Source organism: Acinetobacter sp. CY79 (assembly GCF_059515845.1).
The window spans coordinates 57,672-115,342 of sequence record NZ_JCAKMY010000007.1 but is presented as its reverse complement, the minus strand read 5'-3'; the positions used below and the strand labels follow the sequence as shown (position 1 = coordinate 115,342).

46 protein-coding genes and 1 pseudogene (2 of these 47 cut by a window edge) are annotated in these 57,671 nt (G+C 40.3%); 30 read left to right on the top strand and 17 right to left on the bottom strand.

Features of this window, described 5'->3' with window-relative positions:
* From AC5YCE_RS04245 to AC5YCE_RS04225, 5 genes are all read left to right on the top strand, one after another.
* Positions 1–1,176, top strand: partial view of an esterase-like activity of phytase family protein gene (locus AC5YCE_RS04245; protein WP_496171173.1) — the 3' portion only. Its footprint begins 72 nt before the window's first position; 1,176 of the gene's 1,248 nt are visible here — the last part of the coding sequence; its start codon lies off the left edge, out of view; its stop codon occupies positions 1,174–1,176.
* A 489-nt stretch (positions 1,177–1,665) separates the two neighbouring features.
* Positions 1,666–3,114: an aldehyde dehydrogenase family protein gene (locus AC5YCE_RS04240; RefSeq protein WP_496171172.1), complete on the top strand. Its 1,449-nt coding sequence runs from the start codon at positions 1,666–1,668 to the stop codon at positions 3,112–3,114.
* Positions 3,115–3,232: 118 nt separating this feature from the next.
* Entirely contained in the window at positions 3,233–3,784 is a 552-nt protein-coding gene (locus AC5YCE_RS04235) for a DUF1287 domain-containing protein (protein ID WP_496171177.1), read from the top strand.
* A gap of 391 nt (positions 3,785–4,175) precedes the next feature.
* Positions 4,176–5,660, top strand: coding sequence for a sodium-dependent transporter (locus tag AC5YCE_RS04230; RefSeq protein ID WP_496171171.1), 1,485 nt, complete (start codon positions 4,176–4,178; stop codon positions 5,658–5,660).
* 1 nt (position 5,661) lies between these two features.
* Positions 5,662–5,772, top strand: coding sequence for a methionine/alanine import family NSS transporter small subunit (locus tag AC5YCE_RS04225; RefSeq protein ID WP_496127162.1), 111 nt, complete (start codon positions 5,662–5,664; stop codon positions 5,770–5,772).
* Between the two features lie 59 nt (positions 5,773–5,831).
* On the opposite strand, the gene rsmB is transcribed toward AC5YCE_RS04225, so the two are convergent.
* Positions 5,832–7,136: a 16S rRNA (cytosine(967)-C(5))-methyltransferase RsmB gene (rsmB, locus tag AC5YCE_RS04220; RefSeq protein ID WP_496171170.1), complete on the bottom strand. Its 1,305-nt coding sequence runs from the start codon at positions 7,134–7,136 to the stop codon at positions 5,832–5,834.
* Positions 7,133–8,095: a methionyl-tRNA formyltransferase gene (gene fmt, locus AC5YCE_RS04215; protein ID WP_496127160.1), complete on the bottom strand. Its 963-nt coding sequence runs from the start codon at positions 8,093–8,095 to the stop codon at positions 7,133–7,135. The genes rsmB and fmt overlap by 4 nt, the downstream gene beginning before the upstream one ends.
* 449 nt (positions 8,096–8,544) lie before the next feature.
* Here fmt and AC5YCE_RS04210 point away from each other — a divergent pair, with 449 nt between their 5' ends.
* From AC5YCE_RS04210 to AC5YCE_RS04170, 9 genes are all read left to right on the top strand, one after another.
* Positions 8,545–16,566 (top strand): ESPR-type extended signal peptide-containing protein, encoded by an 8,022-nt coding sequence (locus AC5YCE_RS04210; protein WP_496171169.1) that lies wholly within the window; start codon positions 8,545–8,547, stop codon positions 16,564–16,566.
* Positions 16,567–16,630: 64 nt separating this feature from the next.
* Positions 16,631–17,422 (top strand): trimeric autotransporter adhesin/peptidogylcan-associated protein TpgA, encoded by a 792-nt coding sequence (tpgA, locus tag AC5YCE_RS04205; RefSeq protein ID WP_496171168.1) that lies wholly within the window; start codon positions 16,631–16,633, stop codon positions 17,420–17,422.
* A 6-nt stretch (positions 17,423–17,428) separates the two neighbouring features.
* On the top strand, positions 17,429–17,887 hold the full coding sequence (locus AC5YCE_RS04200; protein ID WP_496171167.1) for a hypothetical protein: 459 nt from the start codon (positions 17,429–17,431) through the stop codon (positions 17,885–17,887).
* Positions 17,888–17,911: 24 nt separating this feature from the next.
* A complete protein-coding gene (locus AC5YCE_RS04195; protein ID WP_496171166.1) occupies positions 17,912–18,340 on the top strand; it encodes a hypothetical protein in 429 nt (142 codons plus the stop codon).
* 42 nt (positions 18,341–18,382) lie between these two features.
* Positions 18,383–18,811, top strand: a complete 429-nt coding sequence (locus tag AC5YCE_RS04190) for a hypothetical protein (protein ID WP_496126437.1) — start codon at positions 18,383–18,385, stop codon at positions 18,809–18,811.
* Between the two features lie 393 nt (positions 18,812–19,204).
* Positions 19,205–21,034, top strand: coding sequence for a dihydroxy-acid dehydratase (gene ilvD / locus AC5YCE_RS04185; RefSeq protein ID WP_496171165.1), 1,830 nt, complete (start codon positions 19,205–19,207; stop codon positions 21,032–21,034).
* A gap of 247 nt (positions 21,035–21,281) precedes the next feature.
* Positions 21,282–22,616 (top strand): hypothetical protein, encoded by a 1,335-nt coding sequence (locus AC5YCE_RS04180; protein WP_496171164.1) that lies wholly within the window; start codon positions 21,282–21,284, stop codon positions 22,614–22,616.
* Complete coding sequence (locus tag AC5YCE_RS04175; RefSeq protein WP_496171163.1) at positions 22,579–22,884, top strand: chorismate mutase; 306 nt, start codon at positions 22,579–22,581, stop codon at positions 22,882–22,884. Before AC5YCE_RS04180 ends, AC5YCE_RS04175 begins: the two co-directional genes overlap by 38 nt.
* Before the next feature lie 242 nt (positions 22,885–23,126).
* Positions 23,127–23,864, top strand: coding sequence for a sulfite exporter TauE/SafE family protein (locus tag AC5YCE_RS04170; RefSeq protein WP_496171162.1), 738 nt, complete (start codon positions 23,127–23,129; stop codon positions 23,862–23,864).
* A gap of 24 nt (positions 23,865–23,888) precedes the next feature.
* On the opposite strand, the gene AC5YCE_RS04165 is transcribed toward AC5YCE_RS04170, so the two are convergent.
* The 6 genes from AC5YCE_RS04165 to AC5YCE_RS04140 form a co-directional block, all read right to left on the bottom strand.
* Positions 23,889–24,482 carry an HAD family hydrolase gene (locus tag AC5YCE_RS04165; protein ID WP_496171161.1) on the bottom strand — a complete coding sequence of 198 codons (594 nt, stop codon included), beginning with the start codon at positions 24,480–24,482 and terminating at the stop codon, positions 23,889–23,891.
* A 122-nt stretch (positions 24,483–24,604) separates the two neighbouring features.
* Positions 24,605–25,510, bottom strand: a complete 906-nt coding sequence (locus AC5YCE_RS04160; RefSeq protein WP_496171160.1) for a LysR family transcriptional regulator — start codon at positions 25,508–25,510, stop codon at positions 24,605–24,607.
* 220 nt (positions 25,511–25,730) lie between these two features.
* Complete coding sequence (locus AC5YCE_RS04155) at positions 25,731–27,032, bottom strand: solute carrier family 23 protein (protein WP_496171159.1); 1,302 nt, start codon at positions 27,030–27,032, stop codon at positions 25,731–25,733.
* 266 nt (positions 27,033–27,298) lie between these two features.
* Positions 27,299–28,465 carry a GGDEF domain-containing protein gene (locus tag AC5YCE_RS04150; protein WP_496171158.1) on the bottom strand — a complete coding sequence of 389 codons (1,167 nt, stop codon included), beginning with the start codon at positions 28,463–28,465 and terminating at the stop codon, positions 27,299–27,301.
* 138 nt (positions 28,466–28,603) lie between these two features.
* Positions 28,604–31,294: a phosphoenolpyruvate carboxylase gene (gene ppc, locus AC5YCE_RS04145; RefSeq protein ID WP_496171157.1), complete on the bottom strand. Its 2,691-nt coding sequence runs from the start codon at positions 31,292–31,294 to the stop codon at positions 28,604–28,606.
* A 152-nt stretch (positions 31,295–31,446) separates the two neighbouring features.
* Positions 31,447–32,070: a TetR/AcrR family transcriptional regulator gene (locus tag AC5YCE_RS04140; RefSeq protein ID WP_496171156.1), complete on the bottom strand. Its 624-nt coding sequence runs from the start codon at positions 32,068–32,070 to the stop codon at positions 31,447–31,449.
* Positions 32,071–32,222: 152 nt separating this feature from the next.
* On the opposite strand from AC5YCE_RS04140, the gene AC5YCE_RS04135 reads away from it, so the two are divergent.
* The 4 genes from AC5YCE_RS04135 to dnaJ all read left to right on the top strand — a co-directional run bounded on the left by AC5YCE_RS04135 (position 32,223) and on the right by dnaJ (position 38,197).
* Positions 32,223–33,326, top strand: a complete 1,104-nt coding sequence (locus tag AC5YCE_RS04135) for an efflux RND transporter periplasmic adaptor subunit (RefSeq protein WP_496171155.1) — start codon at positions 32,223–32,225, stop codon at positions 33,324–33,326.
* An 11-nt stretch (positions 33,327–33,337) separates the two neighbouring features.
* Complete coding sequence (locus tag AC5YCE_RS04130; RefSeq protein WP_496171176.1) at positions 33,338–36,481, top strand: efflux RND transporter permease subunit; 3,144 nt, start codon at positions 33,338–33,340, stop codon at positions 36,479–36,481.
* Between the two features lie 126 nt (positions 36,482–36,607).
* Positions 36,608–36,985 carry a hypothetical protein gene (locus AC5YCE_RS04125; protein ID WP_496171154.1) on the top strand — a complete coding sequence of 126 codons (378 nt, stop codon included), beginning with the start codon at positions 36,608–36,610 and terminating at the stop codon, positions 36,983–36,985.
* A 93-nt stretch (positions 36,986–37,078) separates the two neighbouring features.
* Positions 37,079–38,197: a molecular chaperone DnaJ gene (dnaJ, locus tag AC5YCE_RS04120; RefSeq protein WP_496171153.1), complete on the top strand. Its 1,119-nt coding sequence runs from the start codon at positions 37,079–37,081 to the stop codon at positions 38,195–38,197.
* A 259-nt stretch (positions 38,198–38,456) separates the two neighbouring features.
* On the opposite strand, the gene AC5YCE_RS04115 is transcribed toward dnaJ, so the two are convergent.
* Positions 38,457–39,011, bottom strand: coding sequence for a MarR family winged helix-turn-helix transcriptional regulator (locus AC5YCE_RS04115; protein ID WP_496171152.1), 555 nt, complete (start codon positions 39,009–39,011; stop codon positions 38,457–38,459).
* A 69-nt stretch (positions 39,012–39,080) separates the two neighbouring features.
* On the opposite strand from AC5YCE_RS04115, the pseudogene AC5YCE_RS04110 reads away from it, so the two are divergent.
* The 3 genes and pseudogenes from AC5YCE_RS04110 to AC5YCE_RS04100 form a co-directional block, all read left to right on the top strand.
* A pseudogene (locus AC5YCE_RS04110) lies at positions 39,081–39,434 on the top strand (EamA family transporter); the annotation flags it as partial.
* A 45-nt stretch (positions 39,435–39,479) separates the two neighbouring features.
* On the top strand, positions 39,480–39,950 hold the full coding sequence (locus tag AC5YCE_RS04105; protein WP_496171175.1) for an EamA family transporter: 471 nt from the start codon (positions 39,480–39,482) through the stop codon (positions 39,948–39,950).
* Positions 39,951–39,991: 41 nt separating this feature from the next.
* Positions 39,992–40,606, top strand: a complete 615-nt coding sequence (locus AC5YCE_RS04100; protein ID WP_496171151.1) for a nitroreductase family protein — start codon at positions 39,992–39,994, stop codon at positions 40,604–40,606.
* Between the two features lie 161 nt (positions 40,607–40,767).
* On the opposite strand, the gene AC5YCE_RS04095 is transcribed toward AC5YCE_RS04100, so the two are convergent.
* From AC5YCE_RS04095 to ubiG, 3 genes are all read right to left on the bottom strand, one after another.
* On the bottom strand, positions 40,768–41,514 hold the full coding sequence (locus AC5YCE_RS04095; protein ID WP_496171150.1) for a YciK family oxidoreductase: 747 nt from the start codon (positions 41,512–41,514) through the stop codon (positions 40,768–40,770).
* A 91-nt stretch (positions 41,515–41,605) separates the two neighbouring features.
* Positions 41,606–42,292, bottom strand: coding sequence for an HAD family hydrolase (locus AC5YCE_RS04090; protein WP_496171149.1), 687 nt, complete (start codon positions 42,290–42,292; stop codon positions 41,606–41,608).
* The gene (gene ubiG / locus AC5YCE_RS04085) at positions 42,289–43,017 is read right to left on the bottom strand and encodes a bifunctional 2-polyprenyl-6-hydroxyphenol methylase/3-demethylubiquinol 3-O-methyltransferase UbiG (protein WP_496171148.1); all 729 of its coding nucleotides are present in this window, start codon (positions 43,015–43,017) and stop codon (positions 42,289–42,291) included. The genes AC5YCE_RS04090 and ubiG overlap by 4 nt, the downstream gene beginning before the upstream one ends.
* Positions 43,018–43,203: 186 nt before the next feature.
* Here ubiG and AC5YCE_RS04080 point away from each other — a divergent pair, with 186 nt between their 5' ends.
* Complete coding sequence (locus AC5YCE_RS04080; protein WP_496171147.1) at positions 43,204–43,821, top strand: thiol:disulfide interchange protein DsbA/DsbL; 618 nt, start codon at positions 43,204–43,206, stop codon at positions 43,819–43,821.
* 112 nt (positions 43,822–43,933) lie between these two features.
* Here the strand turns inward: AC5YCE_RS04080 and AC5YCE_RS04075 are convergent, their stop codons facing one another.
* The gene (locus AC5YCE_RS04075; RefSeq protein ID WP_496126452.1) at positions 43,934–44,584 is read right to left on the bottom strand and encodes a TetR family transcriptional regulator; all 651 of its coding nucleotides are present in this window, start codon (positions 44,582–44,584) and stop codon (positions 43,934–43,936) included.
* Between the two features lie 172 nt (positions 44,585–44,756).
* Here AC5YCE_RS04075 and AC5YCE_RS04070 point away from each other — a divergent pair, with 172 nt between their 5' ends.
* The 6 genes from AC5YCE_RS04070 to AC5YCE_RS04045 all read left to right on the top strand — a co-directional run bounded on the left by AC5YCE_RS04070 (position 44,757) and on the right by AC5YCE_RS04045 (position 51,345).
* Positions 44,757–45,779 carry a flavin reductase family protein gene (locus AC5YCE_RS04070; protein ID WP_496171146.1) on the top strand — a complete coding sequence of 341 codons (1,023 nt, stop codon included), beginning with the start codon at positions 44,757–44,759 and terminating at the stop codon, positions 45,777–45,779.
* A gap of 40 nt (positions 45,780–45,819) precedes the next feature.
* Positions 45,820–46,962 (top strand): fatty acid desaturase family protein, encoded by a 1,143-nt coding sequence (locus AC5YCE_RS04065; protein WP_496171145.1) that lies wholly within the window; start codon positions 45,820–45,822, stop codon positions 46,960–46,962.
* A 151-nt stretch (positions 46,963–47,113) separates the two neighbouring features.
* Positions 47,114–47,491 (top strand): rod shape-determining protein, encoded by a 378-nt coding sequence (locus AC5YCE_RS04060; protein WP_496171144.1) that lies wholly within the window; start codon positions 47,114–47,116, stop codon positions 47,489–47,491.
* Between the two features lie 214 nt (positions 47,492–47,705).
* A complete protein-coding gene (rph, locus tag AC5YCE_RS04055) occupies positions 47,706–48,422 on the top strand; it encodes a ribonuclease PH (RefSeq protein ID WP_496126456.1) in 717 nt (238 codons plus the stop codon).
* A 313-nt stretch (positions 48,423–48,735) separates the two neighbouring features.
* A complete protein-coding gene (locus AC5YCE_RS04050; protein WP_496171143.1) occupies positions 48,736–50,952 on the top strand; it encodes a phosphocholine-specific phospholipase C in 2,217 nt (738 codons plus the stop codon).
* Positions 50,953–51,066: 114 nt separating this feature from the next.
* Positions 51,067–51,345, top strand: coding sequence for a hypothetical protein (locus AC5YCE_RS04045; protein ID WP_496126458.1), 279 nt, complete (start codon positions 51,067–51,069; stop codon positions 51,343–51,345).
* Between the two features lie 48 nt (positions 51,346–51,393).
* Here AC5YCE_RS04045 and AC5YCE_RS04040 read toward each other — a convergent pair whose 3' ends face one another.
* Both AC5YCE_RS04040 and nadC read right to left on the bottom strand, forming a co-directional pair.
* A complete protein-coding gene (locus AC5YCE_RS04040) occupies positions 51,394–53,052 on the bottom strand; it encodes an LTA synthase family protein (protein ID WP_496171142.1) in 1,659 nt (552 codons plus the stop codon).
* Between the two features lie 389 nt (positions 53,053–53,441).
* Positions 53,442–54,290: a carboxylating nicotinate-nucleotide diphosphorylase gene (gene nadC / locus AC5YCE_RS04035; RefSeq protein ID WP_496171141.1), complete on the bottom strand. Its 849-nt coding sequence runs from the start codon at positions 54,288–54,290 to the stop codon at positions 53,442–53,444.
* Between the two features lie 138 nt (positions 54,291–54,428).
* On the opposite strand from nadC, the gene ampD reads away from it, so the two are divergent.
* Both ampD and murJ read left to right on the top strand, forming a co-directional pair.
* A complete protein-coding gene (gene ampD, locus AC5YCE_RS04030) occupies positions 54,429–55,001 on the top strand; it encodes a 1,6-anhydro-N-acetylmuramyl-L-alanine amidase AmpD (RefSeq protein ID WP_496171140.1) in 573 nt (190 codons plus the stop codon).
* Between the two features lie 64 nt (positions 55,002–55,065).
* A complete protein-coding gene (gene murJ, locus AC5YCE_RS04025; protein ID WP_496126482.1) occupies positions 55,066–56,616 on the top strand; it encodes a murein biosynthesis integral membrane protein MurJ in 1,551 nt (516 codons plus the stop codon).
* 74 nt (positions 56,617–56,690) lie between these two features.
* Here the strand turns inward: murJ and bamJ (AC5YCE_RS04020) are convergent, their stop codons facing one another.
* Both bamJ (AC5YCE_RS04020) and bamJ (AC5YCE_RS04015) read right to left on the bottom strand, forming a co-directional pair.
* Positions 56,691–57,380, bottom strand: a complete 690-nt coding sequence (gene bamJ, locus AC5YCE_RS04020) for a BamJ family beta-barrel-assembly machinery protein (protein ID WP_496171139.1) — start codon at positions 57,378–57,380, stop codon at positions 56,691–56,693.
* Between the two features lie 43 nt (positions 57,381–57,423).
* Positions 57,424–57,671, bottom strand: the final stretch of a protein-coding gene (gene bamJ / locus AC5YCE_RS04015) for a BamJ family beta-barrel-assembly machinery protein (RefSeq protein WP_496126463.1). It continues 526 nt past the right edge of the window; only the last 248 of its 774 coding nucleotides appear in the window; its start codon lies beyond the right edge, outside the window; it ends in the stop codon at positions 57,424–57,426.

The window sequence follows — 57,671 nt, the reverse complement described above, 5'->3', positions numbered from 1 at the left end:
AAACATGTTAAAGCATCAACTCAAATCAATGAGCCAACTTTAGTTTCATTTGCCAAACTTGATGTCAATACCTATGCAGATGGTCCACAATCAGGCAAGGATGTCAAAGGTGCAAATGGCATTTTTCCGATGTTTCCTGGACAGCCTGTGCAAGGTTTTTCAGCAGCATTAAAAAATAAAGATGGTACTTATCTAGTCATGTCAGATAATGGCTTTGGTTCTCAAGATAATTCATCAGACTATTTATTGCGATTGCATCATCTTTCAGCTGATTTCAAAAAAGCGAACACAGGAACAGGACAAGTTAAGCATCTTTCCTATATTCAACTTCGAGATCCGAATAAGCTTATTCCTTTTGAAATTACTCATCAGTTCACAGCAGATAGATTACTGACAGGTGCTGACTTTGATCCTGAGTCTATGCAACGTGCACCAAATGGAGATATTTGGATTGGAGATGAGTTCGGACCATATTTATTACATTTTAGTGCAGAGGGTATTTTATTAAGCCCTCCAATAGCTCTACCAGATCCTAAGTTGCAGGGTTCAGAACTGAGATCTCCACAGAATCAGCTCAATAAAAATCCTAATAGTTTTATACAACCACTCGTTCAACGTAGTGGTGGTTTTGAAGGGATGGCAATATCACCTGATGGAAAGTATTTATATCCTTTACTAGAGAAGCCTTTAACAACAGAATCTCAGTCACGCTTAATCATTTCTGAATTTGATATCGCTAGAAAAGCTTATACAGGCAACATTTATTACTTTGATTTGAATAGTAAAGCGACGGCTATTGGAGATTTCCAATTATTTAATGAGAAAGAAGGGATTATTATTGAGCGGGACGATACTGAAAATAATTTGGGCGGTTATAAGAAACTGATTAAAGTTAAGTTGAATCAGTATGGTGAGTCTGTACAACGTCAAGATTTAGTCAATCTTATGGATATAGCCAATCCAAACCTATTGTTTGGAACCCCTCGAGAAGGCGATATCGCAGTGGGTCAGCGCTTTGGTTTTCCATTTCAAACCATTGAAGATATTATGATCGAAGGCCCTGATTTAATAACCGTATTGAATGACAATAACTTCCCAGGTTCTAGTGGTCGCAACAGTAAATTAGCAGATGATAATGAAGTGATTCAAATCAAACTTCCTCAGCCTCTTTATTAAATATTTGATTGATTAAATTCTTGAATGTTTCATCGATTTGAAGCATTCAAGCAATTAGATTTATTGATTTTTCAATGGTTTTAGTTTAGATAATAAAAGACCCCATCCGAAGATGGGGTCTTTTGTATTCTTTGCTTCTGCATGACTCTTGTCGTACGAAATTCCTTATGCCCTGATCTTTTATTGTTCTAATTTTAATCTTGTTATTGCTTTTATTATTTTAGTTTTCTTAGGAAACATCCTGTTTCGCTATACATAAATCATATTTAATTTCAAAAGTGAGATCTATAGGTCAATTTATTCAATTGCTGTAAGCAATGTCTTACACAAAATGAATAAACTAAAAAGCCACATATAAGCCGATGAAAAAAACAATATTTTGTAAAGTTAACGTTCTTGTAAAGAAAAGCACAATGAGACTTTATTTAATAAATAGAGCTTCGCATGCTAAAGTGAATGATATATCAATCTAGACAGATCGAGATCATTGTGGCTGATTTAAACAATAATAACCTTTTAGAATTTCCTTTATATCTTGCCAATAAACCAACAAAGACAGGGCAATGGCTTGAGGTTCATGATAAGTATTCTGGTCAGGTGTATGCCAAGGTTGCTTTGGCTGATGCTACAACACTGGATAAAGCCATTGATACTGCGCTTAAAGCAGAGCGTGAAATGGCAGCATTAAAACCATTTCAAAAGCAAAAAATATTGCTGCACTGTGTGGCTCGATTTAATGAACAACGCGAAGAATTAACCCATATTTTAATTGTAGAAGGGGGGAAACCCCGTACGGCTGCCGCGGCTGAAGTTGAGCGTTTAATTAATACGTTTCAGATTGCAGCAGATGCAGTATCTCAATTGGATGAGGGGCGTTTGATTCCTTTGGCTGTGACTCAAGCAGCATCGAACTATACTGGTATGGTTAAGCATGTACCCATTGGTGCAGTCTCGCTGATTAGCCCCTTTAATTTTCCATTGAATTTAACCGCTCATAAGATTGCACCAGCAATTGCAGCAGGTTGTCCTTTTGTTCTTAAACCTGCAAGTCTAACGCCGATTTCAGCGCTTAAAATTGCTGAAATTTTGGCTGAAACGGACTTACCAAAAGGTGCTTTTTCAGTTCTGCCTTGTCAGCGAGAACATGCCGATGTTTTAGTCACGGATGATCGTTTCAAATTACTGAGCTTTACAGGTTCCGACCAAGTCGGATGGGATATGAAAGCACGTGCAGGGCGTAAAAAAGTCACATTAGAACTCGGTGGAAATGCTGCGGTATTGATCGAGCCAGATACTGAAATTTCAGATGCTCTGATTGATCGTATTATCGGAGGAGCTTATGGTCATGCAGGGCAAGTCTGTATTAGTGTTCAAAGAATACTGGCACATGCTGATATTTATGCAGAATTAAAGAAAAAATTAGTGGCAAAGCTGAAGAAAATTCAAGCAGCAGATCCAGCACTGAGTAGTACTTTAGTTGGCCCGATGATTAAAGATAAAGAAGCAATACGCTTAAAGAAATGGGTGGATAAAGCAGTAAAGAAAGGAGCCAAAGTACTCTCTGGGAATGTCCTCAATGGTGTGCTATTTGAACCCACTCTACTAGAGGGAGTGGATGAGAATCTTGAGGTTTATAAGGATGAGGTGTTTGGCCCTGTCGCGATTCTTGAAAAATATAAAGATTTTGAGACGGGCATTGCAAAGATTAATTCTAGCCGTTTTGGGCTTCAAGCAGGTGTTTACACTCAGAACCTCAATAAAATGATGTATGCATGGGATCAGTTACATGTTGGTGGTGTGATCATTAATGATGTACCGTCATTCCGTGTTGATAATATGCCTTATGGTGGTGTGAAAGATTCAGGCTTAGGGCGAGAAGGGATTCATTCTGCGATTCGTGATATGCAAGAAGAACGTTTATTGGTGATTAAGCAATAACTGAAATATGACAGAATAGGGAGCAATCGCTCCTTTTTTAAATGGTATTATTTTTTAAAATAAATGATAAAAATGGAAAATAATGAAACTTAAATTGAGCTCTTTCGCTGTCTTGATCATGACTTTGTTGATCAGCATCCACGTATTTGCAATAAACCACCAGCAAGTTGTACTGGATGCACGTAAGCAAATTGGTCAAACGCTTTACTATGATCCCGCTTATACCTCATTAAAATACCCAATGGGTGATGTTCCTTTGGTTAAAGGTGTGTGTACCGACGTTATTATTCGAGCATTACGTTTGCAAGGCATGGATTTACAGAAGTTGATCCATGAGGATATGAAAAAGAATTTCGGTGTCTATCCCAAAAAATGGGGTCTTAAAAGTACAGATCGAAATATTGATCATCGACGAGTACCGAACATCATGACTTATTTCAAAAGACAAGGTTATGAAGTTAAAGATAAAAACTACAAAGCTGGAGATATTGTAACGTGGGATTTGGGAAAGGGATTGGTTCATATTGGAATCATTTCGGATAAAAAATCTGTGATGAAATCGACTCCTTTAGTCATTCATAATATTGGTTCTGGGACACAAGAAAATGATATTTTGTTCAATTATAAGATGACAGGGCATTATCGACTTAAATCATTTACTGCGTCATGATTAGATCAATTGCGCAGTGAAAATACGCTTTCAAATAAAAAAAGGCTTATATCGGATGAAAAGTACTGAATAGAGTTTAAAAAGCATAAATAAGGATGAAAAGGAGTTAAAAAATATACAAAAAGAAGAGATGAAAATGAATTAAAGGATGATTCATTTGTAAAGATAAACAATAAAGACATAAAAACAGGTATTGTTACATCATTAAACAATTTGTATTTAGCCAAACTTTAACCAAGTTTATTGGATACACATTGGTTTGTAATTAGAACTGAATGCTCAAAAGGCAAATGTCTTATTCAAACAACAAAATTAATTTTAAGCAGTTTTTGCACGCGACTCTATAACCACAACAAGCGGCAGAAATATGTGAAGGCATATTGGGTGTTTTATGACAGATAAACGCGAAAACTGGTCCGCGCGATCAGGATTTATTATTGCAGCAATTGGCTCTGCTGTTGGTTTGGGTAACATTTGGCGTTTCCCCTATGTAGCTTATGAAAATGGTGGAGGGGCATTTTTAATCCCTTACCTCGTTGCGATTTTTGCTGCGGGCTTGCCATTACTCTTTTTAGACTATGCTGTTGGTCATAAATACCGTAAAGCGCCACCTACTGCGTATAAGAAGTTGATGAATGCTGAATCACTGGGCTGGTGGCAAGTGATGGTGACACTCATCATCGGAATCTACTATGCCAGTGTGTTGTCGTGGGCGGGTAGCTATATGTTCTACTCGTTTGGTCAGCAGTGGGGTTCAGATACGCAAGGATTCTTCTTTAATACCTACCTACAAAATGGGGAAGGTTTACAGTTTGGATTTGTACCAACGCTATTCTTTGGTTTAGTGATTGTTTGGGCATCGGTGATGTTCATTCTCTATGGCGGTGTACGTCGTGGTGTAGAACTTGCCAATAAGATCTTTATGCCATTATTGGTTGTGCTCTTCACGATTTTAGTGATTCAAGCCGTTCGTTTACCTGGTGCAGTGGATGGCTTAAATGCATTCTTTACACCCAACTGGGACGCGATGAAAAACTATAAAGTCTGGTTGGCTGCATTTGGACATATTTTCTTCTCACTTTCTGTGGGTTTCGGGATCATGTTGACTTATGCCTCTTATTTGAATACCAAAACCAATATGACGGGCTCGGGTGTGGTGGTGGCACTAGCAAACTCGTCATTTGAAATTTTAGCGGGTATTGGTGTCTTTGCTGCATTGGGTTTTATGGCATACAGTGCAGGCTCATCTGTAGAAGATGTGGCTGTAGATGGTATTGGTTTAGCCTTTATCGCTTTCCCTAAAATTATCTCGAGCATGGGGGCAGGCGGTGACTTATTTGGATTCTTGTTCTTTGCTTCGTTGACCGTTGCAGGGATCACCTCAATGGTCAGTATTCTGCAAGTACCCATTGCTGCATTTCAGGATAAATTAGGCTGGTCTTTGAAAAAATCAGTGACCATTATTGCGGGTGGTTCTGCTGTTGTATCGACTTTACTATTCTCGACACACAGTGCGATTACGTTTGTAGATATCATTGACTACTTTGCCAATAATATTGGTATCGTCGGTGGTGGTTTAGTTTCGATTATCTTGGTGTCGTGGTTCCGTCGTCCATTATTGCAACAATTAAAAGATCATATCAATCAATATGCGAGTATCAAATTGGGTGCGGTTTGGAACTTCCTATTGACGGTGGTGACACCTATTTCACTCCTTGTTGCTTTAGGATTGACGCTGAATTCAGTCATTTCTGATGGTTATGGTGATTATTCTCGTGGCATTTTATGGTTAGTTGGTGGCGGTACCATCGCCTTCTTTATCCTTGGTGCGATCTTGTTTAGTTGCATCAAAGACTCAGACACTAAGGAGAACTAAGATGAATACTTCGGCATTGGTGATGCTTATTTTGTCAGTGAGTGTGCTTTGGGGTGGTTTAATCCTTGCCATGATTCATTTGGTCAAAAACCCAGATGAACCTGAAGACTAATATTGATTGATCCATAAAAAAGGAACCGTATCGGTTCCTTTTTTATCTAATTTTTAAAATTAAACTTTTTGAATACGGCAATAATAGAAGCCATCACCACGATCATTTTCTGGGAATAACTGACGACCATAGATCTGCTCAATGCCCCAATCTGCTTCAATTTTAATTTCTTTCGCATCAGCATGGTCAGCAAAGAATTGAACCATTTGTTGTTCATTTTCAGCTTTTAAAATTGAACAAGTAATGTAAAGCAGAGTGCCACCTACTTTAAGTTGTTGCCACATATTGTTTAAAATTTGCTTTTGCAATTCAACCGTTTTCGCAATATCAGTTGATTGACGCAGTAAACGAATATCAGGGTGACGACGAATCACGCCAACCGCGGAACAAGGTGCATCAAGCACAATACAATCGACTTCAGAGGGTGCAGTCCATGTGGTTGCATCGGCAGTTAAAATCTCAACATCGGCATATTCATTTAAACCCAGACGTTCCAAATTCTCAGCGACACGAACGAGGCGTTTGGCATCTTGATCAATTGCATATAGTTTTTTCGGACTATATTTTTCCAAGATATGTGCCGTTTTGCCACCGGGTGCTGCGCATGCATCTACCACGACTTTATCTTCTAAGTTCGGTAAAAGTGTGGCACAAAGCTGAGCGTGTTCGTCTTGAACAGAAAAACCACCTTCTTCATAACCCGGAAGGTTCGGAATATGTACATTTTGTTCAAGTACAATGCCAACATCAGACAGTTCACAAGCACGTGCTTCAAAACCATCTTCTTCTAAAATTTCTAAATATTCAGCACGGCTGACTTGATTCACGTTAACACGCAGTGTCAGTGGTGCAATCTGTTTTAGATGGTATGAGATTTCAGGCAATTGATCAGCCCAGTCTTTTTTCAGTCGCTTGAACAACCAACTTGGTAAGCCATGTGCTTGTTCAAGACCTGCTGAGAACGCTTCTGTTTCACGTGAAACACGACGAAGCACTGCATTGACCAAACCACTGAGCGGTTCAAAACCAAGTTGCTTGGCAGCGGTTACGGTTTCAGAGATCGCTGCATGTGCAGGAACACGGGTACACAGAAGTTGGTATAAACCTAAATAAAGACAGCTTTCTAAGGCTTCATTGTCTAAAGGTTTTGTCAGTAGTGGCAGAGTGATGGCTTTTAGACCATGCCATTGGCGTAAACAGCCGAGTGTCAGCTCATGATATAAGCCACGATCGCGTTCTGAGACAATATTGATGTGTTGATTTAAAACAGATGCAAGTGATTGACCATTTTGAACAGCCAACAAAGTCTTTACAACTTGCGCACGCAAATTCAAGTTTTTTGCTGATGATTGAATTTGACTCATGCGAATTTATATCCTACCGATAGTTTTTGGGTTTGGTTAATTTGAACAGCATTTAAAGCTTTGCCACCTGGCCATTGTAGATGGGTGATACATACCGCTTTTTGATCACCACACATCACATGAACACCATCACGATCCAGTGCGATCACTTCACCTGCAACAGCATTCTCAGCTTGTAAATTAGATAATGATGAATTCCAAATTCTGAGATTGTTGCTTTCATCTAATGGCGTATAAGCAACAGGCCAAGGATTGAATGCACGAATGTTGAGATCAATTTGCTCGGCAGACTGTGTCCAATCAATTTGGGCTTCCGCCTTAGACAGTTTATGCGCATATACAGTGCGGTTTTCGTCTTGAACTTCACGTGTATCTAAATAATGTTGTAACGTTTCTTCGTTTTCTAGCACTTGCACTAAGGCTTCAGCACCTTGAATTGCAAGTTTGTCATGCAAGGTTGCTGAGGTATCTGATGCATCAATTGGACAGATGGTTTTAAACATCATGTCACCTGTATCGAGACCTGCTGCCATTTTCATAATGGTGACGCCAGTTTCTGCATCACCTGTGGCAATCGCACGTTGAATTGGTGCTGCACCACGCCAACGTGGCAACAGTGAACCATGAATATTCAAGCAGGCATACTTAGGGGTATCGAGTACCACTTGAGGCAAGATCAAACCATACGCTGCTACGACCATGACATCTGCATTTAATGCAGCAAGTTCTTGCTGTGCTGCGATGCCTTCTTCAGTCGATGACTTGAAGTGCAAGGGTTGATAGACAGGAAGGTTGTGTTCTAGCGCCAAGAGTTTCACTGCAGATGCTGTTAGTTTCTGACCTCGACCTGCTTTGCGGTCGGGCTGTGTATAAACACCCACAATTTCGTGTTCTGTTTTGATTAATGCTTCAAGCGCAACAGCTGCAAATTCTGGTGTTCCAGCAAATACAATTTTCAAATGTGCTACCCAATCGTGTATGTGAACGTAATTATAACAAAGCTTTAAATGGGTTTATGTATTTAAAATAAATTAAAAAATAATATAAAAAGTCAACTATTTTATTGTTAATAAAAAATGGATTAAAAACTCTAAAATAATGGTAAAAATATGACAAATTTTGTCAATATTTGATTGTTTAGTTTTAATACATAATATGTTTAAAAAATAATCTAAAACATTAATACTAATTTAAGATTATGTAATATAAAGAAAAAAATAATGAGAATAAATTATTTTGCAGTTTAGATTAACAAATGTGGAGTATTGTTAAGACATGCCAATAAAATGTGAAATGGAACACTTATTTTGATTGATTTTTTTGTGCTCTCATTGTTAAATATTTGTAATTTTGTTATTCATTTTAATGAGTCTTTGACTCTACCCACACACCGCATAGAGGTTACACAATGAACAAGATATATAAGGTAATTTGGAATGCTACGCTTGGAACGTGGGTGGCAGTTTCAGAGTTGGCAAAAGGTAAGACCAAATCTTCAAAAGTTAAAGCGATTGTTGGAACTGCGACCATTGGGTTGATGGTGACCTTTAGTCCGAATGTTGGGGCAGCATGGACAACAACAGGCACGGGTAGTGGTCAAACAGCATATGGTAATACTGGAACTAGCGCTTCAAATATTGCTATAGGAACAAGTGGTAATACAGCAACTGCAAATGTTGGAACCTCTAATCTTGCTGGTATAGCAATTGGTTCTTTAGCATCAGTTACAGCAGAATATGGTATTGCGTTGGGAGCTCTGTCAACGTCAAGTGGTGGAAGTAGTATCGCTGTTGGTCGAGGTGCAACTTCTTCAGGCTTGAATTCAATTGCGATGGGTAACGGTGCATCAGTTGCTGCTTCAAATACTGTAGCACAACAATTAAATGATCGTAGAGGCATTACTACCAATGCTAATGGCATTCCGTATCCGACAGGTGAGACAGCAGGCATTGTTTCGGCAGGTATTGCAATAGGTGTAGCAAGTAAAGTCGCTGGTGCTGGTGGCGGTATAGCATTTGGTTCTAATAACCAAGCAGATGGAGACTTTTTTACTCTTGCCATTGGTCAAGGGAATAAGTCTTCAGATAGTTACACGGTGGCTTTGGGCGCAGGTAACTTAGCAAGTAACACTTCTTCTGTTGCGATAGGTACTGCCAATGAAGCAACTGGCAATACTGCAATTGCCATGGGGCGTCAGAGCTATGCAAAGGGTGACTTTAGTACAGCAATTGGTAATGTAGCTACAGCTTCAGGTAAAAACTCAATTGCATTAGGAAGTTTTTCTTTAGCAAATGGATCTGAAGGGGTTGCAGTCGGTTCTGGAACGTACGCAAGCACACTTGGAAGTGTTGCTATTGGTGGTCCTGCGAATAGTGGTGTTATCGGTACAGGTCAAACTACAACTGGTCAAAGTATTGGTTCACGTAATGTGGTGGTTACGACTCATAGTAATACAGAATTTATTGGGAGTGGAAGTGGTTTAGATTTCGATCTTGATCTATCAAATGGTAAGGCAACTGGCGGAACTTTTAATGGAGTCGAACTTGAAGGTGATCAAGCACAAGCTGTTTATAGAAGTATGACCTATGGTGGTGCTTCAAGTGGTGAGTGGCAAGCCATTGCGATGGGCTCTTCTTCTTTAGCATTGAATAATCAAGTAGTTGCAATTGGCGCAGATGCAGTTGTCACAGGTGATCAAAGTATAGGTATCGGAGCAAATGTAAGAGTGTCAGGTAATTCCTCAATCGCCATTGGTGGGGATGATATTCGAACTATTTTAGATGGTACTAATAAAAGTTATAACGATAATACTGAAACTGCTAGTCAATACTATAAAACATTGACAGGTGTAGATTTATCAAAAAATTATGCAGGAACTAAGGCATCAGGTGATGCATCTATTGCTATAGGGGTTCGGTCAGAGGCAATAGGGTTTTTCTCTACAACATTAGGAACGGCTTCAAAAGCAAATGGTGATGCAGCTTTAGCTTTTGGTGCGGAAGCAACGGCATTAAAGCAAGGTGCTGTTGCTTTGGGTGTATCTTCCTTGGCTGATGGTAAGAATGCAATTGCTTTAGGTCTAAGTAGTAATGCTGCACAGGACTATTCTATTGCTATTGGTGGTGGTGGCTTTAGTGAGGCAACGGCTACACAAGCAACTGCAACGGGTGCGTTGGCATTAGGTGGTAACTCAACAGCTGGTGCGAAGGCATCTGGATTAAATTCAACAGCCATCAGTGGTCAATCTCAAGCGATTGGAAGCCATTCAACCGCAGTGGGTCGTAACTCAATTGCTGCTGGTGACAATGCTGTTTCGATTGGTGGTTTTGATTCGGCAGGTCATAATTTATATATGACTAATCTAACAACCAAGCCGACCGAGTTAGCCTCAAGCTTGGGCTTAGCTTCAGATACAACACCATTTAGTGGAAGTTTGATTGCAAGATTTTCAACCTCAATTGGTACAACCAATGCATTAATGTCAGGTTCATCAGTTGCAATTGGTAACCGTATTGCCATTTTGAATGGTAATGATATTGGTAGTTTAAGTGATTTAAATAGCGATGGCTTGATGTATGGTGAGACTACAACTAGTTCCCATAGTGTCGGTATAGGCGATACATTAACAGTTGGTAAGCGCTCCAAGGCCTCAACAATCATTGGCTTCCAGAGTTCAATTGGTGATGATTCGCGGTATTCGAGTATTATTGGTTCTCACTCAATTATAGAGGAGAAGTCATTACATTCGACCATTATTGGTTCTGATTCAACAATTAAAGCTAATACTTCTAAATCTATTGTAATTGGTAGCGAAGCGACTGTCGGTAAAGATGATTCAATTATTAGTGATGCGCTTGCCTTTGGTTATGGTAGTAATGTCAGTGAAACCAAAGGAACTGCGATTGGTTCTGGAACAAAAGTTTCTGGGGCTTATGGTACTGCAATTGGCTCGGGTGGTGCGACAGCGGAAAATGTAACCCAAGCAACAGCTGAAGGGGCTGTGGCTATAGGTGGTAATGATGTCGCCGGTGCGAAAGCTGCATCAGCCAACTCGATTGCTATTGGTGGAGAAGCATTGGTTGCTTCAACAGCACCTAATTCAATCGCCATTGGTTTAAATGCGCAAGCACTGGGTGCTTCATCTGTCAGTATTGGTTTAAAATCATTATCAAACCATTCTAAAAGTGTGGCTTTAGGTTCAGGTGCACAAGCCAAATCAGATTTTGTTGTATCAATTGGTGCGGATGCGGGTAACACCAAGAATAATGAAAGTCAGTCAGTTACCAACGATAGTGATAAAAATGAGTCTTATGGTATTTATATTGGTCATAATGCAGGCCAAAATTCTTCAGGCAACCAAAACACTGTAATAGGAAGTTATGCCGCAGGTGAAAACTTAACAGGTTTTGGTAATACCGTACTGGGTGCACAAGCGGGTAGAAATTACACCGGTAATCAAAACGTTATTTTAGGTCGTGGAGCAGGTACATTAGGAATAGACTCTACTGGCAGTGACAACGTCATGATCGGTTTAGGTGCGACCGTTCAAAAAGGCGATGATAGTGTCGCTATTGGTAGCGGTGCATTAGCTAAAGATAATCAGGCTATCGCAATTGGTAGTGGCAGCCAAGCGAATGGTCTCCAGTCGATTAGTATCGGTACAGGGAATATAGTAACAGGGGATCACTCAGGTGCAATTGGTGATCCAAGTACTATTGATGGTTCAAATTCTTATTCTGTTGGTAATAATAATAAAATTGCAGCAGATACTACAGATGTATTTGTTCTAGGCAATAATGTAGATATTGATCAATCATATGCTGTAGCTTTGGGCTCAGATGCTGATGTTAAACAAGAGGGCGGCATTGCACTAGGTCATAAATCTGTTGCAGATAGAGCCAGTGGAACTGTAGGGTATGATACTGCTAAAAATGCTAATTCAACGGACAATAGTGCTGTTTGGAAGGCAACTGCTGCAGGTGTCTCTGTAGGTGATAGTACGACTGGAATTACACGTCAAATTACCAATGTTGCTGCGGGCTCTGCTGATACAGATGCTGTAAACGTGGCTCAGTTAAAAGCAAACCAAACTCATTTCTATAGTGTAAATAATTCAGACTCTGCATCTGGTAATTATAATAATGATGGTGCTACAGGTGAAAATGCAATTGCTATTGGTGTGAACGCACAGGCAAATGGCCTTCATAGTCAGGCTATGGGTTATGCAGCGCAAGCAAAATCGAACAATGATATTGCCATAGGTAATGGTTCGATAGCTGATTCTTCTACTGGTTATCCTGGTCAATATTTACTTGATAGTAGAGCTGAAGGATATTCTAATATTCCGTTTGCAACGGGTGTTACTAATATTGGTTCGTCAGCTATTGCCATTGGTAATCAAAATAATATAACTGGTGGTGGTGGTGTTGGAATTGGTGCATTTAATAAATCTGATTCAACTTATCAAAATGTTGTCATAGGTGCTGGTAACTCTGCAGTAGGGGTGGGATTTAATACTGCTGTTGGTGTGAGTAACTTTACAGATGGTGTCGGTGCTGTTGCGGTTGGTTTGGGAAACAAAGCTGTAAGTGAATCTATTGCTATAGGTCGTTTTGCTTTTGCAGAAGGGGCTACGAGTATTGCAATGGGCCGTACAGCAACAAGTAGTGCTATGGATACAATAGCATTGGGTAATAATGCGAATGCATCATCTCTTGGTGGTATTGCGATTGGTAGTGGTGCAAATGCCTCTGAAGCAAGTTCTGTTGCACTAGGTGCAGGTTCAACTACAGCAACAAATGCAACTAAAGTAATTAGCGGAAATATTAATGGTAAAACCTATAGTTTTGCTGGTGGGGATAATGTAGAAACAGGTGATCAGATTTCTGTGGGATCATTTGGCTTCGAGCGACAAATAAAAAATGTAGCACCAGGTGAAATATCAGAAATTAGTACCGATGCTATTAATGGTAGCCAATTATTTCAAACCAACGCTGAGCTGGCAAAAGTTGCAACAGATACTGCAGCTGCTTTAGGTGGTGGTGCGACAGCCAATACTGCTGCTGGTGGTGTGACTGCTCCAAGTTATGTGATCAATAAAGCAGATGGTTCAGCTTATGCTGCAGTGAATAATGTTGGTGCTGCATTAACCAACTTAAATACAGAAATTGCAAAACCGTTGACATTTAAAGATGCAGCATCTGGCAAATCTGTAAACCCATTGGGTAGCGAACTTGCGATTGTCGGTGATAGCAATATCACCACGACGGTGACACAGGGCCAAGCAACGATTGCATTAAATAAAAATCTGGTTGTGGACAGCGTGACAGCCGGCACAGTTGATCCGACTACTGGTGAATTGATTACAGGCAGCCAATTAACAGACCAAGGCACTTTAGTTCGAGATTCAAGTGATCCTGCGAATGTTAAAGAAGCAGTGTATGGTGCGGACAAAGCTAAGATCACAGATGGTAGCAATAGCACCACGACCACAGCGGGCGGTACGACAGTCACAGATGGTACCAATACCAACAAGATCACGGCTGGCAGTAACAGCATTACTGATGGCAAGTCAACGACGACTGTTGGTGCGGATACGATTACAGTAGGTGCAACAACAGGTGGAAGTCCTGTGGTGATCAACGGTAAAGATGGTGTGATTGGTGGCTTAACCAATACGACATGGGATCCAGAGAACATCACCTCAGGTCAAGCGGCGACTGAAGACCAAGTGAAATTAGCGACAGATGGTTTAGTCGACACTGGCTTTAACATCACCACGCAAAACGTGGGTGGCGAAGCGACCACAGCAGACAACGTGAAACTAGGTGAAACGGTTAAGTTCACCAATACCGATGAAAACTTGGTGGTGAGTACAACTGAAAATAACGATGTGATTTATGACCTAGCGAAAGACATCACAGTAGACAGCGTGACCGCTGGAACAGTTGATCCGACTACTGGTGAGCTGACAGAAGGTACTCAGCTGACAACAGCAGGTACAGAAGTTAAAGATGCTGGTGGTAACACAGCAACTTATGGTGCTACAGGTAGCAACCTTGAAGATGCTGCAGGTAACACCAATAACAGCACAGCATTGGGCAATACATTGACCAATGTTGAAACCGGTGCGACCACAACCAATGTTGCGGGTAGCACTACACTGAACGACGGCGAAGGCAACGAAACCATTGCGAATGCAGCGGGCACCGATGTCACTGATAAAGATGGCAACCATGCAACGTATGGTGCCAAAGGTGCTGAGATCACAGACAAGGCTGGTAACAGTACGACGGTTGGTGCAGGTACGATCACTGTTCAAGATACCGCGGGTACCACCAACATTGCAGGCGATAACATCAGCGTAGGTGGTGCGAACCCAGTGACGGTGAATGGTAAAGATGGTGTGATTGGTGGCTTAACCAACAAAACACTTGATCCAAACAACTTTGTCAGTGGTCAGGCTGCAACAGAAGACCAAGTGGCACAAGTTGCTAATGACCTGAGCACTAACTTGACGGACACAGGTTTCAACATCACCACACAAAATGTGGGTGGCGAAGCGACCACAGCAGACAAAGTAAAACTGGGTGAAACGGTTAAGTTCACCAACACCGATGAAAACTTGGTGGTGAGTACGACTGCGAATAACGATGTGATTTATGACCTAGCGAAAGACATCACAGTAGACAGCGTAACTGCTGGAACAGTTGATCCGACTACTGGTGAGCTGAAAGAAGGTACTCAGCTGACAACAGCAGGTACAGAAGTCAAAGATGCTGGTGGTAACACAGCAACTTATGGTGCTACAGGTAGCAACCTTGAAGATGCTGCAGGTAACACCAATAACAGCACAGCATTGGGCAATACATTGACCAATGCAGAGACAGGTGCGACCACAAGCAATGTTGCAGGTAGCAGCACATTCACTGATGGCGAAGGCAATACCACGATTGCCAATGCTGCAGGTACATTGGTTAAAGACAATTTAGGCAATCAAGCACAGTACGGCTCAAATGGACTCACCATTACTGATACTTCTGGCTCGACAGTGACGCTTGTATCTAACAAAGTTGATGTCGGTGGTAACACGATTAACAATGTTGCAGAAGGTGTTGAAAAAACAGATGCAGTGAACAAAGGTCAAGTTGAAAACCTGATTGCGGATGCATCAACAGATATGACCAACAAAGGTTTTGCACTTACAGCTGAAGATGGTGAAACGGTTCAGAAAAAACTGGGTGAATCTGTTGAAGTTGTAGGTGATGACAATAACATCAGCACTGAAGTTAAAGATGGCAAATTGGCGATCAAACTCGCCGATGATCTGAACGTTACTTCAATCAATGCTGGTGGTAATGTCCTCAATGCTGCGGGTCTTACCATTGGTAATACTTCTGTGACATCGGGGGGTATTTATATCATCGGTGGTCCTAGCATCACAGTGGATGGCATCAATGCGGGTGATAAAGTCATTAGCAATGTGGCTGATGCTCAGAATGCCAAAGATGCAGTGAATAAAGGTCAGTTAGATGCGGCGATCAATGATGTTGAATCTAAAGTGGATCAGGTTGCAAACAATGCAGTTCAGTATGATGCTGCTGAAAAAGACACTGTGACACTGAAAGGTGAAAATGGCACGACTTTAACTAATCTTAAAGATGGTCAGGTTGCTCAAGGTTCTAAAGATGCGGTGACAGGTGGTCAACTGTGGAATGTTCAACAACAGGTGGATCAAAACACCAATGACATTAGTAATATTCAAACCAATATTGAGAATATTACCAATGGTAAGTCAGGTTTAGTTCAACAGGAGAACAACACTGCACCGATTACTGTTGGTAAAGACACAGGCGGTAAAACTGTCAATGTTGCGGGGACTGAAGGTGATCGTGTTGTGACAGGCGTGGCGAATGGTGAGATTGCTGCAACATCAAAAGATGCGGTGAATGGTGCACAGCTCAATACTACCAACCAAGCTGTAGTGGAATACTTAGGCGGTGGAGCAGGTTATGACAACATTACTCAAAGCTTCCAAGCACCAACGTATAACGTGGGTGATAAGACTGTAAACAATGTGGGCGCAGCAGTAGATGCCTTGAACCAAGCCGATCAGGCATTGGGTGCACGTATTGATAATCTAGGTGATCAATTGCAACAAAGCTTCTACTCAACCAATCAACGCATTGATGATGTGGAAAAACGTGCGAATGCAGGTATTGCAGCAGCAATGGCACTGGAAAGCGCGCCATATGTACCAGGGAAGTTAACTTATGCAGCGGGTGCATCGTACCATTCTGGTGAAAACGCTGTAGGTGTGACCTTACGTAAAACTGCGGATAACGGTCGTTGGTCATTGACAGGTGGTGTTGCGGCAGCATCTCAAGGTGATCCAAGTGTTCGTATCGGGATCAGCGGTGTAATTGATTAATGCTGAAGTTTAGGAAGATCCGAAGCGATCTTCCTTTCTTTTTTCACCTATTAGGATCGAAGCAATGAAAATTATTAAATCTTTCATGACAAGCAGTCTGATCTCATTGATCATTGCACCTCTGGCATTTGCCAATGCCCCGGTAGCACAGAGTGAAGAGGTTCAGTTTCCAGAGATTCAGGACAGCTATGTAAAACAGGTTCATCGTTTTGAACTGAACCAAATTGCGCGTTTAGATCAGCAACTGAATAAAGATCAAATTCGTTATATCTTAGGTCATCCACATTTTTCAGAAGGCATTTTCAATGTCAAAACCTGGAATTATGTACTGGATATTCGTCAGCCACGAACACAGCAATATAAACGTTGCCAACTCCGTATTGATTTTGATCAGAACCACTTGGCAGAGCGTTATTCTTGGAAAGGTGAGGAATGTCAGGGCTTAGTACAGTGGGGTGTCAATAATCACCTGGCTGTTGCAGCCACTCCAGTCCCTGTTGAAGAGCGTCAAGGCTCAGTGTTTTTCGCCTTTGATCGTGCTGATTATGACGGTATTGAAAATGCATCGCAGATCGAGCAAATTGTGGACAAGATCAAGCAACAAGATCAGGTGGATGTGATTTATTTGACGGGTTATGCCGATCGTTTAGGGGCAGCAGATTATAATCGTCGACTCTCTGCTCAGCGTGTGGAAACAGTCGCTCAGTATTTATCTCAACAGGGTATTGCGCGTGAAATGCTGAAAATCGAAGTACAAAGTAGTACTGAAAAATTCCAGCATTGTAGCGGTGAGAATCGTAATGTGCAGTTGATTGAGTGCCTAGCCCCGAATCGTCGCGTCAATATTACTTGGTAAGTACTCATGAATATGCTGATTAAGTCGTTGTTTATGGTGATCGGCCTTGCGGTCACCCATATCGCTTCCGCTGATACCCTTCAGCTTCCAAGCCAAGCTAAGCATTCGGGACTCATGAGTCCAGAAGTGTTGAAGCAGTATCCACAATGGGGTTTGGTGCGGACAGGTCATAGCTGTATTGAATACTATCAATTTTTACCCAATGGCGAAGTGAAAATTCAAAGCAATCAGGAACGTATCTTAGGTCGATATACGTTCTTGAATCATGGCAATGTGTTTGAATTGGCAGCAGTAAAAGTTGATTTTGTGTCAGACAATGGCAAGCCAGACTGCACTGGTGATGCGACCAATCAAAGTAACCATTCGACAGTCAACTACCTAAAACGTAAATCTGATCGGGAAATTTATTTCTGTGACGATGCGATGGGGAATAGCTGTCCTGTGTATTTAAGACCTGAAAATTAAAGATCTAATTGAGAGTTAACGCATATGTTTAAAAAAGTGATTGCCACACTTCTTGTGTCAAGTTTTGCTATTCACGCACAAGCATTTGATCGCAAGAATATCAACTACAATAAGGATTTCTGGGGAACATGGTCAATCTATCATGGTAAAACTCAATGTGCTGAGAATTTCACATTTAGTAAACCTGCACAGTTTAAATACACAGCAAACCAGAAAAAGATGTCTGGTAATTTCTCGATTTTATCAAGTGATGATGCCCTTAAACATGATCTATTGGTATTAAGTATTAAGCAGGACAACGCGCTAAAAGGGTGTGTTGAAGGGATGAAAAACATGAGCGGTTATAAGCTGAATTTAACATTAAAATGGATTTCGAAAAATTCTGCATTGATCTGTACAGACCGTGAAGCGAAGAAGTGCACCAATCTCTATTTCATCAAGAAATCCCAATAAGGACATTATTTTTAGTTACTTTATTATTTAGAGAGTGAATTCATGTTAAAGCAAATTATTTTAGGCAGTGTCTTAATAATAGGTTTGTTACCTGTAGTCCACGCTGCTGACACGCAAAAAATAAACCTACAAAATGATTTCTGGGGCACATGGTCAGTCTACAATGCGAAAGCACAATGTACTGAAACATATGAGTTTAAAAAGCCAGGTCAATTTACTTATACGGCTAAACAGAAAAAACTGACGGGTGAGTTTGCGGTAATCACTAATGCAGACCCGAAAATGTTAGATGTGCTGATCATGGATGTTAAAACGGACAATAAAAAATCTGGCTGTAGCAAGGACATTCAAGACTATAGCAATGCTAAAGTGAATCTCAGCTTAAAGTGGGTTTCAGCCAATACAGCTGAACTATGTGTTGACCGTGAAGCGAAACAATGTACTGGCTTGTACATGATTAAACAGAAATAATCAGTCGCAATAATCTATGGTCTCTACGGAGACCATTTTTTAATACATCGTTTTATAGACTTATAAAAAAGATAAATTAAATTTATATAAAATTTAAATATTATTCATGAAAGTTTTGTATTTTATCCTGCAGTAACGGTTTATATTAGCCTTAGAAATCCTTTTATATCGTTTCGCTGAAGGACGTTTTCCTCAGATCACTCACACGCTCAGTATATATAATGCGCACATGCTTCATCTTTAAAATGTAGTATGATGTGATGAAAACAAAGCTGAAATTTAAGTGTAAAGATGATCGACTCACAAAGTCATTCAGCTCACGATATGATTACGAATTAGCCAAAGGTAAGCCAGACGGTTTTACTTCAAGCTCAAATATGCTGGAACAATACAATGCCTGATTATCGTTCAAAAACATCGACACACGGAAGAAACATGGCGGGTGCGCGTGGCTTATGGCGCGCAACTGGAATGAAAGATGAAGATTTTGGTAAGCCAATTATTGCGGTAGTAAACTCATTCACGCAATTTGTACCAGGTCATGTGCATCTTAAAGATTTGGGTCAGTTGGTGGCACGTCAAATTGAACAAGCAGGCGGCGTAGCAAAAGAATTTAACACCATTGCAGTCGATGACGGCATCGCGATGGGTCATGACGGTATGCTCTATTCATTGCCTTCACGTGACTTGATTGCTGACTCAGTAGAATACATGGTCAATGCACACTGTGCAGATGCGATGGTATGTATCTCCAACTGTGACAAAATCACCCCAGGCATGCTCATGGCAGCAATGCGTTTGAACATTCCTGTGGTGTTTGTTTCAGGCGGTCCAATGGAAGCGGGTAAAGTCCAAATCCGTGGTAATGAACAAGCGATTGACCTTGTTGATGCGATGATTGTGGCGGCAGATGACAACTATACCGACGAAGAAGTAAAAGCGTATGAGCGTTCTGCATGTCCAACATGTGGTTCATGTTCAGGGATGTTTACCGCGAACTCAATGAACTGCTTAACCGAAGCATTGGGTCTATCTTTACCGGGTAATGGTTCTACGCTTGCAACACATGCAAACCGTAAAAAGTTATTTGAGCGTGCAGGTCAGTTGATCGTTGAAATCACCAAACGTCATTATGAACAAAATGACTATAGCGTATTACCACGTAATGTAGCCACTAAAGCATCGTATGAAAATGCCATGACTTTGGACATTGCGATGGGGGGGTCAACCAACACCGTTCTACACTTGTTGGCTGCTGCACACGAAGCAGAAGTGGACTTCACCATGGACGATATCGATCGTTTGTCTCGTAAAGTGCCAGTGCTATGTAAAGTTGCACCTGCAGTAAAAAATGTCCATATGGAAGATATTCACCGCGCGGGCGGTATTATGTCGATCCTTGGTGAACTAGACCGTGGCGGTTTGCTTGATACCTCTGTACCAACAGTTCACGAAGCAACTTTAAAAGATGCTTTAGACAAGTGGGATATTATCCGCACTGAAGATGAAGAGGTGTATAACTTCTTTAAATCAGCACCGGGTGGCGTGCCAACCCAAACTGCATTCTCACAAGATCGCTACTATACCCGTTTAGATGGCGACCGTGAAAATGGTGTGATTCGTAACGTTGAACATGCTTTCTCTAAAGACGGTGGTTTAGCAGTTCTTTATGGCAACATCGCACTAGATGGTTGTATCGTAAAAACAGCGGGTGTAGATGATTCGATTCTTAAATTCAACGGCACAGCACGTGTATTTGAAAGCCAAGACAGCGCAGTAGAAGCAATCTTAGGTGGCAAAATCATTGCAGGTGATGTGGTTGTGATCCGTTACGAAGGTCCACGCGGTGGTCCGGGTATGCAAGAAATGCTGTATCCAACCAGCTACTTAAAATCGAAAGGTTTAGGTAAAGACTGTGCACTGGTGACAGATGGTCGTTTCTCTGGCGGTTCATCAGGTCTGTCTATTGGTCACGTTTCTCCAGAAGCGGCTGAAGGTGGTGCGATTGGTTTGGTTGAAGATGGTGATCGTATCGAAATTGATATTCCAAACCGTACCATTCACTTAGCGGTAGAGGATTCTGTCATGGCAGCTCGCCGTGCAGCGCAAGAAGCCAAAGGTTGGAAGCCGGCTGAAGAGCGACCACGTAAAATTTCTAAAGCACTAAAAGCCTATGCAATGCATACCACAAGTGCCGCGAAAGGGGCTGTTCGCGATATCTAATTCGATTTAGATTGAATAAAAAAGCACTCGATGATGAGTGCTTTTTTATGTGTTTAACCTTCATTCTTTTGATATAAAATGAATCAAAAATGATCATGTGTTTATTGATTCTTGCAGTGTAAATCATTGAACTATTGGTGTTGAATTGTTATAAGTTTTGCATAAGTATTATATTTTTTAAAATTTGATCTAAATCTGTTGCGAAAGATGATTTAGATCTTTAGATATTTTCATCGAGGCTTGATTCATGTCATTGTTACGCCGTTGGTTCGATCCACTCCGATCGAGTTGGTTTTATCAAAGACCAATTCGCCAAGAGCCATTGTCGATTGAGCAAGGATTAACGATCTATTTACGTTTAGATGATGTGTATAGTTACCTGGCGGTACAACAACTGGGTCAGCTGAATGAGATTTTGAGTGAGGACATTAAACCACTTAAAATTGTCATTTCTGATACAGCAGCAGAACCTCCAAATGAGATGACCGCTGAAGAATGGCGTGATTATAGTTTGCGTGATGCGCAAATTTTGGCACACCAACATCGATTTGCTTATGATAATGAAAAACCTGAAATTCCCAATGCTGAAGCCTTAAAACAAGCAGAAACCATCCTTCGAAAAACTCCGCTTCAAGATCAAAATTTTTTATATTTACTTGAAGATGTATTTCATATGTTGTGGCAACAACAGTATGGCAAATTACGAACCCTATTTGTTTTAGCCACGCAGCATCAACATGATCAAGAATTGCCAGAACGTCAATTTAATCATAGTCCTGTTTTAGCCAGTTACTTCGAAGTAGGAGGACGTAGATATCATGCAGTCGATGATTTGTTACGTCTCACGAGACGCCTTAAAAAACAAAAATTATTGACCGATAACCCTATTTTTTTGATCAATCATATCGAATGGCGTGAGCATTTGATGAATGATGCCGAGGAACTCAGCGAAATTCAGGCCATGAAGCCTGAGCTGGATTTGTATATCGCTTTAGAAGATCCAATTTCGTGGTTACTGTTGGCGTATATTAAAGAAGAACTCGCTGATTATTATGATATTGAACTGAATGTTTATCCTTTGATCTATCAAGGTCGTGATGCCTTTGATTGGAGTTTAGCAACGCGTTTATCAAAGCGTACAGATGTGAAATTCACACCGTTTTGTCGTCCGACGGAAGCCAGTACCTTGGAAATGGCAAAGCTATTTTATAGCGTACCTGAAGAAAGCCGTACAGATGCAATGTATGAAATTTTGCAGGCTGTATGGTCCAAAGGTAAAGATCCTTCTTATCGCGCCCACTTCGAGCACTTGCGACGTGAATTAGACATTGAGCAAATCACCACCGAAGACGTTGAAAAGAAACTTAAAGACAATGAGTTGATGTGTGAAATCAAATCGCAGCCAGATTTGCCTGTGATTGAACTGAGAATTGATGGTAAGAGTTATGTATTTAATAGCTTATATCGCGTTTGGATGATTGAAAGTATTTTCAGTAATGTGTTAGAACAAAAGTATAAGAGCGATAATGAACTAGAGCACAGACATGAAGAATCAATTGAAGATCAAAAGAGAGAAGTGTGAGTCACTGATTCAAGCCCGTGAGAAAATCGATGAAATTGATCAGCACTTGGTTGAGCTTATTGCAGAACGCCAATTCTATGTAGATCAAGCCTTAAGATTTAAAAAATCAGTCCAAGATATTCAATCTCCTGAACGTGTCGAACAGGTACTTCACAAAGTTCGTGAATTGGCGACTGAACAAGGCTTAGATCCAGTCTTAGTTGAAAAAATCTACCGTGAAATGATTCAGCATTTTATCCAACGGGAGTTGAAAGAGTTACGTCCTTAGTCATTCAAATGATTTTTTAAAATTTGATTTTATTATGCAGAATTAAAATTTTTAAACTCTCATTTAAAAAAGCAGGTTTCAGTCAACTAAAACCTGCTTTTTTCTTTTTAGAACACAAAAAGACCAGTGATTCGCCTCAATCTTAGATTGAGGCTTGTACTGAACTTCATGATTCTCGATGTCATTTTAATTCTTTAGCATAACCACACTCGCTATTGAGCGTCATGATTTAGAGTTTGAATATGCTGGCATCTGTTATCGCTGTGTTCGCCATCGCTGGAATGATCAAGGGCACGATTGGCTTAGGTCTACCTGCGGTATCTATGGCATTACTCACTTTATTGATGAGTCCATTTCAAGCGGCAACACTCTTAATCATTCCATCCTTCGTCACTAATATTTGGCAATTGTTCGCAGAAGGGCATGTACTTCGACTCATTCGCCGATTTTGGAGTCTGTTAATTGGTATCGTTATTGGCACGATTTGGAGTGTATTTCCCACTTTAGGGCAAGGGGAGTTTCAAAGTGAAATCCTATTAGGTGGCATGCTTGCTTCATATGGGACATATGGTTTATTTGCTAAAAACATGCCGAACTTAGCGCCTCACGAAAAATGGTTATCTCCGATCATCGGTTACTTAGGCGGAGCGCTCACTGTTGCAACAGGTGTCATTGTGGTTCCAGTAGTGCCTTTTTTGCAGTCACTGCATTTAAAGCGTGATGATCTCGTTCAATCACTTGGCTTGGCTTTTACAGTATCTACGGTGTGTTTAGCGATTTATTTATACTTAAATCGGGTTGGTCAGATGAATATCGATTGGAAAATGTCACTTATGGCGCTCATTCCCGCTTTAATCGGGATGTGGTTCGGAACCAAAATCCGTTATCGAGTACCAGAGCAGCAGTTTCGTAAGTTATTTTTTTTCGGATTAATGGTATTTGGTGCTTATATGATTTTGCATCAAATCGGTTGGCTATAATCAAAGCCAACCGAAACCTCTAAGTTATTCAATCTCTTTCCATAAATAGTATTTCTTGTTGGCTAAAGAAAGCATAGGTTTATCGTCTGGGCTGTCTCCATAGGCATAAATTTCATCATAATCATCTAAATGATAATTGTCCAAAATCCGTTGTTTTTTCACGATACCACTACAATCTTTGTTCTTATAAAACCCTGTTAAAATATCATTTTCTGCTTCAATTTCACTGCACAATAAATCAATGCCATATCGTTCACACCAAGGTTTTAAATAGACATCCATTGATGCTGAAACCAAGACAACTTTGTCGCCACGAGATAAATGCCATTCCAGTTTTTGCATTGCGTGATGCATGAGAATATTGGGAAGAACATTCTGACTAAACTTTTCACCCTCTTCAATGAGCTTCGATGCAGACGTTCCTTTATAGCCAATATTAAAAATTTTGGATCGAAGTCGAGTTCCAGAAACAACGCCAATTTTGTATCCAAAAATGTAAGGAAATAATAGAATTTTTCCTTTTCTCAATCTTTTTTTTTCGATGGTTTTATAAATAAAAGGGGTAAATGAATCGCTATGAGTAAGTGTTCCATCAAAATCAAAAAATGCAATATTCACAATGAAATGTATCCGTTCTTATTGTTGTTTGAAAGCATATCGCATCAAAGGCGTAGACAAGAATTTTGCTACAAAAACCTCATAGGATGTCCACTAATTTCTTAAAAATTTAATCTTGAAATTTAAACAATATTGAGTTTGTCGTATTGTGAAATTAAAAACTGGCTAAAGTGTTGATATGATGTGGGCAATGCATCAAAATTTTTTGCTGCCAAGAGTAATTTACGATTTGCCCATGCACCATCTAAGTCTCTAAAGGCAAAATCATAATGATATTGTAGACGTAATGCCGCACGTTTGGGGATGATTGCGATACCGACATGGTTGGCAATCACATGAGCAATCGCAGAAAAATTAGGTAGTCGTAAGCGATATTGAATTTCATATCCAAGTTTTTTGGCTTGAGTTTCGACAGATTGTTGTAGTGAATGATGTGGCATTAAGCCAACGAGTGGTTCGCTCAGGATTTGATCCAAGGTTAAAGAAGAATGCTGAGTCAGCGCATGTTGTGGGGAGCAAATAATCACTAAGGGGTCATCTGCGAAATCTAAAGTTTGTAGTTCACAAGCTTCGAAAAAATTAGAAATTAAACCAAGTTGCGCCACACCTGTTTGCAGTGCGTGAATAATATCGTTGCTTTCAGCTTCTTTTAAATCAATGTGAGTTTTTGGATTTCTGAGTAAGTATTGTGGCAATAAAAGTGGTAAATATTCACTCTGAGCAGAAGAATTACACCATAAAGTCATCACATTCTTTTCTTGTGATGAAAAGGGCAACATTGCTTGTTGGAGTTGTCGAGATTGCTGAATGACCAATTGAGCCTGTTCAGCAAAAGTATGACCTGCAAAGGTTAAGGTGACGCCCGTAGCATGTCTGGTAAAGAGTTGAATCATAAACTGCTGTTCGAGTTTTTTGATACGTTCGCTTGAAGCTTGTAGAGAAATCGAAGAACGTTCAGCACCTTTGGTTAAGCTCCCTGTTTGAACAATATTTAAGAATAATTGTAAGTCAAAAAGATCAAGGCGCATCCGCATCATCATGTTATTGAGTTCATGACCATCATACTGAATTTAATCCGTCATAGGATTGTTTTCGTTGAATACGAAGCTTGGTATAAGCGCATTTTTTAAATGGGATTGGATCAATTTCCATTGAATGATAGAAAAGAAAAAAGCAATAAAAAAAGCAGCCTTGCGGCTGCTATAAACTTTAAAACTTCCAAATCAATCGTTAAATCATCAAGCGCATTTACTTGGCAGATTTGTCTGCAAGGCTAAAGAACCAATTCAATAACAAGGCAGCAAAAGTAGCGGTACCAATACCACCTAGATTAAAGCTACCAAGTTGTAAAGCAAAATCACCTGTACCCAAAATAATCGTCACTGCAGCGACCATTAAATTTTTATTTTGAGAGAAATCAACTTTGTTCTCAATCCAAATTTTTGCGCCAGCAATGGTAATCAAACCAAAAACAACAATTGAAGCACCTGTCAAAATCGCCGTTGGAATGGTATGAATAATCGCACCAAACTTAGGGGATAGACCAAGGAAGATTGCGAAAACACCTGCGATTGCAAAAATAATGGTTGAATAGACACGCGTTACGGCCATGACACCAATATTTTCACCATAGGTCGTCATACCCGGAGCACCGACACCACCAGCCAAAGTGGTTGCAACACCATCGGCAACAAAGGCTTTACCAATATGTGGATCAAGGTTTTCACCTGTCATGGCACTGACCGCTTTAATATGACCTAAGTTTTCAGCCACTAAAATTAAAGCAACAGGTGCAATGATGAGCATCGCATTGGTTGAAAATACAGGGGCATGAAAGTCTGGTAGACCGAACCATGCCGCTTGTTGAATTGGCGCAAAATTAATCGCTGTGCCGTAACCCATCACGTTTGAAACGATATAATAGATGAAGTAAGCCGCCAATAAACCAACCAATAATAATAGACGTTGTAATAAACCTTTGGTAAAAACGGCGATCATGCCCATACACAGCACAGTCAACAACGCCATCCACATGTTAAATGGATTTCCCGCAACAGCTTTGACTGTGACAGGGGCAAGGTTTAAACCAATAATCATGACCACAGAACCTGTCACAACAGGTGGCATGAGTTTTTCAATCCACTTGGTTCCAGTTGCCATGACCAAAAAACCAATGAGCGCATAAAGCACACCACAAGCAATGATTCCGCCTGCTGCCACGGCAATATTGGGATTGGCACCACCTGCAGCGCTATAACCTGTTGCAGCAATCACCACGCCGATGAATGCAAAGCTTGATCCCAAATAACTAGGAACACGTCCACCGGTCATGATAAAAAACAGAATGGTACAGATCCCTGACATTAAAATCGCTAGGTTAGGATCGAAACCCATCAGGAAGGGTGCAAGTACCGTTGCACCGAACATTGCAAAAGCGTGTTGAATCCCGAGAACTGCACTTTGAGCGGGTGGAAGATACTCATTGGTACCTACAGGTCGTGCATCAATGCTGCCTTCATAAGGACGCCATTTAGGAAACCAGTTGGACATAAAATGAGCACTCTAATAATAAATTGTGCACATGATACGCTTGTTTCAGCGATAAATGCCTATTGTAAGTTAAAAAAAAATTCAAACTAATCGTATGAATTTTATTATTTATTTACCGATTGGTAAAAATAAATATGATATAAAACAAGGGATGTTTTGATTTATTTTCAACCTATCATTAAAATTTATAAGGTTTATTTGGTTTTTTTTTGATCAAATAAATGTGTAATTAAAAAACAAAAAATGTGAAACAATTCACCATTGCTTTAATTGGCAATACAAATTTTATTTCGTCCAGTTTCTTTTGCACGATAAAGCGCTTGGTCTGCAAGCAACATTAACTGCTGGTGATCATCATTTTCTAAAATACCATGGCTTAATCCGAAACTTGCGGTAAACCGAATGATATGTCCGTCATAAATCAATTCATGTTGTTCAATCGCTTTACGGCATCGTTCTAAAATGTGTTGGGCTGATTCAATCGTAGTATTTTCGAAAATCAGGATAAATTCCTCCCCCCCATAACGGCCTAAATGATCACTTTCGCGAATATTTGAACCTAATATTTTCGCCATATGAATCAGGACTTGGTCTCCACAATCATGTCCATATTGATCATTGATTCTTTTAAAGAAATCAATGTCGATCAAGCTCATACTGATCGGCTGCTTTAAGTTCGAATGTGCTGTATAAATACGATCGAATTGAGTGGCGATACCGCGTCGATTTAGAATTTGAGTTAAAGGATCTATCGTCATCAGCAATCGCTGTTTTCGTTCACGATCCATCCAACGATTTAAGAATGAATTGAAAAAGATCACTAAAATGGTGCCGATAAAAGTTGTTGCAAATAAATTAACCAAGATAAAGTAAGTCTGTGTCTCTGCTACGATCATGCTAAAGGGGTGATATAAGGGTGCATAGGGCAAAATATCGATGACTGTTAGGATACTGGTGACATATAAAACCCCTAAGCAGGGTAAGGTCGAATAAAACATGATTCGGCGTTCAAACAGCAACAGCCCTGCCAAAATCGAACCAATGCTAAAGACGCCAGTGAGTATTGTCATCATCCCTGCGATGTAACCCACCATCATCAGCGATCCTGCATAAAATCCAACACATAAAATGGGGAAATAAAACTCACTACGCCGAGTCGCTTGAATAAAATAACTGGCAATGAACAGGAGGATAGAAATGAATATAAAAATCTGAAAGCACAATAAAATGTGCGGAATAAGCTTTTGATTAAAGAGTTCGAATTGTGTATTGGCTAAAATTGAAAGATAAAAAAAGGCATGGAAAAAGATCAGTACGCCACTGACCACTTTGGATTTTTGAATATTATCCACTTCCAAAAGCTGGATATAACCCAGCTTGAAGTTTTCAATTTGTTTTTTAAAGCAAAGAGATATCGACTGAAAATATTTCATGCTTGCACAAATGTTGTTGATTTATAAGATCATCATAGAACGCATTTTAGAATTTGAATAGCAAAATCAATGAATTATTGGTCATAAAAAATAGGGAGCTTAACTCCCTATTGTTAAATCATTCAGTTAGATGAGTGATTAGCCCGTGTTACGTAGCCCTGCGGCAATCCCTGCGATACTTACCATCAAGGCATGATCAACAGGTGTATGTTCCGTGTCTTGTGCCGCCAAATAACCACGGCGGCGTTTCATCAGTTCCGCCTGTAACAGATGTAATGGCAACAAATACGGTTTACGGACTTTCATGGATTGATCAAGGACATCATTAGAACTTAAAAGTTTAGATTCACCTTTCATCGCCAATAAAGTCTGAACGGCATCATGCAAACGTTGACGAAGTTCAGCACCTAGAACTTTTAGATTTTCATCTTCAGTCAAATGTGCTTCGTAATACAGTGCAATATTTGCATCTGCTTTAGACAACACCATCTCCAACATATCAATCAAGGTTTGGAAATAAGGCCACTGTTGCAGCATTTCATCCAGTTGATGCTTTTGACCTTGTTGAATCACTTGATTAATCGCAGCACCTGTTCCGAGCCAAGCAGGAAGCATTAAACGAATCTGTGTCCATGCAAATACCCAAGGGATGGCACGTAGAGACTCAATCCCACCACTGACTTTACGTTTTGCAGGGCGTGAACCCAGGGGCAGCATTTGTAATTCAAGCTCAGGTGTGACCGTTCTGAGATATTGTACAAAATGCGGATTTTCACGAACCGTCTGGCGATAGACCTTGACTGAAAGTTCCGTCATTTCATGCATCAATTGACGCCATTCTGCTTTTGGTTCTGGAGGCGGAAGTAAGGTGGCTTCCAGTGTGGCCGCAGTGTAAATTTCTAAATTCTGAAGTGCAATTTCCTCTAATCCAAATTTAAATCGGATCATTTCACCTTGTTCAGTGACACGGATGGCACCAGAAATCGACCCTGGCGGTTGAGAGAACAAAGCTTGTTGAGTGGGCGCACCGCCACGGCTAATTGAACCACCACGCCCATGAAATAACGTCAGTTGCACCCCATGATTTTTTGAAACAGCCGTCAATTCTTCTTGGGCACGATATTGTGCCCAATTGGCAGACATGAAACCTGCGTCTTTAGCGGAGTCAGAATAACCAATCATCACTTCATGCTTAAACTGGATATGTTGTTTATACCAATGCATGTTGAATAGCGTATCCATGGTCTCCGCAGCGCCGTCCAAATCTTTCAAGGTTTCAAAGAGTGGAACGATTCGAAGCGGATATTCAATGCCTGCTTCTTTTTGGAGGAGTAAAACCGCTAAAACATCACTCGGATATTCAGCCATCGAAATGATGTATGCGCCTAAGCTTTCCGTCGGCTGTTCTGCCAAAGTACGCATGGTGGCAAAAACTTCTTGGACATCCGGATGCTCAATCAAACTTTGTGCAGGAACATTGAGATGCTTAGGCAGTAGCGGACGCTTGCTTTGTAATTCTTGTAATAAGAAATTTTGGCGCGCTTGTTCAGTCCATGTTTCAAAATTACCTAAACCTAAATATTCAGTAATCGCGGAGATGGCTTGACGATGACGACCTGACTCTTGACGAATATCCAGTTTGAGTAATTCGATGCCGAAGCAGTTCACACGGTGAATAAAATCGAGCAATTTCCCTTGTGCAATCTCAGGTAAATTACAGTCAATCAACGAGCGATAACAGAGGAGTAGTGGTTGTAATAACTCATCTTTATGGCGGATGATTTGACTGCGATCTACATCAGAGTGTTGCCCTGTGAGCTTCGCTGCCAGCCATTCACGCGTGATACGTAAACGTTCTCGTGTATTACGTAAATATTCACGGTAAGGTTCAGGGTGTGCTGCACCTAAGGCTTGTTTTAATTCATCACTGGCATGTTGGATCGACAGTTCCCAACGCAGATTTTCAATATCTCTTAAATACAAATCCGCCGCTTTCCAACGAGATAGCCAAAGCACTTCTTGAGTGACGGTGTGTGTAACATTCGGGTTGCCATCACGGTCACCCCCCATCCAAGAGGCAAAACGTACAGGCGCGATATTCAATGGAAGTTCTTTGTTGCAGTGTGTTTGAACCAAATCATTTAAGCCACGCACGAATTTTGGAATCGCATCCCAAAGTGTTTGTTCAATGGTGGTAAAGCCCCATTTGGCTTCATCCACAGGGGTTGGACGATGCTGACGAATTTCATCTGTTTGCCAAGCCGAGCAGACCAATTGCTTTAGATGAGCAAGGACTTGTTCGCGCTGTTTCGGGGTCAGTTTTTGCTGATCGAAAGTCGAGAGACACTCATTAATGCCATCATATTTTTGAATCAGTGTACGACGACTGACTTCAGTCGGATGTGCTGTAAGAACCAGTTCAATACTGAGCTGACCAATTTGTTGGTACAGCTCGTCCGCTGAAATATTTTGATTTTTAAACTTTTCAAATAAATGATCGAGCACATTGGGAGAGGGTGCTTGTTCATCAAATTCGCTTTGACGACGGTTACGTACCACATTGTACTGTTCTGCGATATTGGCAAAATTCAGAAAGTGAGAAAAGGCACGGGTCAATGGAAGAATTTCACTATCTTCTAAACTTAAAAAAAGCTGTTCGAGTTGTTTTTCTGCTTCAACGTTTCCATCACGAGCCCCTTTGGAGAGCGCACGAATTTGTTCAATTTGATTAAACAAATCTTGTCCGGCTTGTTCTTTCAGGGTTTCGCCTAAAAGGTTGCCGAGTAGTCGTACGTCTTCACGTAGGGGAGCATCAATTTGTTGAATCATTATTTTCTCCTTTTTTCTTGTTTAAACTATACCTCGATTAGATGGCAAACCAAGAAAATTCAAACAAAAAAATCAGAGAAAATAGTCTAATGTTCAAGTGATCAAATCAGCGAAGCTCATCCTTAAAAGCGGGGAGATTTATAAAATAAGCGTTATGCAGATTTTTGGTATTTCATCAGAAATAATTCAATCGCATCGGCAATAATGTGCTTCGATTCTTCTGCTGTCGGTATATCACGCACACCCAATAAAATCTCGTGATGGCGATGTCCCAGTAACAACGAAAGTAACAAATGGACTTGCTTTTCCACATCCGTATTTTCAACGAAACCTAAGCTTATGGCTTGTTTAAAAAAATCCGCCCAAACCATATAGAGGCGTTTATGCGAAGCATTGTAAAAAGGTTCTGCTAAAGGGTTTTGTTCAGCAGCCAATTCCAATAATAAATGCTCCAGCTTTAAGGCTTCAGGCAAATAAATAATATTTAAAGCCAAATGACAAATTTGAGAGAGCACTTCTTTGAAATTCGAATCATATTGTAAATGGATTGGACGGGTACGAATCGATTCTTCACAGGTTTGCTCAATGGCACAGGTAAACAAATTGGCTTTGTCCTGAAAATGGTTATACACCGTGAGCTTGGTGACACCTGCTTCTTGTGCAATTTGATTCATGGTAGATCCATGAAAACCTTGTTTTAAAAACAGTGTTTTAGCTGCATCTAGGATCATTTGACGTTTGGCGAGGTCTTTCGGGCGTCCAACTTGCATTTGCAAAATCTTTCCAAAATAAAGTAAATCAAGTCATATACTTGATGATTGTTTTTTAATTAGTGTACCTTACGGTATATTAATTAAAAAATAAACAAATTAATATATACAAAACTAAATCTGAAATGACGCCCAAAAATTACATAAGAGCGATCCCCATGAGCGATATGAAATTCTCCTTAATCAGTTTGATGATTGCATGTGCAGTGGTGTTAACAGGCTGTGGTAAAAAAGAGCCAGCTGTAGAACAAGTACCTTTTGTGATGGTGACTCAGCCCCTAACTACCCATGACGAACTTAAAAGTTATGCAGGGGATGTGCAAGCACGTCAACAAACTGCATTGGCATTTCGGGTTGGGGGACAAATCACTGAGCGTCTGGTGGATGTTGGGGATCGCGTAAAAGTGGGGCAGGTTCTAGCAAAACTGGATGTCAAAGATGCGCAATTAGAGTTGAATTCTGCACAGGCTCAACTCGAAAGTGCACAATCCGCTGCCAAGATCGCTGAAGAAGAATTTAAACGCTTTCAACAACTGCTACCGATCAATGCGGTCAGTCGCTCACAATATGATGCCGTTGAAAATCAATATAACTCAGCAATGTCTGCTTTAAAGCAAGCACAGGCTAACCTGTCAGTGAGTCGTAACCAAACGGGCTATAACCAGTTGGTGGCAAATCGTAATGGCGTGATTACAGAGCGAAATATTGAAGTCGGGCAAGTGATTGCCGCAGGGCAAGCTGCGTACCAAGTCGCGATTGATGGGGATCGTGAAGTGGTGATTGGTGTGCCAGAACAAGCCATTTCAGACATCAAAGTCGGTCAAAATGCAGTGATTACCCTGTGGTCTAAACCGGAAGATCGTTTTGCTGCCTATGTCCGTGAAATTTCACCTGCTGCGGATCAATCACGAACCTTCAGTGTCAAAGTCGCGCTAAAAGAAGGACAGTCAGCGATTCAACTGGGACAGAGTGCACGCGTCTTCTTTGCGAACAATGTTGAAAATGTGATCAGTGTGCCGTTATCCAGTATCTCAGCTCATGAAAATCAGGCCTATGCTTGGGTGGTCAACGCAGATCATTCGATTCGTAAAGTGCCAGTCACCATTGGTGCTTATGGACGCGATAGTGTACCCGTGCTGACCGGTTTAAAAGCAACGGATTGGGTTGTGGTTGGTGGAGTACACTTGCTTCGTGAAAAACAAAAAATTCATCCGATTGATCGTGAAAATCGAGCAGTGAAAATTCAATCAGGAGCAAAATAATGAGTTCCAAAATGAATTTTAACTTGTCCGAGTGGGCACTTAATAATAAAGGTTTGATCCTTTATTTTATGATTTTGATGGGCATCGTCGGAATTTATTCGTATTCAAAACTCTCCCAAAGTGAAGATCCACCCTTTAGTTTTAAAGTGATGGTGGTACAAACCTATTGGCCGGGTGCGACCGCTGAAGAGGTGTCACTCCAAGTCACCGATCGTATTGAAAAAGAGTTGATGAGTACTGGGCTTTACGAGCGTGTTACAGCCTATTCTCGTCCAGGTGAGTCCATGGTGACCTTCATTGCCAAAGATTCTTTAAGATCAGCGGATTTACCTAATGTTTGGTATCAAGTGCGTAAGAAAGTGGGCGATATCAAACATCAGTTGCCAAGTGGTGTACAAGGTCCATTTTTCAATGATGAATTTGGCGATACCTTTGGAAATATTTATGTTCTGACAGCTAAAGATTTCGATTATGCCGTTTTAAAAGAGTATGCGGATCGTTTGCAACTCCAACTTCAGCGGGTAAAAGACGTCGGTAAAGTGGACTTAATTGGATTACAAGATCAAAAAATTTGGATTGAAATATCGAATACCAAATCAGCGCAAATGGGTATTCCGGTGACTGCCATTCAAGAAGCCTTACAAAAGCAAAACAGTATCGCGAGTGCGGGATTCTTTGAAACCAATTCAGACCGAATTCAAGTCAGAGTCAGCGGTCAACTTCAAGATATTGATCAGCTTAAAACGATGCCACTATTGGTGGGTGATAAGACCATTCAATTGGGTGATGTCGCTGAGGTCTATCGTGGTTTCAGTGAGCCTGCGCAACCCCGTATGCGATTTATGGGGGAAAATGGGATTGGGATCGCGGTGTCTATGCGCAAGGGTGGTGACATTATTGCCTTAGGTAAAAGTTTAGAGGGTAGCTTTACAGAATTGCAGAAATCGTTGCCTCTGGGGATGACGTTAGAAAAAGTCTCTGATCAACCTGTGGCGGTAGAGCGCAGTATTCATGAGTTTATTAAGGTCTTGGCTGAAGCGGTGATTATCGTTCTATTGGTCAGCTTTTTCTCTTTAGGCTTCCGTACCGGGCTGGTTGTGGCATTTTCGATTCCATTGGTTCTTGCCATGACCTTTGCAGGGATGAATCTCTTTGATGTCGGACTACACAAGATTTCATTGGGTGCTTTGATTTTAGCACTGGGGCTGTTGGTGGATGATGCCATTATCGCCGTCGAAATGATGGCGATTAAAATGGAGCAAGGTTATAGCCGTTTACAAGCCGCAGGATTTGCATGGACATCGACAGCATTTCCCATGTTGACAGGGACACTCATTACTGCAGCAGGCTTTTTGCCGATTGCTACCGCAGCGTCAAGCACAGGTGAATATACCCGTTCAATATTCCAAGTCGTGACCATTGCATTAGTGGTGTCATGGTTTGCAGCGGTACTTTTTGTGCCCTATTTAGGTGATAAGTTACTGCCTGATTTTAACAGTCAAAGCTTACATAAAGCGCCTTGGTATGTACGTCTGTGGGCTCGTTTACGTAAACAGCCTGAACCTGATCCAGTCATTCATCAACACGGCGATCAGCATGATCCCTATCAAACCAAGGCGTATCAAAAATTTCGTTCGTGGGTCAATATCTGTCTTACTTATCGTAAGACCGTGATTGCAGCGACAGTCGGCATATTTGTGCTGTCGCTCTTGATGTTTAAATTGGTTCCGCAGCAGTTCTTTCCACCTTCGAATCGAGCAGAGATTTTAGTTGATCTCAAACTAGAAGAAGGCGCTTCACTCATTGCAACTGAAAATGCAGTGAAAAAAGTTGAAAAGTTCCTGTCTACTCAAAAAGGCATTGATAATTATGTGGCTTATGTCGGCACAGGATCACCACGTTTCTACTTGCCACTCGATCAGCAACTTCCTCAAGCCAGTTTTGCGCAATTTGTGGTTCTCGCATCATCACTCGATGATCGTGATGAAATTCGAAAAACCTTGAGTCAGGAAATCAGTAAACTTTTACCTGAAGTGAGAACACGTGTATCACTCTTGGAAAATGGTCCTCCCGTAGGTTATCCAATTCAATTCCGTGTGTCAGGTGAAGACCTCAATACGGTGCGTCAACGTGCGCAATTGGTATCAAAAGCTGTCAGTGAAAACTCCAATACCAGCAATGTCCATCTGGATTGGGGTGAGCCGAGTAAGATTATTTCATTGGAAATTGATCAGGATCGTGCACGTCAACTGGGTGTATCGAGTTTGGATTTGGCAAACTTTTTAAATAGCTCAATTACAGGCGCTGTGATTAACCAGTACCGTGAAAAACGTGAATTGATTGATATTCGTTTAAGAGGCGACAAGGCTGAGCGTGTTGATGTCGGTTCTTTATCCAGTTTGGCTGTACCGACTTCAAAAGGGGGCACAGTACCATTGGCTCAGATCGCCAATATTCAATACAAATTTGAAGATGGACTGATTTGGCATCGTAATCGTTTACCGACCATTACGGTACGTGCTGATATTCGAACCGACTTACAACCCGCAACGGTGGTCGGGGAGTTAAAAGATAAGATTCAAAAAATTCGCGATGATTTGCCAAGCGGTTATTTGGTTGAAGTCGGAGGCACAGTAGAAGAGTCTGCTCGTGGACAAAGCTCCGTTAATGCAGGTATGCCATTATTTTTGGTGGTGGTATTTACCTTGCTCATGATTCAGCTCAAAAGTATTTCACGTTCTTTTATCGTGTTCTTGACTGCACCTTTGGGACTGATCGGCGTGGTGCTGTTCTTGTTGCTATTTAATAAGCCTTTTGGATTTGTCGCGATGCTCGGTACGATTGCACTCTCGGGTATGATTATGCGGAATTCTTTGATTTTGATTGATCAGATTGAACAAGATATTCGAGCAGGACATCAACCTTGGGATGCCATTTTAGATGCGACGGTTCGCCGTTCACGCCCCATTATTTTGACAGCACTCGCTGCGGTATTGGCGATGATTCCATTGTCACGCAGTATTTTCTTTGGTCCAATGGCTGTTGCAATTATGGGCGGCTTAATCATCGCGACATTACTTACGCTGTTTTTCCTGCCAGCATTATATGCCGCTTGGTTTAAAGTCAAAAAAGATACAAAAAATGCATATAAATGATGAATTCTAGGTGCGTTGTTTAGAAAAATTTAATATAGTAGCGGATGGATTTTACATAAAATAACATACGGTACCGATTGCATAAATAACGACTGAATTTGCAATCGGTTGAGGTCAAAAGTATCCATGGGGCAAGACTTTTTAGACAGACATCGTCGTTATATGACGTTGTCTTATGTATTCATGTTTCTTGCACTCTTTACCGTAGTGACAGCTACGATCGCTTATTGCTTAGCGCGTAAAGTTGCTAATACGGATGCGACAGAAGTGTGGTTACATGCTCAGGCACTTTGGGTGATGCGCAGTGTCGTTTTATTTATGCTATTGGCTGTGTTCGCGGCACTTTGGTTTATTCCCGCTTGTTTCATTTATTGGGACAGTGTCCTTTGGGTGAAAGCCTGTAGTGTGATTGGTGTGATTTTTAGCACCATTGCTTGGCTTTATCTGCTGAATACATGGCTAAAAGGCTTTGTAAAATATACCCAAAAAAAAGCAGCTTTCTAAAAAATATTTCAATATCGACTTGTAATTTCGGCGTATGAACCCAACATATTTCGCAGTGAAGTAATCTCAAATTTTTGTGGAGCATCGCCAGACATGGCTAAACGTGATTATTATGAGGTTTTAGGGGTATCTAAAACCGCTAGTGATGATGAAATTAAAAAAGCCTACCGTAAGTTGGCGATGAAATATCATCCAGATCGTAACCCTGACAACGCCGAAGCTGAAGAAAAATTTAAAGAAGCTGCTGAAGCTTATGAAATTCTTTCTGACGGCGAAAAACGCAGTATGTATGACCGTATGGGACATAACGCCTTTGAAGGCGGTATGGGCGGTGGTGGTGGCTTCGGCGGTGGATTTAGCGCGGAAGACATTTTCAGTCAGTTTGGTGATATTTTTGGTGGTGCTTTTGGTGGTGGAGGCCGTGGCGGTCAACAACGTCAAAAACGCGGCTCAGACTTACGCTATGTGATGGAACTGACCCTTGAAGAAGCGGTAAAAGGCATCAAAAAAACCATTACTTTCACAGCGCCAGCGCCTTGTGAAACCTGTGATGGTAAAGGCTCTAAAAATCCAAACGATGTTGAAACGTGTAAAACCTGTCATGGTGCAGGTCAAGTGCGTATGCAACAAGGTTTCTTCTCTGTTCAGCAAACCTGTAGCACTTGTCGTGGACAAGGTAAAATCATTAAGAACCCATGTGGCACATGCCATGGTTCTGGTGTAAAAGACCGTCAGCAAACGCTCGAAGTTACGATTCCAGCGGGGGTGGACAATGGTGATCGCGTACGTTTAACCGGCAAAGGTGAAGCGATTCGTGATGGTCAATCAGGTGACCTATACGTTGAAGTGACTGTTCGTGAACATGAAATCTTCCAACGTGATGGTGCTGATTTGTATATGGATGTGCCGATTAGCATTGCAGATGCAGCTTTGGGTAAAGAAATTGAGATCCCAACACTGGATGGCCGTGTGAACTTGAAAGTGCCTGAAGGAACTCAAACGGGCAAGATGTTCCGTTTACGTGGTAAAGGTGTGAAACCTGTTCGTACCAGTATGGTGGGTGACTTACTCTGTCGCGTTGTGGTTGAGACACCAGTGAACTTGACATCACGTCAACGTGAGCTGTTAAAAGAACTTCAAGAGTCGATGGATGGTGAAGACAGTAAATCATCTCCAAAGAAAAAATCGTTCTTTGATCGTCTTTTCGACTAATTAAAGATGTCAAAAAACCCGAACATGCGTCGGGTTTTTTTATAATTGAACACCAGATCTGACTACTTTTAGAACTAAGTTTGCGCTTAATTTTTGTATCTTTTTGCTCGTATGTTAGGAAGCATAGCTAATTATTATAATTTTAAAAGAATTAAATATTTCAACAATTACATATATGAATATATCAATTATATCCAATTTTTATCCTTTAAAATTAGAGTCCTAAGGCTATATGATAGTTGATAAGCTTTTAAAGGATTCAGCTATTTTTAATGTTTTCTACAACTGTTAAACCTGTAGTAGGCATCTCTAAAGTTTTTAGTAAGATAGAAAGGTGACCGTCAAGCTCTTTAAGCACATTAGAGGGTATTAATGAAAGTATCATACGTTCATTTTCGACATGTTGCTCTACAGCTACATCAATCAATTCAAGTCCTTGATTTGTCAATTGTACAAGCATGCTTCGAGCATCTTCTACGTTAGAGACGCGTTCTATCAAATTTCTACTTTCTAACCTTTTTAATCTGTGGGTCATTGTTCCTGAAGTTACCATCAACAAAGAAAAAAGTTCTGTTGGACTTAGACAATAGGGAGCACCAGATCTACGTAAAGTAGCGAGCATATCAAATTCCCATAAATTAAGATCTAATGTTTCAAATTTTGATTCAAGCTTTTTTTCTAAAAGAGAGGCACATCGCTTAATGCGCCCAATAGGTCCCATAGGAGAAATATCAAGATCAGGGCGTTCTTTTTGCCATTGTTCAAGAACGACGTCCACCATATCGGATTTAATTTGATTAGATTGATTGCTCATTTATCTTGACTTCAAGGTAACTTTTATTCATGATTATTTTATCTTAAATTCAAGATAAATAACAACACTATGCAAATACAAGCTTCATTTTTACGGAAAGACATTATATTGACAGCTATAGCTCCTGTTATTTGGGGTTCTACTTACATCGTGACATCAGAGTTACTGCCAGCAGATCGACCTTTTACAGCCGCACTGATTCGTGTATTGCCTGCTGGATTATTGCTACTCTTATTTACTAGATACATACCTTTAAAAAAATATTGGTGGCGTTTATTCATACTTGGTGCATTAAATATAGCACTTTTTCAGGCACTTCTTTTTATTGCAGCTTATCGCTTGCCTGGGGGATTAGCCGCAGTATTAGGTGCTATTCAACCTTTATTCATAATGTTAATAGCTTGGGTCATAGATGGAAGATCTCCTTTATTATCAACTTTAATTTCAGCCGTGATAGGAGTATATGGAATGTCTATTTTACTTTTGTCACCTCAAACTATATTCGAACCTATAGGTATTGCTGCTGCATTATTAGGAGCCATTTGCATGTCTTGTGGCATTTGGCTCACAAGTAAATGGAAACTAGATATGCCTTTACTCGCAATGACAGGCTGGCAACTTATTCTTGGTGGATTCATGCTAATACCTATAGCGTATTTCTTAGATGCACCTCTTCCTCAGTTAGAACCATTGCAATATGTTGCTTATATTTACCTGAGCTTGGGAGGTGCTTTGCTTGCATATGTACTTTGGTTTAGGGGTGTACTCGGTTTACCTGTAGTAGCGGTTGCATCACTTGGATTACTCAGTCCGCTAACAGCTGTTTTCTTAGGTTGGTGGCTACTTTCACAATCAATTTCTGGAACTGCATTTTTAGGATTTATTATTGTATTTATCAGTGTCTTGGCTGTGCAATGGACAGCCAATAGTAGTCGGTAAATGTAATTTAAAAATTATTTCCATTTTGTCTGGTACATATTATGAATATTTCTCTCAAAAACATTATGAATAGCCGAATTTCAGTAAATAATTTTCAAACGAACCGACCGCTAGAAGCTGAGATTATTACATCATTGATTGATTTAGCGACGAAATCACCAACAGCTTATAATTTACAGAACTGGCGATTTATTGCTGCGAGTTCAGAAAGTGCAAAAATACGTTTGAAATCTGTGGCATTTGGACAAGAAAAAATTCTACATTCCTCGGTAAGTTTTCTAATATGTGGTACTTTGGAAGCACATAAGCACTTACGCTCAGTACTACAACCCAGTGTAGATGCAAATATCATCGAGCAAAAGGTCGTTGATGCATGGGCTATGCAGACAGCTTCATATGAGGGCAACTTAATATTACAGCGAGATGAAGCTATTCGTTCAGCATCTTTGGCAGCTATGTCTTTAATGCTTGCAGCTCAAGACCTAGGCTTAGGATCATGTGCAATCGGAGGCTTTGATGCTACACAAGTCGCTCTTGAATTTGGACTTAGTTCAACAGAAATACCTGTCATCATTATTGCAATAGGTTATCCAACTAGTAATAATTGGCCTCAAAAGCCAAGAAAACCGTTATCTGAAATTCTTACCATTATTTAACCGATATGATTAGATAATGAAGAGACGCACTATTTTCTTTTATTGCTTTAATTCAATCCTAAAAACACCCTAGGGTTAAACCAATTTAAGTTATAAAAAAATTATGTTTGTTAAATAAAAGGAGATCACTCAGATCCCCTTTATTTGACTAAAACGAAGCATTAGCTTTGCGCATCAATACTTTGACCATTCAGCCCAATACTGTCTTCACCCATCAAATATAGGTAAGCAGGCATAATTTGCTCAGGCGTTGGCAAAGTTTTTGGGTCTTCATCAGGATAAGCTTTAGCGCGCATTGCCGTGCGTGTTGCACCTGGATTGATACAGTTAAAGCGAACATTTGGGTACGTATGTTCTTTGGCGAAAATTTGGCTCACTGCTTCAATGGCAATTTTTGAAACAGAATAAGCTCCCCAAGTGGCACGAGCTTCGCGTCCTACACCCGAACTGGCAAATACCACAGAAGCATTATCTGATTTTTCTAAAAGAGGGAGCAGTTCTTGAGTGAGCACAAATGGCGCACGTAGATTTACTGCCATCACATCATCCCAATCTTCAGCAGGGTAGTTCGCAAGTTCTGTACGCTCACCTAAAATGCCTGCATTGTGTAAAATGCCATCTAACCGACCAAATTGCTGAGCAAGTGTGTCGTACAACAACTCATAATCATGTGAGGTCGCTGTTGAAAGTTGTAAAGGCAAAATCGCAGGCTGTGGTGCACCTAGACTTTCAATCTCATCATAGATCACTTCTAGCTTATTAATAGTGCGCCCATGCAGTACCACTGTTGCGCCGTGCAGGGCATAACTCAAAGCAGCTGCACGACCAATACCATCGCCTGCACCTGTAATCAGGATAATTTTGTCTTTTAACAAATCTGGACGAGGTTGATATTCTGAATAATTCATGGGCGACCTCCTATATTTTTATATTATTAAGTAAGTTGTTTCAGCAGTATCGATTTCAACCATGCGATTTAAAAAAGTCAGCACGTATAGATTATGCTGACTTTTCTTGAGCATTCAGCAGTTTTAGAACGACCTGATGTAACTCAGCAACGTCTTTTACTATACAGTCTGCTTGCCATGCTGTTAAGTCATCTTTGTGCGCTAAAGGTAAATATCCATAGGCTGCCAAAATGGTATACATCCCGGCATGACGACCCGCATCAATATCACGTGGATGATCGCCCACATAGATGCAATCTTTAGCATCGATATTGATTTTAGAGGCTGCCAAAAACATGGGTTCTGGATCGGGTTTGGTCTGTTTTACATCTTCAGGGCAGACTAACACAGCACAACGTTCAGTAAGATCTAAAGCTTTGAGTAAAGCTTCACTGAGCCAGCGCGGTTTATTGGTCACAATACCCCAAGGAATGTGTTTCGCCTCTAAAGCTTCAAGTAAAGGATACATACCGTCAAAGAGGTCAGTATCCACAGCAATATCTGCACCATAAATATCGAGAAAACGCTGGCGATGTGCAAGGAAAATCGGGTCTTCGACATCTAAATGCGGATAGACCAACTTAACCATTGCTCGCGCGCCTTCAGACACTTGAGTGCGGATCAATGCTGCATCAACAATGTCATATTTTTCTTCACGACACATGTTTTGAATGATACGAATAAAATCTGCTGCCGTATCAATCAAAGTTCCGTCTAAGTCAAAGAGTACCGCTTTCATTCAGCTTGCTCATTTTTGATTTCATTCTGGGTATAAACCATGTAATTCACATCAACATTCGGCGCCAACCAATAGTTCTTCGTTAGCGGGTTGTAGTGCAAGCCCGTCATGTCTTTCAGTTTTAAATTCGCACTACGAATATCATGTGCCAACTCTGAAGGCTTAATGAATTTATGATAATCATGCGTGCCTTTTTTCAACATGCGCAATACATATTCAGCCCCGATAATCGCGAATAAATAAGATTTTGGATTACGATTAATGGTGGAGAAAAACACGTGACCATTTGGCTTTACTAACTTTTGACAGGCTTGAATAATCGAAGCTGGATCTGGAACGTGTTCTAACATTTCCATACAGGTCACAACGTCATATTGTCCCGCTTGTTCTTCGGCAAGTTGTTCAACAGGAATTTGACGATACTCAATATTGCTCACATTTTCTTGTTCTGCATGTAGGCGAGCGACATTTAAAGGGGCTACACCCATATCAATTCCGAGTACATCTGCACCACGGCGCGCCATGCTTTCAGCTAAAATACCGCCACCACAGCCGACATCAAGCACTTTTTTGCCTGATAAACCACCTGCATGTTCATCAATCCAATTTAAACGTAAAGGATTGATTTGATGGAGTGGACGGAACTCAGAGTGCTGATCCCACCATATTGCAGCCAGTGCTTCAAATTTAGCAATTTCTTGTGGATCGACATTGAGTTGCGTCATTGGGTACGTCCTCAGTAAATTATTGGAATAAATAAAAGATTAAGTATAGCGAGCTTAGTGTAGCGCTTGTTCGAAAAAAAGCGATAAATCGTCAAAAAAACTTCACAGAAGGAAAACGAAATTCTCATAATTGATTTATAGTGGATGTATAAGCTAACCATAATGATTTTTAGGACGATAATCCGAATGAATAAATTCCTTTTAAGTGCTGTTGCTGCATCTGTTATGGCTTTTTCAGGTTCTGCAATGGCGAACTTTGTGGCGGGTAAAGATTACCAAGTCGTAAAGAATCCAATTAAAGTTGAAAAACCGGGGAAAATTGAAGTACGTGAATTCTTTTGGTATGGCTGTGGTCACTGCTTCACATTAGAACCCCACATGCAATCTTGGTTGAAAAAATTACCTAAAGATATTCGTTTTGTGCGTACTCCAGCGGCGATGAATCCAGTGTGGGAGCAAGGTGCACGTGCCTACTATGTCTCTGAAGCATTAGGTGTACGTCAAAAAGCACATTTACAGTTATTCCATGACATTCATGTGAAGCAAAAACCGATTTTAGATCAAGCTTCTTTAGCGAAGTTCTATACGCGTTATGGTATTCCAGAAGCAAAATTTAACAGTACTTATAAATCATTCCCGATTACCTCTAAAATTGCGCAAGCCAAAAGCTTAGCGGCACAATACCAGTTATCAGGTGTGCCTGCTGTGACGGTGAATGGTAAATACATCGTGCAAGGTGATAATGGTCGCGTGATTGAAGTCGTGAACTATCTGGTAGAAAAAGAGCGTAAAGCTGCAAAATAATTTAAATAGATTCGATTAAAAAAACCCGCTGATGAGCGGGTTTTTTATTCAATTGCACATTAGGTGGTCTTAATGATGTGGTGATTTTTTGTAGATGATTATTGGATGAGATTTAGCGATTCATTTCACTGTTTGACCAGTTAGAAATCCCTTTAAAGATGAGTTTAATTTGGGTAATAGACTGTTTCTTGAGTACTAATTTTTGTAATTCGAGTTCCATACCTGAATATTGACGACCCAAGCTAATCCATGACATCGCCCAAGTAAAACAGAGGTTAATCAAAATATTGGCTAAAACTTTTAAATCATCACCATGATCAAAATTTTGCACAATTTCAAATTTTCGTAGGTCTTCAGCCAAATCAATATTTAAAAAATCAATTTCACGTGCAATGGCACGACGAACCATTTCTGAGCCACCCCAACGCTCTGCGATCATAAAAATCCATGGGGTCGGGTTTTGATCAACCGCATTAAAGAAAAGTTCAATACTCATTTCAGGATTCGCTTCTGCTTGAGCAAGACCTTGTCCAAGTTGATGCATGACATTTTTTAAATACAGAGCGACTTGATCGACCAGTTCTTGACCCAATTCGTCCATATCTTGGAAATGGCGGTAAAAAGCTGTTGGGACGAGCCCCACTTCACGTGCAACTTCTCGCAAGCTAATACTGCTAAATGAACGACCAGACGTGCTTAAGCTTAAAGCAGCATCTAGTAAAGCCTGTCGGCTTTGTTGTTTGCGTTCATCGCGTATGGACATTGTTGAACCTAGTGATTTGAATGGTGATGAGTCTACCAAAAAAATTACAAAATTAAATGATGAATGTCAGTGAACAGGTGTTGACTGATTTTTAAAATAAACTATAGTGTACAAGTGTTCACTATGAAAACACATGTTCACTCAATTAAATTGAAATACAAAGAGGAACGGAATGAGCAGCCAAATGCAGTATCAACCTGAATGGGTTCGTGAAGATTTTGTTGATTTTGTGGTCGAGAAAATAAACCCGGTTTGGGCATGGAAACGTGTCAAAGCGACTATTGTTGCGAAACAATGGCTAAGCAAAGATTTCGTGCAGCTTACGCTCAGACCGAACCGAAATTTTAAACATCGAAGCTTTAAAGCAGGTCAAAGCGTGTTGTGTACGCTTGTGATTGAAGGTGTACGCCAACAACGGAGTTATTCAATCGTTGATATGTTGCCAAATGGTGATGTGGTTTTGGCGATACGTGTGCAAGGTTTGGTTTCAAAAGGAATCGCGCAAAGTGCTCATGGTGCGGTGATTGAAATATCTCAGCCGCAAGGTGATTTTGTATTAGATACGCATTCTAAATCTGTTGTATTGATTGCCTCAGGCAGTGGGATCACCGCCATTTATGCGTTGCTTAAACATGCTTTAGGCTCACAGATTGAGTCGGTTACTTTGTTGTACTTCACTCGAGACGATGCGTTTCACGTGGAACTGGAGGCGTTAAATCAACAGCACGCCCATTTTAATTATCACCACATCAACACCATTCAAACACAGCAACATTTACATCAAGATTTACTCGATCAACGTGTTCCGCAGCTGAGTCAGAGTATGACCTATGCATGTGGAGCGACGACGATGATGCAAAGTATTAATCGAATTTTTGCTGAACGTGGTTTGACGGCTCAACTGAAACAGGAGTTTTTCCAGCTTCCTGTAGATGAGCATCAAGCCAGTCAGCCGATTGTATTTGCACGTGCACAACAACAGTTTGAGTCGAAAACCAATCTACTGGACGACGCTGAACAAGCAGGCTTAAGACCTGCACATGGTTGTCGAATGGGTATTTGTAATACCTGCACGTGTACCAAACTGAGTGGTTCAACCAAAAATATTCTAACGGGCGAGATTGATCATCAATCGAATACACAAATCAAACTATGTATTAGCCAAGCGGTTAGTCCAGTCGTTATCAACTTATAAGCATTGCCAAAACCAATGTGAAAGTGAAGTGAGTACAACCATGAATATGTCAGTCACATTTCCTAAAAATAGTAAAACAAAGCATTTAAGTGCTGAACAGATCGAAGCATTTGGGCGTAGAGTTGAAGAAATCCGTCAGAACATCATGTCGGATTTAGGTGAAAGAGATGCCAAATATATTTATAAAATCCGTAATTTTGTTCGTTATAGCGAAATCAGTTCCCGTGCGCTACTGATGTTCGGCGGTTGGTTGCCACCTGTTTGGTTAGTCGGTACAGGACTACTCGGCATTTCCAAAATTGTGGAAAACATGGAGCTTGGTCATAACGTCATGCATGGTCAGTTTGATTGGCTCAATGATCCAAGTTTAAATGGTGCAAACTATGACTGGGATACCATGGCAACGGGGGATGACTGGAAATATACTCATAACTATGTACATCACACCTATACCAATATCGTCGGTAAAGACCATGATGTGGGCTATGGCTTATTACGCATCAGTGAGTCGCAAAAGTGGGAACCCCGCTTTTTATTGAATATTCCTCTAGCAATTCAACTGATGGTATTTTTTGAATGGTATGTTGGGGTACAAAATCTGCATTTGGAAGACGCACTGATTTATAAAACCAAAACGTGGAAACAGGTTTGGGCGGATGCAACGAAGTTCCGTAAAAAAGCACGCCGTCAAATTTTAAAAGATTATGTATTTTTCCCTGTGATTGCAGGACCGAATGCTTTGCCAGTTCTAGCAGGCAATACTGTGGCAAATATCATTCGTAGTTTATGGTCATCTGCGGTCATTTTTAATGGTCACTTTACTGAGGATGCTGAAACTTTTGAGGCAGACAATACGATAAATGAAACCCGAGCTGAATGGTATTTAAGACAAATCCGTGGTTCGAGTAATTTTACAGGGACAGATTGGTTGCATATTTTAAGTGGTAATTTGAGTCATCAAATTGAACATCATTTATTCCCAGATATGCCCGCCAATCGTTATGCAGAAGCTGCACCAAAAATCCGAGAACTCTGTGCAGAATACGGTGTGAACTATAATGAAGCCAATTTTATGCAACAGTTTGGCAGTGTATGGGTACGTCTAGCGAAATGTTCATTACCGAATGAGATGACAACTAAAATGATGCAGTCTTTGGCAAAAGTGAAGGGAATTTTGGGTTAAATATTTAGTTTTAGTTGATGGAAAATGTTGAGTAATTTTTTAAAAACACAAGTTTTAAAGCTTGTGTTTTTTCGCTTAAAAGATTGGAGAGACATCTGTAAAGCATTATTATTCTGATATGAACCAATGATCAATTAGATTAAGAAATAAAATGATACATGAAGATTTAAAACAATATCCTAAAGCCATCTATATTCATCTTTATAAAGATCATATGAGTCTCATAGCAAAAGATAGTTCGATTGAAGTCACAGAAGTTCCTCAAGTACCTTATCACCATCCTAGAATGATCATCGGTGATTTTGAAAGTTCTGATTTGACGCTTAAAGCATTGCTAAAACATCACTCCAATCCACTTAGTTTCTTAAAATTACGCAGAAGCATTGCCATTGTTCAAATTATGGAGCCAATAGAGGGTAATTTAGCGAAGATTGAAAAAAGAGTTCTTCATGAATTATTTGTTAATCATGGCGTTGAACAATTAATACTTTACGATTTTGCTGGTAATTTGATTTCTAATGAGCAATGAAACGTATAGTTAATCTGTATTTTTAAATAAAACATTGATCCTACACTTAAAAAAATTTATTTAAGAAAGTTATATATCCTTAATTTTTATTGATAATAGTCATTCAAATGAAAAGGGATTCACCAGTCCGAAACACTGACTAGTAACAAAACCATTGCTCTTGTATCTGCTATAATCTGCGCAATTAATTTTTTAGTACAGTTTAGGATACATCATGCGTATTGACCAACGAGCATTAGACCAACTTCGTGAAGTGAAAATTACCCGTAACTACACACGTTATGCAGAAGGTTCTGTATTGGTTGAATTTGGTCATACCAAAGTGCTGTGTACTGCAAGTATCGACAATTCAGTGCCACGTTTCCTTAAGGGTAAAGGACAAGGTTGGGTAACAGCAGAATATGGTATGTTGCCACGTTCAACGCATACGCGTAGTGATCGTGAAGCAGCACGTGGTAAACAAAGTGGTCGTACTCAAGAAATTCAACGTTTAATTGGTCGTAGCCTACGTGCGATGGTGGACCTTAAAAAATTAGGTGAAAATACAATCACCATTGACTGTGATGTGATTCAAGCCGATGGTGGTACACGTACAGCAGCAATCACAGGTGCAGCAGTGGCATTGATCGATGCCATGAATGTCTTGCTTGAGAAAAAGAAAATCAAACAAGACCCATTAAAAGGTTTAGTCGCTGCGATCTCAGTGGGTATTTACCAAGATGAAGTGCTTTTAGATCTTTGCTATGAAGAAGATTCAAGTTGCCAAACTGACTTGAACGTTGTGATGACACAAGCTGGTGAGTTCATCGAGATTCAAGGCACTGCTGAAGAAAAACCATTTACACGTGAGCAGTCAAATGCAATGTTGGAAATGGCTGAAAAAGGGATTGCAGAATTGGTGAAGAAACAACAAGAAGCCTTAGGTTGGTAAGTTGCTCTTCGACACAATGACGATACAATAAAAAAATGATTAAAAATACGCACTTAAGAGTGCGTTTTTTTTGTGTCATCAGTTTGCAATTTTAGCATCACTAGATTGTCATGAAGGATGAGTATTTCTGTTATTTCATAAAAACAGAGACGTTCTTCATGACAAGAATTTTAGGGATCTTAATACTGAGTTTGAGCGTAATTTTAAGCGCATGTAATGACGATGATGCGAACAAGGAAGTCACATCACAACCAAATCCTGAACCGAATTGCAAGATGCACTGTGCACCATAACCATAATAAGGAAAATAACAATGAACCGTCGTGATTTTATTTTAAATTCAGGAAAAACATTATTTGGTGCGACTGCACTTGCAGCTTTTCCATTGAGTATCCAGAAAGCTTTGGCGATTGATGCAAAAGTTGAAACTGGCACAATTAAAGACGTTAAACATATCGTGATTTTGACTCAAGAGAATCGTTCATTTGATAATTACTTTGGAACATTCAAAGGTGTACGTGGTTTTGGTGATCGTTTTACGATTCCACTAACCGAGGGTCGAAAAGTATGGGAACAATATGATCAATCAAAAAATAAAATTCTTCCTTATCATTTAGATAGTCGCATTGGAAATGCTCAACGTGTTTCTGGGACACCACATTCATGGAAAGATGGTCAAGCGGCGTGGGATGGTGGTCGCATGGGCCATTGGGTTGAACATAAACAACCACAATCGATGGGATATTATAAAAAGGTCGAGCTCGATTTTCAGTTTGCCTTAGCAGATGCCTTTACGCTGTGTGATGCCTATCATTGTGCCATGCATGCAGGGACCAACCCGAACCGAAAATTCATATGGACCGGAACCAATGGTCCGACAGGGGCGGGTGTGGCAAGCGTAGTCAATGAGTTTGATGGGATCGGACCTTCTACAGTAGGCTATGACTGGACCACTTACCCTGAACGCTTACAAGAGGCAGGTGTGACTTGGAAAGTTTATCAAAATATGCCAGATAACTTCACCGACAATCCATTAGCAGGCTTTAAACAATATCGCCGTGCCAATGAACAATCAGGACAGCCCGTTAGTCATTCAAATCCCAGCTGTCCTGCATACGATGAAAAAATTGATGTCACGCAGCCATTGTATAAAGGTATCGCCAATACGATGCCGAATGATGGTGGATTATTGGGGCAATTCAAACTGGATATAGAGCAAGGCAAATTACCTGAAGTGAGTTGGATTGTTGCACCAGCTGCATATAGTGAACATCCTGGACCCTCGAGTCCGGTACAAGGTGCTTGGTATATTCAAGAGCTACTCAATACCCTAACTGCTGATCCTGAGCTATGGAGTAAAACTGTTTTATTGGTAAACTTTGATGAAAATGACGGATTTTTTGACCATATTCCATCGCCATCTGCACCTTCACGAGAAATTAATGAGCGCGGTGAAATCCTGAAAGTGCATGGCAAGACCACACTTTCGGATGAGCAAGTTTCTTATGAATATTTTAATCATCCGCGGATTGCAGAATCCACTTCACAGCCTTTGCTTCAGTATGTAAATGGAAAAAATGAAAATTTCTGGCATGGGGTATATGGACCAGGGGTTCGTGTGCCGATGTACGTCATTTCTCCATGGAGTCGTGGAGGTTGGGTCAACTCTCAGGTTTTCGATCACACGTCCATTATTCAATTTTTAGAGCAACGTTTTGGGGTGATGGAACCCAATATTAGTCCTTATCGCCGTGCCGTCTGTGGGGATCTAAGTTCAGCATTTAATTTCAAAACACCGAATATAGATGTCTTGCCAGTCTTAGATGGGCAAAGAACGAAACAGCAGGCAGATTCGATTCGTCTAAGTCAGCAGGGGCTCGCTCAGGTCAAAGTACCAATTTCTCAAAATCTACCGATTCAAGAAACTGGTATACGTTATTCGCGTGCATTGCCCTATATATTGCATAGCAGTGCTAAAGTGTTGGTCGAACAAAATAAAATCCAATTGTTATTTTCCAATACTGGGAAGCAGGGTGCGGTATTCCATGTGTATAACAAGATGGATTTAACTGCTCTTCCTAAACGTTATATGGTTGAAGCAGGTAAACAGCTTGAGGATGTTTGGACATTAATGCATGGCCAATATGATTTATGGGTATTGGGTCCCAACGGATTCCATCGTGGATTTAAAGGTGATCTAAATGATCCTATTCAGCTTGAGAGTCTGGCTGAAATTCGGGTGTGTGTAGAAGAATGTCAACCCAAAATATATCTAAAATTACGTCATGATGGAATTAAAGCATCCAATCTAGAGATTAAAGCAAATGCTTACTTGAATAATAGAACATGGCAGGTTTCCACTCAGGAGAGTGAGCAAGATCTGGTATTAGATATGAGTGATGTCTATGGTTGGTATGATTTTACAGTCAGAATGCAAGGTCAAAGTGCTTTCGAACGCCGTTTTGCAGGACGTATAGAAACAGGCGAAGACTCTTATTCCGATCCATTTATGGGGAGTATAGGTGAATAAGAGTTGATCTATAAAAGCGTACATTTAGGTACGCTTTTTTTAAGGAAAATTACAGTAGAAACAGAGGAATCTGGGTAAGATAAAGTTCAAATATAGATACAGGAAATATGGTAAATGAAGCTACTCGCTATTGTTCTGACGGTATGTACTTTTCTATTGGTTGCATGCGATTCACGTTCTGACCATGAAAATAAGGACAATGATTCAGTCTTAAAGCAAAATTCTGACAACGACAACGACAACGACAACGACAACGACAACGACAACGACAACGACAACGACAACGACAACGACAACGACAACGACAACGACAACGACAACGACAACGACAACGACAACGACAACGACAACGACAAGAAAGGAAAAAGTCGTTCAGATAAAGACGATGATTAAAATATCAAATAAACAAGGAGGCGATTGCCTCCTTTTTATATAAATCGATCATGAAATATGATGAGGTTTGAGCAGCTCATAGGTAAAATTTTGACCATTTATGACATCCATATTCAGATCTTTATATTGCTGTAAAATTTCATTTTTTTTCTGGTCACATACTTGATTGGTTGGCGATCCAGTTTGGTGAATCTGTGAGTAGCAATCTTGAACAGAATTCATAAAATCATAATAAGGTGAAGACGGTAATTGTGCAGCCCGAAGTACTTTTTGAGCAAGGAAATGGGCAGGGATGATGGTATCGGAAGCTGAGTTGGAAAACTCACTATGATTTATTTCAAAATTACTCCATACAGCCAAAGGTGTACTGAAGAACTTTGCGTTATTTTTTTGTGCTTTCTCTTCCGCATTGGCATAAAAACCAAACTGATCAAAGACTTGACCCAAATTAGGTAAGTGATCACCAAAGAAAATGATCATCGTTGGACGTTCAAGCTTTTTAGCTTCATCAATCAGTGTTTTAAAATGTTGATCTGCACGCTGCATACCTGACAGATAAGTATTGAGTTGGCGTTTATTGATATCTGAAATGCCAGCTTTAGTGATTTTAAAATTATCCTTTCCAAAGCGGTCATCATTGTAATTAAAGTGATTTTCTACCGTAACGGCATAAATGAACTGAGGCTGATCTTTGGACTGTTGTAATTGAGTATGAATACTTTGATAAATTAAATCATCATTTGCCCAACCGCCTGTATTGGTATATTTCTTAAGATCAGTCGCACTGACCATATTTTCAATAGAGATAAAACGATTGAATCCTAAGTTTTGATAAACCGTACTTCGATTATAAAAATATTTGCCATTGTTATGCATTGCGGTGCTGTCATAACCCAAACGATTCATATGTTGGGCTAGAGAATACGTTGGTCGTTTCAATTTAGACACATAAGCCAATTCATTATGATTGAGCATGACATTGAGACTCGTCAGTACTTCAAACTCAACATTGGCCGTTCCACCACCAAAAGAAGGTGATAAGAAATGATTGACCTGATAGCGATCAATGGTGGGTGTAATATTTTTCGGAATACTTTGATCAAGCTGACGCGCATCCCAATGCGCTTCACTCATCACAAAAATAATATTCGGTAATGCTGAATGATCAATTGCATTCTTCTTTGGCAAAGCATTGCTAGATTCAGCAATGAGTTCATCCTTAGGAGGACTAACATCAAGTATCTGTTGAATTCGACTTTGATCAATATCTTCGGTCTTAAAAATTTTGGTATTGACACTATCGAGTGATTTAGACACAAAGAAACTGACATAACCCATATTTTTAATGGTGAGATGATCACCAACCCAATCCCCACTTGTATTCGGCAAAGCATGTACAAAGGAGCAAATCAATTGCTTTTTGTTATTTGCACAAAAGTTACTGAAGTTATTCGTAAAATTTGCAGTAACAAAAAAACTGAGGAGGGCAACAGAAAAAAGGGCATTGGGAATAAGCTGTTTTAAGGGTTCAATGCGTTCCTTTTTATACATGAAATAACAGATGACCATCACTAAAATACTGACGCTAACCACAGTCAGTTTCATTAGAAAAGGTGCGGCCACAAAAGTTTCAGGTAATAATAAAAAATCACTCGGGACTAAACTTGCAGAAAGATATTGTTCTTTTTTGATATTAATAAAGGTCAAGCTAAAGAAAATAACCTGGCTGAAAAATAGCGTCATCCATGTTTTTCTTAAAATAACATAAACCAAAGAGATCAGCGCGTAGTTAATGAGAACCGAAAAGCCATATTTACATAATCTAAGCTTAAATTGGCCATCAGAGAGTTTTAAAAAATCTTGTAAATCCTCTTGATAAAAGAAAAAAATGACGACTGAGAGAAGCGAGCCAAGGACAAATAAAGCCTGCTGTTTAAATGTGGACATTCTGATCTAGTATTAAAATGAGGAGGGGGATTATTATAAAAGTTTGCGTCATGATTTCAATGACTGTGAGTGCAGATATATCTTTTCATTTAGATTTAAAATATACCTGCATTTTTCTGTTGGTTTATGGATTAGGTTCTAGCCTAGGATTATGCGGGATTAAAACGCATAGATAAATCGATCGCTGTTACGTCTTTAGTGAGTACACCCATCGAAATATAATCGACACCTGTGGTTGCAACATGGCGCAGATTTTCAATCGTAATATTTCCGGAGGCTTCAAGTTTACAACGCCCAGCGACATGTTTCACAGCATCGATCATTTGCTGTTGGCTGAAGTTATCTAGCATCACAATGTCAGCACCTGCATCAAGTGCTTGATTCAGCTCATCCCAAGTCTCAACTTCGACTTCGACAGGTTTATCCGGCGCAATTTGATGTGCCTGTTGAATCGCTTGGGCAATTCCACCTGCTGCCATGATGTGATTTTCTTTAATCAAAAACGCATCAAATAAACCCAAACGATGATTTTGCCCACCACCAACGGCGACGGCGTACTTTTGAGCGATTCTTAGTCCAGGTAAGGTTTTACGTGTATCTAATAATTTTGTATTTAAACCTTCAAGTTGTTTAACATATTCAGCGGTTTTAGTCGCAACAGCAGACAAGGTTTGAATAAAGTTCAAAGCTGGGCGTTCAACGGTCAGTAGACTTCGTGCCGAACCACTGAGTTTGAGGAAAACTTCGTTGGCTTTGACTGAATCCCCATCTTGTTTTAGCCACGTGATTTTTACATTTCTGTCAAATGATTGAATCAGTGCATTCACCCAAGGTTGACCTGCTAAAATCATAGGTTCACGGCTGAGAATGTTGGCAGTCGCTTGTTCATCTTCAGGGGTCAATAGGGCAGTGATATCGCCATCGCCAATATCTTCTTGGAGCGCTTGTTCGATATTGATTTGGATACTTTGTTCAAGCAAAGATTGCGGTATGCTCATAAATTCCCTATCGTGTATACCTGAAAAATGAACAATATATTACATCAGCTGAACCCAAGATGCATATGTGTTTAAAAGTGATTCAGTGCAAAAGTGATTTAGAATGCCTTCGTATGAGAATGCATGTGTGGAGTTGAAATGTCGCAAACAGTCAAATTTCAGGTGGTCGATGGCATCTTACACGGAGCAAGGTTTATCCCATCTCCAAATTTTAATCAACGCCCAGAAGACGCTGACATTCAGCTGATTGTCATTCATAACATTAGCTTACCACCCTCGCAGTTTGGAGGTGGCTATATTGAGCAATTTTTTCAAAATCAACTCGATTGGAATGCGCATCCATATTTTAAAACCATTGAAGGTATGCAAGTTTCGACTCACCTTTTGATTTTACGTTCTGGTGAAGTTTTACAATTTGTGAACTTTAAAGATCGGGCTTGGCATGCAGGACGTTCGACCTATCTGGCTCAAAAAGAGTGTAATGATTATTCGATCGGTATTGAGCTTGAAGGAAGTGACGATACTGACTTTGAACAACAGCAATACCATACTTTGGCTGACGTTGTGAAAACATTACAATGCGCTTATCCTCAGATTAAGCAACATATCGCAGGGCATTCTGATATTGCGCCAGGGCGTAAAACAGATCCAGGACCGCATTTTAAATGGCAATATTTCCGAGAACAATTAAAGCAAATTAAAACAACTTAAGCGTTAATAATATTCTACCCAAACATTTTTTATTTTAATTACAATAACGACATTCTTTTCAGTGGTGAATACGATGGCGCTTTGGCGATCGACTTTTATTGTCAGTGCAATGACGATGTTGTCACGTGTTTTAGGTTTAGTACGAGACATGGTTCTACTCAATGTCTTTGGTGCAGGCAAAGACTTTGATACCTTTGTGGTTGCCTTTCGTATTCCCAATTTTTTCAGGCGGTTGTTTGCCGAAGGCGCTTTTTCGCAGGCTTTTATTCCTGTTTTGACTGAGTATAAAACCACGAAATTACATGCAGAGGTTCAGATCCTGATTAGTCGAGTGTTCGGCTGTCTTTTGGTGGTCATGACCCTTCTGACCTTGTTCTGTATGATTATTGCACCTGCGATTATGTATATTTATGCTCCAGGTTTTCATAGTGATCCAGCCAAGTTTGATCTTGCTGTCGATATGTTTCGTTTAACGATTCCTTATCTTTTATTTATGTCTTTAACGGCATTTGCCAGCAGTATTTTGAACAGTTATGGTTCATTTACCACGCCTGCATTTGCACCTGTACTATTAAATATTGCGATGATTGCGGGCGCACTTTGGTTGTCACCTTATATGGCAACGCCAATTATGGCGCTCGGTTGGGCTGTGATAATCGCAGGTATTTTGCAATTGGCATTACAAATACCAGAACTTTGGCGTAAAAAACTGCTGATCCCACCCAAAGTTGATTTTAAGCACGAAGGTGTTGAACGTATTTTGAAATTGATGTTACCTGCACTGTTTGGCGTGTCAGTGACGCAAATTAACTTATTGCTGAATACGATTTGGGCTTCTTTTATGCAAAATGGTTCTGTCTCTTGGTTGTATACCGCAGAGCGAATGACGGAGTTACCACTTGGTTTAATTGGTGTAGCCATCGGTACGGTGATCTTACCTGCACTGTCGTCACGCAAGGCTGAACAAGATCAAACTAAATTTAAGCAAATGCTGGATTGGGCGGCGCGAGTGATTGTATTTGCAGGTATTCCTGCCAGTATTGCGCTATTTATGTTGTCTACACCCATTATTCAGGCGCTATTCCAACATGGTGCATTTGACGTTCGTGATACACAAATGACTGCTTTAGCTTTGCAATGTATGAGTGCTGGTGTATTGGCATTTATGTTAATTAAAGTCTTTGCGCCAGGGTTTTATGCCATTCAAGACACCAAAACACCGGTACGTGTAGGATTGATGGCAGTAGCAGCCAATGCCATTCTTAATATTATTTTCCTTGGAATATTTAAATATATTGGTTGGGAAGAACAACACATGGCTTTAGCCATTGCATCATCTGGCTCGGCTTTAGTGAATGCGGGAATGCTGTATTTCTATTTGCACAAACGTAATATTTTCCGTTTTGGGCCACATTGGAAAAAGTTATTTGTTCAATTCGCGATTGGAAATCTGGTGATGATTGCCGCACTTTGGTACGGATTGACATGGTATGAGGCTGATGTCGCGCCATGGATTCGAGTACTTGAAGTTTTGGGTTTATGTGTCGTTGGTGTCTTGGCTTATGCCATCGGATTGCTAGTGTCTGGTTTTAGACCGAGAGATTTAAAACATTAACCTTGAAGCTTGTAATAAAAAAACATCGCGATAGCGATGTTTTTTTATTTGTATGATTGCGATGATGTCGTGACTTAAGACACCACTTTAAGCAGTTCAATATCAAAAATCAGGGTGCTATTTGGTTCGATAGAATCACCCGATCCAATTTCACCATAGGCCAGTTTTGCAGGAATAAAGAAACGGTATTTAGCCCCTTCTTTCATAAGTTGTAGGCCTTCAGTCCAGCCTTGAATGACTTGACTCGCTTGAAATTCAACAGGTTGATTACGTGCAATTGAACTGTCAAAAATGGTTCCATCAATTAAACGACCTTCATAATTGACAGTCACTTTTGATTTAGCAGTTGGACTCCGTCCTGAACCGTTATTCAGAATCTGATATTGTAATCCGCTAGGAAGTGTCACTACACCTGATTTTTTAGCATTTTCAGCGAGAAACTGTTGCCCTAACTTTAAATTATCTGCTGCAAGTTTTTGAAATTTAATCAGCTGTTTTGCTTCATTAATTTTTTTAAATTCGACTAAAGCTTTTGCCATTTCTTCATCAGATAAATTGGATTGATCGCCAGCAGATCCTTGCTTTAAACCCACGACAAAAGCATCTAAATTAATATTGCTCAGGGTTTCAGCATTACTACGTCCCATGAGGAAACCATAGCTATAACCCATTTGTTCTTGTTGTGAGCTTTTATTATTGATGCTATTGGCCTGTGTTGCAAAACCACAAGATATGAATAACGCACTGAGAATTAATTTTTTCATTATTTATTCCAAAAAAGGAGAGCGATGCTCTCCTTAAAATTGATTATTTTACTTGTACCAATTCAACATCAAAAATCAATGTGCTGAAACCTGGAATAGGACCTTGGTTCTGTTCACCATAGCCTAGGTAAGCAGGAATATATAACGTTGCTTTAGCGCCTTCTTTTAAATGTTGAAAACCTTCAGTCCAACCCGCGACAACTTGATTCAATGGAAACTCAACAGGTTTACCTGATTCTAATGAACTGTCAAAGACAGTCCCATCAATTAAAGTACCTTTATAATGTGCAA

Excerpts from the sequence above, each read along its gene's own strand:
- AC5YCE_RS04235 (WP_496171177.1), top strand. The coding sequence starts at position 3,233 with ATGACTTTGTTGATCAGCATCCACGTATTTGCAATAAACCACCAGCAA.
- AC5YCE_RS04230 (WP_496171171.1), top strand. The coding sequence starts at position 4,176 with ATGACAGATAAACGCGAAAACTGGTCCGCGCGATCAGGATTTATTATT.
- AC5YCE_RS04225 (WP_496127162.1), top strand. The coding sequence starts at position 5,662 with ATGAATACTTCGGCATTGGTGATGCTTATTTTGTCAGTGAGTGTGCTT.
- rsmB (WP_496171170.1), bottom strand. The coding sequence starts at position 7,136 with ATGAGTCAAATTCAATCATCAGCAAAAAACTTGAATTTGCGTGCGCAA.
- AC5YCE_RS04210 (WP_496171169.1), top strand. The coding sequence starts at position 8,545 with ATGAACAAGATATATAAGGTAATTTGGAATGCTACGCTTGGAACGTGG.
- tpgA (WP_496171168.1), top strand. The coding sequence starts at position 16,631 with ATGAAAATTATTAAATCTTTCATGACAAGCAGTCTGATCTCATTGATC.
- AC5YCE_RS04200 (WP_496171167.1), top strand. The coding sequence starts at position 17,429 with ATGAATATGCTGATTAAGTCGTTGTTTATGGTGATCGGCCTTGCGGTC.
- AC5YCE_RS04195 (WP_496171166.1), top strand. The coding sequence starts at position 17,912 with ATGTTTAAAAAAGTGATTGCCACACTTCTTGTGTCAAGTTTTGCTATT.
- AC5YCE_RS04190 (WP_496126437.1), top strand. The coding sequence starts at position 18,383 with ATGTTAAAGCAAATTATTTTAGGCAGTGTCTTAATAATAGGTTTGTTA.
- ilvD (WP_496171165.1), top strand. The coding sequence starts at position 19,205 with ATGCCTGATTATCGTTCAAAAACATCGACACACGGAAGAAACATGGCG.
- AC5YCE_RS04180 (WP_496171164.1), top strand. The coding sequence starts at position 21,282 with ATGTCATTGTTACGCCGTTGGTTCGATCCACTCCGATCGAGTTGGTTT.
- AC5YCE_RS04175 (WP_496171163.1), top strand. The coding sequence starts at position 22,579 with ATGAAGAATCAATTGAAGATCAAAAGAGAGAAGTGTGAGTCACTGATT.
- AC5YCE_RS04170 (WP_496171162.1), top strand. The coding sequence starts at position 23,127 with ATGCTGGCATCTGTTATCGCTGTGTTCGCCATCGCTGGAATGATCAAG.
- AC5YCE_RS04160 (WP_496171160.1), bottom strand. The coding sequence starts at position 25,510 with ATGCGCCTTGATCTTTTTGACTTACAATTATTCTTAAATATTGTTCAA.
- AC5YCE_RS04155 (WP_496171159.1), bottom strand. The coding sequence starts at position 27,032 with ATGTCCAACTGGTTTCCTAAATGGCGTCCTTATGAAGGCAGCATTGAT.
- AC5YCE_RS04150 (WP_496171158.1), bottom strand. The coding sequence starts at position 28,465 with ATGAAATATTTTCAGTCGATATCTCTTTGCTTTAAAAAACAAATTGAA.
- ppc (WP_496171157.1), bottom strand. The coding sequence starts at position 31,294 with ATGATTCAACAAATTGATGCTCCCCTACGTGAAGACGTACGACTACTC.
- AC5YCE_RS04135 (WP_496171155.1), top strand. The coding sequence starts at position 32,223 with ATGAGCGATATGAAATTCTCCTTAATCAGTTTGATGATTGCATGTGCA.
- AC5YCE_RS04130 (WP_496171176.1), top strand. The coding sequence starts at position 33,338 with ATGAATTTTAACTTGTCCGAGTGGGCACTTAATAATAAAGGTTTGATC.
- AC5YCE_RS04125 (WP_496171154.1), top strand. The coding sequence starts at position 36,608 with ATGGGGCAAGACTTTTTAGACAGACATCGTCGTTATATGACGTTGTCT.
- dnaJ (WP_496171153.1), top strand. The coding sequence starts at position 37,079 with ATGGCTAAACGTGATTATTATGAGGTTTTAGGGGTATCTAAAACCGCT.
- AC5YCE_RS04115 (WP_496171152.1), bottom strand. The coding sequence starts at position 39,011 with ATGAGCAATCAATCTAATCAAATTAAATCCGATATGGTGGACGTCGTT.
- AC5YCE_RS04105 (WP_496171175.1), top strand. The coding sequence starts at position 39,480 with ATGTCTATTTTACTTTTGTCACCTCAAACTATATTCGAACCTATAGGT.
- AC5YCE_RS04100 (WP_496171151.1), top strand. The coding sequence starts at position 39,992 with ATGAATATTTCTCTCAAAAACATTATGAATAGCCGAATTTCAGTAAAT.
- AC5YCE_RS04095 (WP_496171150.1), bottom strand. The coding sequence starts at position 41,514 with ATGAATTATTCAGAATATCAACCTCGTCCAGATTTGTTAAAAGACAAA.
- AC5YCE_RS04090 (WP_496171149.1), bottom strand. The coding sequence starts at position 42,292 with ATGAAAGCGGTACTCTTTGACTTAGACGGAACTTTGATTGATACGGCA.
- ubiG (WP_496171148.1), bottom strand. The coding sequence starts at position 43,017 with ATGACGCAACTCAATGTCGATCCACAAGAAATTGCTAAATTTGAAGCA.
- AC5YCE_RS04080 (WP_496171147.1), top strand. The coding sequence starts at position 43,204 with ATGAATAAATTCCTTTTAAGTGCTGTTGCTGCATCTGTTATGGCTTTT.
- AC5YCE_RS04075 (WP_496126452.1), bottom strand. The coding sequence starts at position 44,584 with ATGTCCATACGCGATGAACGCAAACAACAAAGCCGACAGGCTTTACTA.
- AC5YCE_RS04070 (WP_496171146.1), top strand. The coding sequence starts at position 44,757 with ATGAGCAGCCAAATGCAGTATCAACCTGAATGGGTTCGTGAAGATTTT.
- AC5YCE_RS04065 (WP_496171145.1), top strand. The coding sequence starts at position 45,820 with ATGAATATGTCAGTCACATTTCCTAAAAATAGTAAAACAAAGCATTTA.
- AC5YCE_RS04060 (WP_496171144.1), top strand. The coding sequence starts at position 47,114 with ATGATACATGAAGATTTAAAACAATATCCTAAAGCCATCTATATTCAT.
- rph (WP_496126456.1), top strand. The coding sequence starts at position 47,706 with ATGCGTATTGACCAACGAGCATTAGACCAACTTCGTGAAGTGAAAATT.
- AC5YCE_RS04050 (WP_496171143.1), top strand. The coding sequence starts at position 48,736 with ATGAACCGTCGTGATTTTATTTTAAATTCAGGAAAAACATTATTTGGT.
- AC5YCE_RS04045 (WP_496126458.1), top strand. The coding sequence starts at position 51,067 with ATGAAGCTACTCGCTATTGTTCTGACGGTATGTACTTTTCTATTGGTT.
- nadC (WP_496171141.1), bottom strand. The coding sequence starts at position 54,290 with ATGAGCATACCGCAATCTTTGCTTGAACAAAGTATCCAAATCAATATC.
- ampD (WP_496171140.1), top strand. The coding sequence starts at position 54,429 with ATGTCGCAAACAGTCAAATTTCAGGTGGTCGATGGCATCTTACACGGA.
- bamJ (WP_496171139.1), bottom strand. The coding sequence starts at position 57,380 with ATGAAAAAATTAATTCTCAGTGCGTTATTCATATCTTGTGGTTTTGCA.